Source organism: Tenacibaculum sp. 1_MG-2023 (assembly GCF_030547425.1).
In the GTDB taxonomy this organism is placed as follows: Bacteria; Bacteroidota; Bacteroidia; order Flavobacteriales; family Flavobacteriaceae; genus Polaribacter.
The window spans coordinates 1-57,478 of record NZ_JAUORH010000019.1 but is presented as its reverse complement, the minus strand read 5'-3'; the positions used below and the strand labels follow the sequence as shown (position 1 = coordinate 57,478).

Genomic DNA, 57,478 nt, shown 5'->3' with positions numbered 1-57,478 from the left:
TCCTCAAGGCAACGAAACCGTCAGCGAGCTTCGCTGGTCTTTCCTCAAGGCAACGAAACCGTCAGCGAGCTTCGCTGGTCTTTCCTCAAGGCAACGAAACCGTCAGCGAGCTTCGCTGAGCTTTCCTCAACACAACGGAACCATCAGCGAGCTTCGTTGAGCTTTCCTCAACGCAACGAAATGGTCAGCGAGCTTCGCTGAGCTTTTCTCAATGCAACGGAACGATCAGCGAGCTTCGCTGGACTTTTCTCAAAGCAACGAAACGGTCAGCGAGCTTCGCTGAGTTTTTCTCAATGCAACGGAACGATCAGCGAGCTTCGCTGGTCTTTCCTCAACACAACGAAACTGTCAGCGAGCTTCGCTGGTCTTTCCTCAATACAACGAAACCATCAGCGAGCTTCGCTGGTCTTTCCTCAACGCAACGGAACCATCAGCGAGCTTCGCTGGTCTTTCCTCAAGGCAACGAAACCGTCAGCGAGCTTCGCTGAGCTTTCCTCAAGGCAACGAAACCATCAGCGCGTCACGCTGGTCTTTCCTCAAGGCAACGAAACGGTCAGCGAGCTTCGCTGAGCTTTCCTCAATGTAACGAAACCATCAGCGCGTCACGCTGAGCTTTCTTCACACATATGTAAATACAATAAAGTGTGTAGAGAACTTTATAAGCGAATTGTAGCTAAGGGTAAGAGTAAGTGGTTTACCGTATGATATGAACTATAAAAGTACTTTGGTATAAAGTTTTGTAAAATTTACTTGTTTTTTACCTCAGTTCTTTGTTGTAAAATGTTTTTTATTCAAATGTCATTTTAGCATAATAAATAATTATGATAATCAATGTTATAACTAATGCAGACACGAAAAAATTAATCGATATATCTTTTTTATAATATTCAAGTTTATTTTCTCTGTTAAACAAAAGCCATCTTATATATGCTCCAGGGTAATTTAAAATTAACCCCATTATTACTTTAATTATGATGTTCATATTTTAAAAAATTGCATATTGTATTCATTCAAATTCAATTTTTGTCCATAACCTGGATTTAACAACATTCTTTTTGGGATCGATGAAAAAGCAGTTATTTCCCTATTCGTAAATTTAAAAAATATTTATAGTCTCCTTGAATATATTGGTCAGGTTTCCAGTTGTTTAAAAGTTTGTTCAAAATCAATGAACGATTGAGAAATCTTCCATCCAAATTCTGGTACTAATTCGAAATTACCGAACTCGTATTTTCGTTTTCTAAATATAGTACTTTTTAGGACTTTCATTTAATTAGGCACAACGTTTAGCAGTAGTAAGCAATAAACTTTCGGGTTTGCACTGAGCTAAAACGTTGTATTTTGTTTTTATCTTTTTTTCTCATAAACGCCATATTTTATATTTGGCGGATTTGCAAATAAGCACAGACCTTTTGATTACCCAAGAAGCCTTATGTTTTCTTATACATTGTTAGCATTAATTATTTTATCAATTTTTGATTGAATTTCTAACACTTTTTGATTCCAATATTTTTGCGCTTCTTTAGCATTAAATTGGGGTTTCTTTTTAGAGCCAGTTTTCATTTCTGGAGGTATTTGACTTAGATACTCCCAATTATGATCTATATCCCTAGCTATTTCGCTTTGATTTTCTGGGTCAGACTTTCGTCTAGACCAAAAGTTTTGGTGTTCAATATAATCAGCTTTTATTTTAGAAAAGTGATTAATCAATTCGTCAGAATTTGACGGTATGTACCCAGGTCCACTACAACCACAAGAATGGAATGTAATTCCTACTTCATATAGAGTTGCAATGTGTTCCCAAGATTTTATGTCTTTTTTCTTAGGCGACTCAAAATCTAGTCCCATATTAGCCATTAGTTCACCACATTCAGGACATTTAGCAGGATTCTGTTCTTTAGATTTATTAAATCCACCATAAATATCTTTTTCTAATTTCCTTTTAAATGTTTTTCTACACTTAAAACAAGCATAATGAGGTTTATATGTTGTCATTCCATATCTACACATGCTTAGATTTTATTTATTATGATAAGTTCCAGTTTCATCAGATTCTAAAGATTTAATAACTATTCTTTTACTGGTAAAATTTTCATATTTAGTTAATAAAGCTCTAGGCTTATCATTTATGAAAATAGTATCGTTACTCAGTTTATGTCTTTTAAAATCTAAGACATCACCAATGTAGTAACCTCCTCCATATTTCCACCAACCTTTTTCTAACTTTTTATCATTTGTTGAGCAAGAAATTAAAAATAAAGGGAGTGATATATAAAAAATTATTCTTGTCAATTTTTTCGTTTCTAATTAATGCTAACGTGTTTGTATATGGTTTGTTGCGTGTTTAAGCACTAAATTTATCAAATAAAACGCAAATAGAAAATCCGAGAGGATTTTCAGAAGTAGGCGAGAACAAGCAATTACTTATAGCCATTGTTAGGCACTGACTTTTTTTAATTTATATTCCTCTAAAGTTGCTATATTTTCTATTTCAGTTTTCAATTGTTCCATTAAAACTTGGACGTCATCGTGCATCAGATGATATGCATCATATTCTACTCGTAAATATTCTCCGTGTGCTATGTGATTCCTTGAATCTACTAAATCATTAATTAAACTTTTTTTATGAGAAAATTTTGATTCGTCAATCCCAATTACAAATAAAATTTCTTCGAAAACACTATATCTTAAATTTGATTTAGTTTGGATAACGTTTTTAGTTTGCATATTTGAATTTTTATCTATTTCAGAGATTAAAAATTCAACAGCTTTTGTCTTTTGTTCTATGTGTTTAATATCTAAATCTCCTAATTTTTTTGATAAGGAAAGTGCAACAAATTGAGGTTTCAACTCATTATGTTTTAAGTGTTTTTTAGCTACAAATTCTAAATATAATTCGCAAGAATTTTTAACAAACCCTTCCCAATGAGCATATAAGATAGGTACAGAAAATCTTAAGGATGCATTTTGCTTTGGACTGGGGTTACTCGGTATTTGGTCTTTGATTAACTTAAGTTCCTTTCTTCTCCAAGCATAATCACTTCCAATCAAGTGAATAAGCTGATTATATGTGTAAGGCTTCCTCGCCATTATTTTGCAAAATATTCTTTAGAAAAAGGCACGAGTTTTGGTATTCTCGTTTTTGCATTCGAGCCAGAACCTGAAGTTTGGTTATATGTTTCTTGACTATATAACTCTTCAATTTTTGTTCTGATTAACTCATCATCTTCAGGTAAATTATATCCAGATATATTAGCAGATAAGCCAACAGACACAGCCTCGAAAGCTGATTCGAGAAATTTTCCTTTAAAGTCAGATCCATTATATTTTTTGAATGATTTTTCTCCTAATATCCTATTTAATGTTGAAAAAGTTAGTTCAAAATTTTCCTTTACTTCATCAAAATTAAACGTATCACTATTTAAAATATCTTCATTAATATCATCAAGGAAGTCACCAACATCTTTTTTATGGTCATACTGATATTGCGTTAAAGAAATAAATCTCAATAGTAATTCCATATGATATTGTTCTTCATATAATCTATCTGAAAGAGATAGTGTTTCTACAAAGTCTAGGTTTTTTGACAAATCTTCAAACCACAAGTATTTATCTCTATCAATCATTAACATCACATTGTTTCTGACTTCTTGATTAGAAGCGTTAGAGCCTCCAGTATTTAATCGCTGAAAAACTTCGAACTTTGCTCGAACATCCGATTCGCTTAATATAATTGTAAGGCTAATTTTGGCTCTTTTTATTGAAAGTTTTAAACCAGCAGGTAGCTCTTTGTCACCTTCCCATTTATAACCTTCTAGACTAGGAATATACTTTGTTCCTTCTAATTCTAATGGTTCAGAGTCTTTTAAAACACCGAATAATTGAAGAATTGTAGAAACTCTTTGCAAACCATCAACTAACTCCCAAATTCCATTTTCATCTTGGTAAACAAATACTGATGGTATTGGAATTCCCAAAATAATTGATTCAATCAATTTAACTTTCTGTCCGTGTGACCACCTAAATAGTCTTTGATATTCAGGTCGAATTATTATTTCTCCATTTTCATAAAGATTAACTAACTCTCCAATTGACATAGAATAGCTTTCGGTTTTAAAGCTTGTTCTTTTGTTTTCTATTTCTTTTAAAAGATTATCCATTATTTGTTGTTCTGTTGTTTTTTTTAGCTTGCACATAACTCGTTATATATCAAACTTTAGTTGTTTTATCCTGACAAAAGCATGGGATATCGTAAAGTTCAGCAATTTTTATACGTTTCCAAATATAATAAAACTGATACTTTATCTAAAGGTAAAGTTATTAACGAGTTGCTGTTGTTTGTTAATTAATTATACAATTCCAACAAACTTACTACAAGGTGTGTACAAATTCTTACGGAATTCCATAAGTCTATTAATTTTATGAAACGTTTTATTGAGTGAGCACTTTAAAGAAGGCTTTAACGATATACCTTTCGTTTGCTAATTTTTACGTCTCCCTTTTTTTCTAAAGATTTTATGACCCGAATAACCGTTTCTACGCGTAAACCTAAAATATCAGCTATTTGTTGTCGAGTATAGGCTACTTTAAACGAGTACTTTCCTTCAACTTTATATACATCGTCTTTTAAGTAATCAATAAAGCGGAGTACTCTGTGTGCAGGTTCTTGGCTCGATATTTCGGAAGCAATAATAGCTTTGTAATACAGACGCTTTGCTAAACTTTGGGTAATTTTTAAGTGAATTTCAGGATTATCTTGCAGTAATTTAAACAGGTTGCTTTTAGATAAGGCTAGAATCGTACTATCAGAAATAGCTACCGCATTGGCAGGATATTTTACATCAATAAACAAAGGTGGTTCACCAAAACTTTGGTTTTTATAAAACACCCCTTGAATAAACTCTTTACCATCATCATTAAAATTATTCATTTTTACAGCACCGCTTACTATTTGGTAATAATAATGTGCGGTTTGTTTTTCAGAGAAAATAATATCGTCTTTTTGAAAACTTTTGGTTTCAGCGTGGTATTTTAATAAGAGTTCTTCTGGTATCATTATGATTTAAGTCATAAATTGCAATTGCATAAAGATATACTTTTGTAGGGTATTTCAACAACGATTTGTAAATGGATAAAAGAGACATAGAAAATAGGGAAGATGTGTATAAACTGGTATCAACCTTTTATAATGATAAAATTAGAAAGGATGATTTTATAGGGCCTATATTTTTGAAAACAATTCCAGAAGAAACTTGGGAACCTCATTTACAAAAACTCACCGATTTTTGGGAAACGAATTTGTTTTTTGTTAGAAAGTTTAAAGGAAACCCGATGAAAGCACACAAAGATGTAGATAGAGAGTTTGAGTATTCTATTTACCAAGAACACTTTGGACGTTGGTTGCAATTGTGGTTTGAAACGGTTGATGAACTTTTTGATGGCACAAAAGCGCATGAAGCTAAAGAAAGAGCACGAAACATAGCTTCTATGCTCTTTTTTAGAATGTTTGAGGCAAAGCCGAAGCCTACGACATAAGCAGGTAAAAAATCAACGAAATATTACCCACTATATTAATAATAAATGCCCATGCAATTATTTTAAAAGGTTGTTGGCTTATGGCGGTAGCATTAGCGCCCATAGCGGTTACACAAGCAAAAATTAGGGCAAATAAATGAACCTCTCCATCTATAGCTAAAGCAGCTGTTATAGAGGCTATCATTGAGCCTACGGTAATTAATATAATAGAAACACCAATGCTATTTCGTTCGCCTTCAGCAATTTTTTTATTGATGTAAGCTGTAATTCCCATATTATTTGTCTTTTGAAGTGTTTTTTCAGCGGTTAAGTTTTCAGTGGTTACCATATACATTAGTTTTTAGTAAAATTATGTAATTGATTGCTAGTTTTTTATGACTGAGGTCATAAATAAAAAAGAAGAAAAGGTGTTTTTATTTGTTAGATATTTTTATCTTCACATACTAAAATAAGCTGAGTGGAGTCAACAACTATAATTTACATTGTATTAGCCGTATTCATAAGCGTAGCCATTGCTTTTTTTCAATATTTCTATAAGGTAAAAAGAACTCCTAAAGTACACATCTTACTTTTTAGTTTAAAAGCACTAAGCCTTTTTTTAATAGGATTGCTACTCATTAATCCGAAGATAACAACTCTTGAAACGGAGAACATAAAACCTGTGTTGTCTGTATTGGTAGATAATTCACTATCTACTCAGTTTTTTAAAGAAGAAAAGAAGGTTGAAGAATCTCTTTCAAAAATTAAAAGCAACCAAGAACTTCAAAATAAGTTTGACGTTCAGTATTTTTCGTTTGGGAATGATATTAAAGTGTTGGATAGTTTATCGTTTGCTGAAACACAAACCAATATTTCAAAAGCAATTGATGCTGTTAATGAGTTAAATAAAGGTAAAAAAGCAGCTACTATTTTAATAACAGATGGAAATCAAACCCAAGGGAATGATTATGAGTTTTCATCAACAAAGCATAAAATATTTCCTGTAGTTATAGGGGATACTATTCAATATCAAGACATTCAAATTTCACAGTTAAATGTGAACAAGTATAGCTATGTAAAGAACAAGTTTCCAGTTGAAGCATTGTTGTATTATGAAGGAAAAGAAACGGTGAATACTACTTTTTCAATCGTAAAAAATGGGAACAGAGTTTTTTCAAAAAGAGTACGTTTTTCACCAGAAAACCCTGTGCAAACTGTTACCGCTAATTTAGTGTCTACTACCAAAGGAGTACACTATTACACAGCGTCGATAAGTAGTATAGCGAATGAAAAAAACACGAAGAACAATTATAAAAGCTTTTCAGTAGAAGTTTTAGATGAGCAAACCAAGGTTTTACTGTTAAGTTCTTTCTTACACCCAGATTTAGGAGCGCTTAAAAAAGCGATAGAGAGCAATAAACAACGCAAAGTAGACATTGCTTTGATACAGGATAAGAATATAAATTTAGAAGCGTATCAGTTTTTTGTTTTGTATCAGCCTAATAGTTATTTTAAAGCAACTTTAGAAAAAATACCCTCTAATTTTTTACTGGTTTCAGGAACTAAAACAGATTGGAACTTTTTGAATAGTCAAAGTTTAGGAATTCAAAAAAGAGCCATCAATCAAAAAGAAGAATATACCGCTATTTACAATGCAGATTTTTTAACTTTTTATCAAGAGGATATCGGTTTTGGTCAATTTCCGCCACTACAAGATAAGTTTGGAGAAGTACAGCTTAAAAAAGAGTCTCAAAGCTTGTTGTATCAAAAGTATGCAGGCGTAGAAACCACACAGCCATTATTATCAACCTTTGAAGAGAATGATAAAAAGTACGCAGTACTATTTGGTGAGGGTATTTGGAAATGGAGAGCTGCCAGTTATTTACAAGAGAAAAACTTTGAAAGTTTTGATACGTTTGTAGGAAATTTGGTTCAGTATTTAGCATCCACTAAAAAGAGAAAACGTTTAGATGTAAAAGCGCAACGTTTGTATGCAGCTAATGAACCTATAACTATAAGTGCATTTTATGTTGATAAAAACTATCAGTTTGACAGTAGGGCTTCTTTAGAGTTAACGGTAACTAACTTAGAAACAAAGGCAAAAAAGAGTATTCCGTTTTCTTTATTTAATAACTCGTATCAAGTTTCAGTTGAAGGCTTAGCTTCAGGAGAATATTCATATACCGTAACTGTACAGAACCAAAATATAAGTAGCTCAGGAAGGTTTAAGATTGAAGATTATCAGATAGAAGAGCAATTTACCAATGCGAACTTTAAGAAATTAGAACAACTGGCCTCAAAAACAGATGGAGCAACAGTTTATGTAGATAAAATAGATGATTTATTAAAAAAGATACAAGAAGATGCATCTTTTTATACCACTCAAAAGTCTATTACCAAAAAACAAAGTTTAGTTGATTGGAAATGGTTGTTATTGTTGATTGTAATTTTATTATCAACAGAGTGGTTTGTTAGAAAATATTATGGTAAAATTTAAAAAAAAATGAATAAAAAGTTAATAAAAGTACTGCTTTTGAGTACTGTTTGTCTAGTTTTTAGTGGTTGTTCAGATGAAGAAGAAATGTGTGAGTTTACCTATGATAGACCTGATGGAAGTGGAAACTATATAACAACTACTATTGAACACCCTTGTAAATTAGGTCCGCCAGTAACAGAACCAGCTAATAAAAAATAATTGGTGAAAATTATAATAAAATATGACGTATGAACACTTTTTTCAATGTCCGCATTGTTGGGAAGAAATTTCCATGTTATTAGATGCTAGTACGTCTGAAACGTATGTAGAAGATTGTGAGGTATGTTGCAATCCTATACAAATAACCTTTACTTTTGTAAATAATGATTTAATAGCTTTTGAAGCTAAAAATATAGAACAATAAATACGATGAGATTTCACACACGTAAATGGGTAAAACCAGAAGATTTAAATCCTAACGGAACACTTTTCGGAGGACGATTATTACAATGGATTGATGAAGAAGTAGCGTTATATGCTATTATTCAGTTAGAAATTCCTAAAACAGTAACTAAGTTTATGTCTGAAATAAATTTTGTTAGTTCAGCAAAACAAGGAGACATTGTTGAAATAGGAATTAATGTAGTAAAGTTCGGAACAACATCTATCACCTTAAGTTGTGAGGTTCGTAACAAAATAACCCGAAAAACAATTATCGCAATTGATCAAATTGTTATGGTAAGTTTGGATGAAGAGGGAAGCCCTTTTGCGCATGGTAAAACAAAAATTGAGTATGTTAAGGATAGATTGGATAATGAAGATTCATAAATTTTTATAATTTTGTAACTCTAAATTAGATTAGTGAAAAAAAGCATCATCATATTATTAACCTTACTGTTAATTGTGCCTCCTTTACAGGCACATACTGATGCTGTGGTTTTTGTAGCTGAATCAGAAGTGCATCATGATGTGTTAAATGAAGATCATCAAGATGAGCATCATCAACATGATACTGAAGAAGAAAAAAACAAAGAACATCACCATCATTGTAACGTAATTACAATTACAGCAGATTTTATTCCGACTGACTATAGTTATAACATTCCTACTTTCTTAGAAGTAAGAAACCATATTAACTTCTATAGAAACACCTATTATAATTCATACTTATCGGCTATTTTCCAGCCACCTAAGTCTTAATTCTATTTTATTATTAAAAACAGCAGTAGCTCTTGTGTAAACAAGAACTACAAACTGTTGTACCGATTATTTAATAATAACCGGTAGAAATTATGTTACATTAGAATTAAATCAATACAAAATGTTAGATAACATTATCAAATTTTCAATTAAAAATAAATTGATTATTGGAGCATTGGTTGTTGCATTGATAGGCTGGGGAGTATATTCTCTAAAGCAATTGCCTATAGATGCTGTACCAGATATTACCAATAATCAGGTGCAAATAATAACATCTGCACCCTCACAATCAGCCCAAGATATAGAACGTTTAGTGACGTTTCCTATAGAAATTAGTATGTCAAACATTCCTGATATCGAAGAAATTCGCTCTTTCTCTCGATTTGGATTAAGTGTCGTTACAATTGTTTTTAAAGAAAGTACCGATATTTATTGGGCACGTCAACAAATTAGCGAACGGCTTATTGAAGCTAAAGATCAAATTCCTGAAGGAGTAGGAACACCCGAAATGGCACCAGTAACCACAGGGTTAGGAGAAATATATCAATACACACTTTATGCTAAAAAAGGATATGAAAAGCAATATGACGCAATGGAGCTACGATCTATTCAAGATTGGATTGTTCGTCGTCAACTGCTAGGAATAGAAGGAGTAGCTGATGTAAGTAGCTTTGGAGGTTTTTTAAAACAATACGAAGTAGCTATTGAGCCAGAACGCATGCAATCGTTAAATGTTAGTATAAATGAGGTTTTTGAAGCACTGTCTAAAAACAATCAAAATACAGGAGGAGCGTATATAGATAAAAACCCGAAAGCGTACTTTATTAGAAGTGAAGGGTTGATAAAAACTCCAGAAGACATCCAGAATATTGTCATAAAAAACAATATAAACGGAACGCCTATATTAATGAAAGATATAGGGAAAGTTCAACTAGGACATGCGGTACGATATGGGGCAATGACAAGAAATACCGATGGAGAAGTGGTAGGCGCTATTGTTATGATGTTAAAAGGAGCTAACTCTTCAAAAGTGATTGATAATGTAAAAGAAAGAATAGCACAAATAGAAAAAAGTTTGCCAGAAGGAGTTGCTATAAAACCCTTTTTAGATAGAACTAAATTAGTAGATAAAGCCATAAAAACGGTATCAACAAACCTTATTGAAGGAGCTTTAATTGTCATTTTTATTTTGGTGCTGTTGTTAGGAAACTTACGAGCAGGTTTAATTGTAGCGTCGGTTATCCCGTTAGCAATGTTGTTTGCTATTAGTTTAATGAACGTGTTTGGGGTTTCTGGAAACTTAATGAGTTTAGGAGCAATTGACTTTGGTATTATTGTAGATGGTTCTGTAATTATTGTAGAAGCAACACTACATCATTTGGGATTAAAAAAGTCAGGAACGCAATTAACCCAAGATCAAATGGATGATGAAGTGTATGAGTCGGCTTCAAAAATAAGAACAAGCGCTGCTTTTGGAGAAATTATCATTCTTATAGTGTACTTACCAATTCTTGCCTTAGTAGGTATTGAAGGAAAAATGTTTAAACCTATGGCATTAACCGTAAGTTTTGCAATTTTAGGAGCCTTTTTGCTATCGCTTACCTATGTACCTATGATGAGTTCGTTGTTTTTAAAGAAAACAATAAACAACAAAAGAAATATTTCAGATAAAATCATAACAGCGATACAAAATGTATACACCCCAATACTCAATTTTGTGTTAACTCATAAAATAAAAGTAGTGATAGGTTCAGTAGCCATTTTTATACTCAGTTTAGTCACTTTTTCTAAAATGGGATCAGAGTTTATTCCTTCGTTAGATGAAGGAGATTTGGCAGTGCAAGCCATTGTATCAACCGGAAGTTCACTTTCGTATACCATAGATGTTTCCAACCAAGCATCAGCACTCTTAATTAAAGAGTTTCCCGACGAAATAGAGCAAATAGTTAGTAGAATAGGTTCTTCAGAAATACCTACAGACCCAATGCCAATAGAGGCTTCAGACATCATCATTATTTTAAAAGAAAAAGACGATTGGACAAAAGCTAGCACAAAGAATGAACTGACAGAGAAAATGCAACAGCTGTTAGATGAAAATATGTTAGGGGTTTCTTTCGGATTTCAACAACCTATTCAAATGCGATTTAATGAGTTAATGACAGGGGCTAGGCAAGATGTTGTATTAAAGATTTATGGAGAAGATTTAGATAAATTAGTAAAGTATGCCAACCAATTGAGTAGAATTATTCCAGATGTAGAAGGGGCGGAAGACGTATATGTTGAAAAAATGACGGGACTACAACAAATCGTAATTGATTATAATCGAAGCCAGTTAGCGTATTATGGACTCAATATCTCTGATGTTAATACAGTGGTAAACACTGCTTTTGCAGGACAAACAGCAGGTTCAGTATATGAAGGTGAAAAACGCTATAACTTGGTAGTACGTTTAGCAGAAAATAAAAGAGCTAGTATTGAAGACATTCGTAAACTATACATTACAACTTCAACAGGAGCGCAAATTCCTTTAACAGCAGTGGCGTCTGTAGATTTTAAAACGGGGCCGAATCAAATTCAAAGAGATGATGCTAAACGTAGAATAACAGTTGGTTTTAATGTAAGAGGACGCGATGTAGCTAGTATTGTAAACGAATTAAAAAGCAAAGTTTCAGATAAAATAACATTCGATTCAGGATACTATATTACGTATGGAGGAACTTTTAAAAATTTAGAAGAGGCTCGTGCCAGATTAGGCGTTGCAGTACCAGCTGCTTTATTACTCATCTTTTTGTTACTGTATTTTACGTTTAAATCGATTAAACAAAGTGTATTGATATTTACTGCCATACCGATGTCTGCTATTGGAGGAATTTTTGCTTTATGGTTGCGTGATATGCCATTTTCAATTTCAGCAGGAGTAGGTTTTATAGCTTTATTTGGTGTAGCGGTGTTAAATGGAATTGTTTTAATTGCTGAATTCAACCGATTAAAGGCTTCAGGAATATTAGACCTTACTGAAATAGTAAAGAAAGGAACATCGGTGCGTTTACGTCCTGTAATTATGACTGCAGCTGTAGCGTCGTTAGGTTTCTTACCCATGGCATTATCATCGTCAGCAGGGGCAGAGGTACAAAAACCTTTGGCGACGGTAGTAATAGGAGGGTTGATATCAGCAACTTTATTAACCTTACTTATCTTACCTGTGTTATACATGCTTTTTGAAAAGAAAGTCAACTTAAAAATGAAAAAAGGTGTGGCAACTATTGTGGTATTTGCTGTTGGTATCTTTGGAGTTCAAGCACAAGAAGTTCCTCAAAAGTTGACCGAACAGCAAGTTATTGAGTTGGCTTTACAAAAGTCGGTGTTGATGAAAAAATCAGCGCTAGCAATCGAAAAATCGAAAGTAGGAATTAGTAAAGCGATTGATTTGAAGCCTACAACAGTTAAATATCAAGATGTAGGTGTAGCCAATGGCATTGCAGAAAAAGAATGGTCTGTTAATCAAAATTTCGGTTCAATTTTAACACATGTCCAAAAAAAGAAGTTGGCTAAAGAGAAAAATACTTTAGCAAGCATTAATAACAACATAACAAAGAAAGAAACAGTAAGAAGAGCCAGAAGATTATACCAGCAATGGAACTATTTATATGGTTTGTTATCTTTAATGGAAGAACAACAGGTAAGTACAAATCAAATAAAATCAATTGCAAAAACGTTGCATGCTGCTGGAGAAATAGGAGGATTAGAAAACGATTTAACCTCTTTACAGTCGTTAGGGGTACAGTCGCAAAAGAATAAAATATATAAGGATTTTATTCAGGTAGAAAATGAACTAAAACAGTTGTTACAAATTGATTATTTGATACAACCGCTTGAAAAACTACCAGAAAAAAAGGACTTTTTAATTCAAAACGACTCGTTATCTAACGATTTTATTCAACGTCTAGAACAACAAAATAAGGTAGCTGCTAAAGATGTGTCTGTAGTAAAATCAACATATTTTCCTGCTTTAACGGCTGGTGTAATTAATAGAAAAACAGGAAATGAAAACAGTTATACAGGTTTTAATGTAGGAGTGAATATTCCACTTTCTTTTTGGTCTAATAATGCAAAAATTAAAGAGCAAAAAATTATACAAGAAGAAATAGCTTATGAAAACAATAACAGAGCTATGGTAATTCAGAATAATTATAAAAGCTTGCAAGAACAGCTTACTTATTTAAATGAAGAGTTAGTAAGTATTCACACAACAGTTACACAAGCAGAAAGGTTTATAAAAAAACTACAGCTAGCTTATAAGGTTGGTGAAATTGATGCCTATCAATACAATCAGAGTTTTACCGCTTACTTTCAAGTAATGCAAAATTACCTATCACTGGTTAACAACTTTAACCAGACTGTAATAGCCTACGAATTTTATACAAAAAAATAAAAATATACAGATGAAAAAAATTATAATACTGTTAGTAACTATCATCATTGTTAGTTGTAACTCAAAAAAAGAAGATCACTCAGATCACGACCATACTTCCGAAGAAAAAGTAGCAGAAAATACTAAGAAAGGTGAAGTATATGAAGAAAATGAAATTCATTTAACAGAGCAACAACTAGTTACAGCAAAAATTGAAACTTCTTTAATTGAAAAAAAGAAAATAAGAGAAAAAGTAGCTGTAACTGGTACTATAGAAGTACCACCGCAAAGTAAAGCCACTATATATGCTCCTTTAGAAGCTTTTGTTTATAAAACAGATTTATTACCTGGAGATAAGGTAAAAAAAGGGCAAACAGTTGCAGTATTGCAGCATCCTAACTTTATTGAGCTACAATATGCGTATCTTGAAGCAATAAATAAGCTAAAAGTAGCTAAAGCAGATTATGAAAGAAAGAAGATGTTGTTAGAAAACGATATTGCCTCAAAAAAATCATTTCAAATTGCTGAAGGAGGGTATCGATCTGCAAAAAGTTTAGCGAACAGTTATGAAGCACAGTTAAAAATGGCAGGATTATCGCCCAATACTGTGGCAACCAAAGGAATTCAACAATATGTATATGTTAAAACACCTATTTCTGGTTATGTTGTAGAAAATAACCTGAATAAAGGAATGTTTTTAGCAGCTAACTCAGAAATGATGGAAATAATAGACAACGATCATATGCACGCAGAATTAAATGTTTTTGGTACAGACATAACAAAAATAAAGAAAGGGGATGAGTTTGAATTTCAGCCTTCAGGAATAGATGTCACATATGAAGGATATATAAAATTAATAAGCCAAAAAGTAGATGACCAAACGAAAACGGTAAATGTTCATGGACATTTTGAAGATGAACAAAACCGATTAAAAGCAGGTATGTTTATCAATGCTCAAATTTTATTAGGAGGAGATGAAGCATTTGCAGTACCTGAAGAAGCGGTGATAGAAAATGAAGGAGAAAACTTTATTTTTATAGAGAAAATAGCAGGAAAATTTATACCAGCAGAAGTAACAATTGGAGGTTCAGATGATGGCTATATTGAAATAAAAACAATTCAAGAAAATAATTACAATGTAAAAGTAGTAACCAAAGGGGCACATTTCTTAAAAGGAAAGCTATTACAAATGGCAGGCGGAATGGAAGGTCATGCACATTAATAATAACATGGGATTATAAGTTCTATAATCCCATGTATTAAATTAATTGCATCTTTTTAAAAGAAATAAAGTCTATTAACGAAACAATTTATAATGTCAAATCATACACATTCAGAAAACGAAGTCCATGAACACAAACATGGAGGTATTTTTGGAGAAAAAACTGAACTTTATTTTTCAATTTTAAGCGGACTATTTTTTTTCATAGGAATATTGCTTGAAAAATTAACCAACCTATCAAACACGTATCTACTTATGAGTTTTATAACAGCTTTTTTCTTTGGAGGGTACTTCACTACGATTGAAGCTGTTGAAAAAATTAAAAAAGGAGAGTTTGAAATCGATTTTTTAATGTTAGTCGCCGCTATTGGAGCAGCTTATATAGATAAATGGGAAGAAGGAGCTTTACTATTGTTTTTATTTAGTTTAGGGCATGCTTTAGAACATTACGTAATGAATAAAGCAAAAAAATCAATAGAGTCTTTAGGAGAACTGTCTCCTAAAAAAGCACTTGTAAAACGAAATAATGCTATAGTAGAAGTTGCGGTTGAAGAATTAAAAATTAATGATATTATCATAATTAAGCCTAATACTAAAATAGCTGCAGATGGTGTTGTAATTAAAGGTAAATCAAGCATAAACCAAGCATCTATAACAGGAGAGAGTATGCCTGTTGATAAAGAAGCATATTTGAGCTTAGAAGCGTTACCAAAAGACTTTAATGAACTTGAAGAGAAAAATGTTGTTTACACAGGAACAATTAATGGTGATAACGCTATTGAGGTAAAAGTGTTAAAGCTAAGTAAAGATTCAACCATAGCACGATTAATTAAAATGGTAAGCGAGGTAGAAACAAAGAAATCTCCCACACAACTACTTACTAAAAAGTTTGAAAAATGGTTTGTTCCTTTTGTAATCATTTTAGTTTTTGTCTTGTGTTTTGCTTATTTGGTACTAGACGAGACTGTAAATGAAAGTTTATACAGAGCGATTACTGTATTAGTAGCAGCTAGTCCATGTGCATTAGCAATATCAACACCTAGCGCAGTGTTAAGTGGTATTGCGAGAGCAGCTAACAAAGGAGTATTAATAAAAGGAGGACGTACTTTAGAAGATTTAGGAAGCTTAACTACAATAGCTTTTGATAAAACAGGTACACTTACTGAAGGAAAACCAAGATTAACAAATGCAATCGCCTTAAATAATTTTGAAGAAAAAGAGTTTTTAAAACTAGTAGTAGAAGTAGAGAGTTTAAGCAATCACCCATTAGCAAAGGCTATTTATAAAGACATTAAAGAACAATATACTATTCAACCTTCTAATGAAGCTTCTAATATCAGTGCTGTTCAGGGTAGAGGAGTTTCAGCAGATTATAAAAAGGCAAAAGTTTTTATAGGAAATGAAAAATTATTGGAAGAAAACCAAATACCTATTTCTAAAGAAGTAAAACAGCAGGTGAAAAATTTGTTGGCTAAAGGCCATACTACTATGTTAGTAGCTTTTGATGATACATTAATTGGTTTGCTAAGTGTGATGGACGTTCCTAGAAAAACAGCAAAAGAGACGTTAACAAAATTAAAAAGCATAGGAATAAAAAAGATGATAATGCTTACTGGTGATCATCAAAATGTAGGAGATTCTATAGCTAAACAAATAGGTTTAACAGAAGCAAAAGGAAATTTACTACCCGAAGATAAAGTTGCAGCTATTCAACAATTAAAAAAAACTGAAACAAGAATAGCTATGGTAGGTGATGGGGTAAATGATGCGCCAGCAATGGCAAATAGCACAGTAGGCATAGCTATGGGAGCAGCAGGGAGTGATGTTGCATTAGAAACAGCAGATGTTGCATTACTTTCTGACAAAATTGAAAATTTACCATTTGTAATAGGGTTGAGTAGAAAATCAAAAAGTATTATTAAACAAAATTTATGGATAAGTTTAGGGGTAGTAGCTATTTTAATTCCAGCAACATTATTTGGATTTGCGTCTATAGGACCAGCAGTTTTAATGCATGAAGGTTCAACACTTATTGTAGTTTTAAATGCTCTTAGATTATTAAGGTACAATGAGAATTAATTCAGTATTTTTGAGAGTATAAAATATATAAGAGATGGCAAGAAATCAAGTAGAGTTAAAGTTTCCAAAGTTTGGATTGTTAATTCCAGTAGTAATAGTTTTAATAATTTTTGTAGCAAAATCAACAGAAACAATTAAATCAGGACAAGCAGGAGTGCTGTATAAAACTTTTGATGGAGGGGTTGTAACTGATGAACCACCTTTAGGAGAAGGTTTTCATATAGTTGCACCTTGGAACAAGGTGCATGTTTATGAAGTAAGACAACAAGAGCTTTTTGAAAAAATGAAAGTATTATCTTCAAATGGTTTAGAAATTCAAATAGATGGATCTGCATGGTATCAACCAGTTTATAACGATTTAGGTAAATTACACCAAGTACTAGGAGAAAACTATTTACAACGTGTAATTCAGCCTGCAATTCGTTCAGCGGCACGTAGTGTTGTAGGTCGTTATACGCCGGAGCAGTTATATTCAAGCAAGAGAGATGCGATACAAGATGAAATTTTTATTGAAACTAAAAAGATTTTAGAGTCTCAATACATTCAGTTGAATGAAATTCTTGTTAGAGATGTAACGCTACCATCGACTATTAAAGAAGCAATTGAGCGTAAGTTAAAGCAAGAGCAAGAATCTTTAGAATATGAATTTAGGCTGGTAACAGCTCAAAAAGAAGCAGAGAAACAAATAATTGAAGCAAAAGGTAAAGCAGATGCAAACAAAATTTTAAGTGCATCGTTAACTGACAAGATTTTACAAGATAAAGGTATTGAAGCTACAAATAGATTAGCGAACTCTACTAACAGTAAAGTAGTTATTATTGGTTCAGGTAAAAGCGGAATGCCAATTATTTTAGGAAATCAATAAAATGATTTGTTGTTGTTGTGATAAGGTATTACTACAGAAAATATAAATAACAGAAAGTTAAGTTGTTTAACTTATTGTAAATCAATTATTAAACTTTCTTAAATATCTGTTAAATACATGAAAGGTATGTAACAACTCTGTGTTATCAACGTCATATAAGTGTACAAAAATTAATATAATACTTAAAAATAATAACATGACAACAACAGATAATTTTAAAGAGGAGAAAAAAGCTAATCAAGTAGTAAGTGTTTATTCTAAAAGATATTCCTGGAACAGTAAAAGAAAATACGGCTATAAATATGTTACTTCTGTATTTTAGTTTTTAAAGAATTGTTTTAAGATAGTTTAATCATTAAGAAACCAAAAAAGCAGTGAAGTTAACTTCACTGCTTTTTTGGTTTATATAATAAATTTCTTTATTAATTAATCTCTTCTACGTTTTCTGCCAAAACCTGCTGCAGGTTTATTATCGCTTCTTCTAGAAGAGCTATTTTCACTACGTCTTCTGCCAAAACTTTTTTTACCATCAGTTGGTTTATCGCTTCTACGCTTTTTACCATTAAATCCTCCGCCGTTTCTACGTGGTTTTCTTCCGCCGCCGCCGCTACGGTCGCTTTTAGTAATTTCAATATTTACTGATCTACCATTAAAATCTGCGTCATTAGAAGCAAAAGCATCTAACGTTTCTTTTTCGAAGTTTTTGTCAATTTCAAAGAAAGAAAATGTATCTAAAATATCAATAGCACCAATTTCAATCTTGTCGCCAATATTTTGATCATTGATTAAACCTATTAGCTTAGCAGGGTTTAAACGATCTTTTCTTCCTAAGTTGATGAAGAAACGTGTCATATTCTCGCTAGAAGAACGACCTCTAGAGCTATCTTTTGAAGATAAATTGTTTAAATCAGGAGCGTTTTCGTAATATGATAAGAAAGTGTTGAACTCTAATGATACAAACTTTTGAATTAACTCTTCACGAGTTAAGTCTTCTAATTTTTCATAAATACCAGGTAAAAAACCTTCAATTTGATCAGTATTTACTTCGGTATTATGCACTTTATCAATTAAGTGAAATAATTGATTTTGACAAATTTCTTTACCAGAAGGAACAGGGGTGTGAACAAATTGTTTTTTTATAATCCGTTCAATAGGACGTAACCTACCTTGTTCTTTCTTACTTACTAAAGCAATAGAAATTCCTTTATTACCAGCTCTACCAGTTCTTCCGCTACGGTGATTGTAGTTTTCTATTTGATCTGGTAATTTATGGTTGATAACATGTGTTAGGTTATTAACATCTAATCCACGAGCAGCAACATCAGTAGCTACTAATATTTGAATCGTCTTTTTACGAAACTTATCCATTACTGAATCACGTTGAGCTTGTGATAAATCTCCGTGTAAAGCATCAGCATTGTAACCATCCCTTATTAGGTTGTTGGCTACTTCTTGAGTTTCTCTTCTAGTTCTACAAAATACAATTCCGTAGATATTTGGGTTTAAATCTGCTACTCTTTTTAGAGCAGGGTAACGTGTTCTTTCTGTTACTAAATAATACTCATGACTTACGTTGTCAGATCCTTGATTCTTTTGACCTGAAGTAACCTCTATAGGGTTTGTCATATAGTTTTTAGCAATATTTTCTACTTCTCTAGGAAAAGTAGCAGAAAATAATAACGTTTGTTTAGTGTTTGGCGTAGCTTCTAAAACTTGATCTAACTCATCTTTAAAGCCCATGTTAAGCATTTCGTCTGCTTCATCAAGTACTAACCATTTTACATTACCGAGCTTTAAAGCTCTTCTTTTAATTAAGTCTACGGTTCTACCAGGAGTACCTACAACTATTTGAACACCTTTCTTAAGTTTTCTTATTTGTTCTTCAATATTAGCTCCACCATAAACAGTGGCTACCTTTAAGTTAGGTAAGTATTTTGAAAAATCTTCAATGTTTTTTCCTATTTGAACAGCTAGTTCACGGGTAGGAGATAAGATGATTGCTTGCGTGTGTGTGCTTGTTTGATCAGCAAGCTCAATAATAGGCAAACTAAAGGCTGCAGTTTTACCTGTACCTGTTTGTGCAAATGCTTTTAAATCATCCGTAGAAGAAATTATTTGAGGAATTGCTTTTTCTTGAATTACTGTTGGCTTTTCATAACCTAAATCGGTTAACGCCTTGTTGATAGGTTCTTGCAAACCTAAATCTAAAAATGTTGACATACTGTGTTTTTAGAGAACCCACAGATGCCCCTCCGCGAATTCTATAATTAATTATTAATTAAATCGTCTAATACGATTTTTTTTGGACGGTGCAAAAGTACACTAAATAAAATGAATTGAGGCTAACTATTTGGTTTTTTGTAAATTACTGATTTCTAGGTTTATGTCTTTTGCAGATAAACTAGTATAACCGTTTTGAATAATTCCGTTTTTATCAACTAAAATCATACGAGGAAATTTACTAGAGGTAAAGTCACATACTGTACTTTCATTAGGTATGGTGTATTGATATTTTACATCTACATTTTTAGTAAACCTTTTTGAAGAATCACATAGGTTAACCAAAACAAAGTTGACATCAGGATTTTTCTTTACTAAATAGTTAAAACGAGAAGATACCCAGTCGTCTGAGGCATATTTATAATTTTTTAAAAGTACAACTGTGTTTTTGTTTTTAGAAATACGATTAAAGTCCTTTAGCTCACCATCGGCAGCTATTAGTTTAAAAGAAGGTAACTTTTCTCCTTTATTTAATATTTTTAAATCATTAATTAAACGTTGAACATTTTTTTTATGCTCATTATTGGTGTTTAATTTGAAGAAAGTAAAAAAAGCTTCACTCTTCATTTCGCTATTCGGTTCTTCATAGAAGTTTCGAATAACTGCATTATATAGCATTTTATTCTTAACAGCTTCAAGAGTTACATTTTCATTAATTGCGTGTAATAAACTTTGTGTAAACTTTTCTGATTTTACTCCGTGGTTTTTTAGGTAAGCATCATTATTAATTTTTTCTATTATAAACCTATAATATGGTCCATAAAACATCAAAGAGTCTTTATTTGTTGAAGCCTTTTCACGATAATTATAATAAGAACTACTAAAGTGTTGAACCCCCTTATTTAAGTTCTCAATGGCATACTGTTCTAACCTAGTGTATAACGGGAAATTTAAAGATATATCAAAAATATCCACAAAACCTGAAGCATCATTACTACGAGTTTTATAGTTTTTAAGAATAGTACTTTTAATAGACCTCATTGAGTCTATCTTTGATAAAAACTCATTTTTTGGTAACGAAAGATATTTATATGTGTCTTTATTGTCTTGCTCATATTGTAAAAAAGACTCAATTAATAAGTTATTTCTTTCCGCATTAACACCACTAAAAACTAACGATTCATCAAAATCCCAAGTATTTAGCCTAATTAATAAACTATCAGAAGGTTGCAAGTATACATATTGAAGCTCATTACCATGATGAAAAATGTATAAGCCTTCTTTAAAGTTCTCATAGCTTTCTAAAAATGTATTATTCTTACTAAGAGGAATAGTGTCATTAAAATCGTAATTGTTAGACAATATAACGAAGTCACATTTAGGATTGATAATTTTACCCCCAAAATAGGTAGGCTTATTTTTACTGGATTCGTTGCATCCAATAAATACAATTAATATGAGAGGTATAAAATACTTAACCATGATTCAAATTACCCTAAATACTAGAGTTCAAAAATAGATAACTCTTTATTATTAGGCTGTTAATTCGTTGTTAAAAAGAATTAAAACAAGCCAAAAGTAAGATGTTAAAAACTTCCATGCAAATTCTTTTATAGTCTTTAGTTTTTATACTTTTGCACGGAATTAAAAAATATATACATGTTATCAGTTTCTAATTTATCAGTTCAGTTTGGAAAACGTGTTTTGTTTGATGAAGTAAATACGAAGTTTACGCAAGGAAATTGCTACGGGATTATCGGAGCTAATGGAGCTGGGAAATCTACATTTTTAAAGATTTTATCAGGAAAACAAGAACCTACTTCAGGCCAAGTTCATTTAGAACCAGGAAAAAGAATGTCTGTATTAACACAAGATCACTATGCTTTTGATGAGTATACTTCTTTAGAAGCTGTGTTAATGGGGAATAAAGAACTGCACAAAATAAAATCGGAAATAGATGCATTGTATGCTGATTATTCTGACGAAAATGCAGAAAAAATAGGAGAGCTACAAGTTCGTTTTGAAGAAATGGATGGTTGGAATGCTGATGCTTCTGCTGCAAGTTTATTATCTAACTTAGGAATTAAAGAAGAAGATCATTATACGTTATTAGCAGATTTAGATTCAAAGAAAAAAGTCCGTGTGTTATTAGCACAAGCTTTGTTTGGTAACCCTGATGTGTTAATTATGGATGAGCCAACTAACGACTTGGACTTTGAAACAATTGCTTGGTTAGAAAACTTCTTAGCAAACTACGATAATACAGTAATTGTAGTATCTCACGATCGTCACTTTTTAGATGCTGTTTGTACACATATTTCAGATATTGATTTTGGAAAAATTAATAATTATTCAGGAAACTATACATTTTGGTATGAATCTTCTCAGTTAGCTGCTAAACAAAGAGCACAGCAAAACAAAAAAGCAGAAGATAAAAAGAAAGAATTAGAAGAATTTATCCGTCGTTTTTCTGCAAACGTTGCAAAATCAAAGCAAGCAACGTCTCGTAAAAAAATGATAGAAAAGTTAAATGTAGATGAAATTAAGCCATCTTCACGTCGTTATCCTGCAATCATTTTTGATAGAGATAGAGAAGCTGGAGATCAAATTTTAAATATTGAGGAGCTTTCTAAAACAGATGTAGAAGGAGAATTATTATTTTCAAAAGTTGATATTAACTTAAATAGAGGAGATAAAGTAGCCATTATTTCTAAAAACTCAAAAGCCACCACAGCTTTTTATCAAGTAATTTCAGGAAATGAAGAGCCAGATGCAGGAAAATATAGTTGGGGGGTAACAACAACACAATCGTATTTACCTGCTGATAATTCATCGTTTTTCCAAAACGGAGAATTAAATTTAGTAGACTGGTTGCGTCAATATGCACAGACAGAAGAGGAGAGAGAAGAAGTTTTCTTAAGAGGGTTTTTAGGAAAGATGATTTTTTCTGGTGAAGAAGCGTTAAAGAAAAGTAACGTATTATCAGGAGGAGAGAAGGTACGTTGTATGTTATCTCGTATGATGATGACTAGAGCTAATATTTTAATGCTAGATGAGCCAACAAATCACTTAGACTTAGAATCTATTCAAGCATTGAACAACTCATTAATTAACTTTAAAGGAACTGTGTTGTTTACTACACATGACCACGAGTTTGCACAAACGGTTGCTAATAGAGTTATAGAGATTACCCCTAAAGGTATTATAGATAAATACTCAACATTTGATGAGTATTTAGATGATCCTAAAGTAAAAGAATTAAGAGAGAAGATGTACTCTTAAAATTATAAGATATAAATAAAAAGGGAGCTAATTAGCTCCCTTTTTATTTATAGAATATTTTATTCTTCTTCGTCATTCTCAACGATTTCAAAAAAACTAAAAACATTACCTCCGTAACGTTTTTCATAGCTGTGAAAAGGATGTTTAGATAAATCTGTGTGCTTAGAGTGTTCAATAATTAAAAGACCATCTTCATTTAATAAGTCACGATCAAAAATTATATCAGCAATTTTTAAAAACTGACTTTCTTCAAAGTCATAAGGAGGGTCTGCAAAAATAACATCTGTTTTAAGAGGTGTTTTTTCTAAAAACTTATACACGTCACTTTTATAGCTATTAATTTCCATGTCTAAATCTTTAGCTGTTTGATTGATAAATTTTACACAGGCATAATGAGCATCAACAGCATAAATATTTTGTGTTCCTCGTGAGGAAAACTCGTAGCTAATATTGCCTGTTCCAGCAAATAAGTCTAGTACTGAAATATTTTCAAAGTAGTAAAAGTTGTTTAAAATATTAAATAAAGACTCCTTTGCCATATCAGTTGTAGGGCGAACAGGTAAATTTTTAGGAGCTGTAATTCTTTTACTTTTATATTTTCCAGAAATAATTCGCATTAGGCTATAAGTATAAAGTTAGAGTGGTTCGAAAAGTCGTCACTATCCGCAAAAAAACTATTCACAGGGTTCATAAAATGAATATTTCGAACGTATGTATAAGTAATAGAGTAAATATCTGAACCTTTTTCAATCTCACCAATAAAGGTTAATTGAAAGGAGTTAGGATCCATTTGTAGCTGTTCAGCAGTGAAAAGAATATAGTAGATAAAATCTTCTTTTGTGTTGTAAGAAAATGAGTTGTAAAACAACAATTTTCCTTCTTTACAAACTAGAATATCTAAATGAGAAGAAGAAACATGGACAAAAAACTGCTGCTCAGAATCATTTTCAGAATAGGTAAGTAGTTTATCTATTAAAACTGTTGAATGGTGTTTGTATTCAAATTCTCCAAAGTTTTGAAAAAGGTAGTTGTTAATATTCACATAAGGTATGTAAACTGTGTTAGCAGTTATTACAGTATGTAAATCATAGGTAATAAAATCCGTTTTTAATGTTTTAACATCATACTTTAAATATGGAGCTAAATTGTTTCTATCAAAGAGCTTGTTAGGAACCAACGTAGCTAAGTTGTTTTGATGGACAGCAAAAACAGTTGTAAAGTCTTGTTGTAAATCTTTGTCAGCGTCAAAAATACGGATGATTTTCTCTAGTAAAAGTTCTGGAGAAGCAGTAGAGCTAGAAAAAGTATACTTAGTAAAAAGAAGAAGCTCTTTTGTTTCTGAGTTTGAGATACAAAAAGAAAATCCATCCAAACTAAATTGGATGGATAGACTTTTATGTTGCGCAAAAGCGCTGTTTTTTTTACTCTTTTTTTGCAATTGCTTCAGCTTTATCATAATAAGGAGGCCAGTTACCACCTACAGTTACTTCAGTTAAAGAACCAACAGAAACAAACTCACCTTTAATTTGATCTGTTTCAATAGCTTCTAATTCTTGCTTTATCAAAGAAGGATTCATTCCTACTAAAATAGGTTTTTTAGATACTTTAGCTTCAAAAACAGGAACTTCTAATCCTGCAACTTTTTCAACTCTACCTGTAGCTAATTCAAATTGCTCTTTTGTACCAGGTACCTCAAACATTTTTACATATTCTTTACCTTCAAAATATTTTAAAACAGGCTCATATCCTACAGTGTCAATAACTTTAACAGATATGTCTTTAGTAATACCACCACCTAATTCAACTGTTTTCTCAACATTTTTAGTTTCAGTAATAGCTAATTGACCATTTTGAATAAAGGTAAGTAAAGTATCTTTATTGTTAGTATATGTTCCGTAAACTTCTTTATATTTTACTTCTGCGTCTCGAATTAATTTTAAATTCTTAATAACCTTAGCATAACGTACTCTCTTATCTTTGTTAAAATTAATAGGTTCCATAACACCATTATAAATTTTATATACTAAAAAGACAGTTGCTCCTAATAATAATAATGAAACTAACCATCTCATTTTTAGAGGAACAAACTTAACAACAAGTAATGCTAAAAGAACTGCAACTACAACAGCTGCTAAAATCATTAATAATAAATTCATTTTTTTAATTTTTAATGTATGATATTCGCAAATCTACAATTTTTTTTCAATGATGAAAATAATTATTTATAAATAGGCCTATCTTTGAATATTATTTGAAATATGATACAAACTGCTCCGAAATTTTATAAAGAAATACTACAAAAATTCCCGTATACACCTACACAGAAGCAAAATGAACTATTAGATGTCTTAACTGATTTTATTTTTTCTGATGATAATCGTGCTCTATTTTTGTTAAAAGGATACGCAGGAACAGGTAAAACAACCATAATAAGTACTGTTGTACATAATTTATGGAAGATAGGTCAAAAAGCAGTTTTACTAGCACCTACAGGGCGTGCAGCGAAAGTAATTTCAGGATATTCCAATCGACAAGCATTTACAATTCATAAAAAAATATATTTCCCTAAAAAACAAAGCAGTGGAGCGGTAAACTTTGTAATGCAACCTAATAAGCATACCGATACGCTTTTTATAGTGGATGAAGCTTCTATGATTTCTGATGAAAAACAAAATGCAAAATTGTTTGAAAATGGTTCATTGCTTGATGATTTGATCTCGTATGTCTACTCTGGAAAAAACTGTAAAATTATTTTTATAGGGGATACAGCGCAGTTACCACCTGTAAAATTAACAATGAGTCCAGCTTTAGAAGCAGATAAACTATCTTTTGAGTTTAATAAAGAAGTTACTGAAATTGAGTTGGATGAAGTGGTTCGACAAGAAGAAGGTTCAGGAATTTTAGCGAATGCAACCGATTTACGTTTATTAATTCAGAATGATTCAACACATTTTCAGTTTGATGTGAAGTACCCTGATATTATTCGTTTGCAAGACGGATATGATATTCAAGATGCTATAACTACCGCTTATGATGGCGAAATAGGTGTTGAGGATACGGCTATTATAGTTCGTTCAAACAAACGAGCAAACCAGTACAATCAACAGATTAGAACTAAAATCCGCGGACAAGAAAATGAAATTTCTACAGGAGACTATGTAATGGTGGTAAAAAACAACTACTATTGGTTAAAAGACTCCTCTTCGGCAGGTTTTATTGCCAACGGAGATATTTGTGAGGTAATGCGTATCAATTCAATTAAAGAATTATACGGATTTAAGTTTGCTGAAGTAGAGGTTCGTATGATTGATTATCCTGATATGAAGCCTTTTGAAACGGTTTTGTTGTTAGATACATTAACAAGTGAAAGCCCGTCATTAACCTATGAAGAGTCGAATCGTTTATACGAAGCTGTAAAAGAAGATTTTGCTCATGAAAAATCGAAGTACAAGCAATTTATGGGGGTAAAAAAGAATAAGTATTTCAATGCGCTTCAGGTAAAATTCTCGTATGCAATGACCTGTCATAAATCTCAAGGAGGGCAGTGGAAAACAATTTTTATAGAACAACCGTATTTACCAGATGGAGTATCGGTAGAATATTTACGTTGGTTATATACAGCTGTTACCCGTGCTCAAGAAAAATTATATTTGATAGGTTTTAAGGATGAGTATTTTTTAGATTAAAAAAAATTTAGTTCTTTCCTACAAAAGAAAAGTAGCTTTATTCTTTATAGCAGAAATGTTAGCATTTTGTTAATGTACCTTATACTTTAGTTAAAAAAGTTACATTTGTGTAGTATTCAAACTATTAAAAATGCACAAAAAAGTACTTTTATTGCTATCTTTTTTATTGATTTCATTAAGAATAAACGCACAAAAACCACAAAAACTTACTTCAAACCAAATTTATGAGAAAGTTCAAAAATTAAACTTTTTGGGCTCTGCATTATACATTGCAGCACATCCTGATGATGAAAATACACGCTTAATAGCGTATTTATCAAATCATGAAAAAGCAAGAACAGGATATTTGTCGTTAACACGTGGTGATGGAGGTCAAAACTTAATAGGACCTGAAATGCGTGAACTATTAGGAGTAATTCGTACTCAGGAATTGTTAGCAGCAAGAGGAGTAGATGGAGGAGAGCAACGTTTTTCTAGAGCAAATGATTTTGGGTATTCAAAACACCCTGATGAAACGTTAAAAATTTGGGATAAAGATAAAGTTTTAGCCGATGTAGTTTGGGCAATTCGTACTTTTAAACCAGATGTAGTCATCAATCGATTTAATCATAGAACTCCAGGAACAACTCACGGACACCACACTTCTTCGGCTATGTTAAGTGTTGAAGCTTTTGATTTAGCGAATAATAAAACAAAGTATCCAGAGCAATTAAAATATACAGATACTTGGAAACCAAATAGGTTGTTTTTTAATACTTCTTGGTGGTTTTATGGTAGCCAAGAAAAATTTGCCAAAGCAGATAAAAGTAAGATGTTAAGTTTTGATATTGGGACGTATTATCCTTTAAAAGGATTGTCGAATAACGAATTGGCATCAATAGCAAGTAGTCAGCATTTATGTCAAGGGTTTGGAAGGTTAACCACAAGAGGAACCCAAACAGAATATGTAGAATTTTTAAAAGGAGATTTTCCTAAAGACAAGAAAGATATTTTTTCAGGAATTAACACCACATGGAATAGAGTAGAAGGAGGTGGAGAGATAGGTGATATTTTATATGAAGTAGAACAAAACTTCGATTTTGTAACCCCGTCAACACATCTTCCTGCCTTATTACAAGCTTATCAAAAAGTTCAAAAATTAAAAAACAATCACTGGAAGTCGATTAAAACTAAAGAATTAAAAGAAATTATAGAGGCTTGTGCAGGTTTATATTTAGAAGCTTCTGCAGAAAGTTCTAGTGCAACACCAAAAAGTACGATTAGTATCGATTTTGAAGTATTGAATAGAAGTGGAGTATCAATGGAGTTATCTTCGATAAAAGTACTTCCAGAAAATAAAAAAATAAAGAAAGACTTAGATTTAGCGAATAACAAGAAGAAAACGTTTACAGAAACTATTTTGATACCTGAAGTCGTATATTCATCACCATATTGGTTACAAAAACCTTGGGATTTGGGAATGTACACGGTAGAAAAACAGGAATTAAGAGGGAAACCAGAAACTCCGAGACCAATTCAAATACAATTCAATTTAATGATTGAAAATCAATCTATTTCTTTTGTAAAACCTGTGGTGTATCGCTATTCAAAAAGAGATAAAGGTGAAATTTATGAACCTTTTGAAGTGTTACCAAAAGTAACCACAAAATTATTGAATAAAGTGCTAATTTTTTCTTCAGAAAGTCCTCAAAAAGTTACTGTTGAAGTTCGTTCTGGAGCAAAAAACACAAATGGCACAGTTGCGTTAAAAGCTCCAAAAGGATGGAGTGTTATGCCAAGTGAAGCTGTATTTTCTATAGCTCAAAAAGGCGATATTCAATTGATTGATTTTATGGTTATTCCAACACAAAAAGAATCAGAGGGAGTATTAAAAGCTATAGCAAAGGTTGAAGGAAAAAATTATGATAAAGAATTGGTAGAAATCAACTATAATCATATTCCTAAACAGTCAGTACTATTAGTATCGAAAGCAAAAGTTGTACGTTTAAATATTCAAAAGAATGGTACTAAAATAGGGTATATACAAGGTTCAGGAGATGCAATTCCTGAGAGTTTACAACAGATAGGTTATGAGGTAACAGAGTTAAACGTGAATGAAATCAATGGTAATTTAGAACAATTTGATGCTGTTGTTGTTGGTATTAGAGCATATAATACTATAAGAGAGTTACAGTTTAAGCAAAAATACTTGTTAGAATATGTGAAAAATGGAGGAAACGTAATTGTACAATACAATACCAATAGAGGAGTAGATGTACAAGCTCCGTACAATTTACAATTATCTCGTGATAGAGTTACCGATGAAAATGCAGATGTAGCATTCTTAGCTAAAGAACATTCGATTTTAAATTACCCTAACAAAATTACTAAAGCTGATTTTGACGGTTGGGTACAAGAGCGTGGACTATACTTTCCAAACAAATGGAGTAAAGAGTACACACCTATTTTATCAATGCATGATAAAGGAGAGTCAGTTAAAAAAGGAAGTTTGTTAGTCGCTAAATACGGTAAAGGAAATTATATTTATACAGGACTAAGTTTCTTTAGAGAACTTCCAGCAGGAGTTTCTGGGGCTTATAAGTTGTTTGCAAACCTATTATCGGTTAAAGAAAACACTGTAGGAGAGAACTAAAGTTTTTTTATATTTTTATAATAGAAAAAGCAGCTTTTATAAAAGCTGCTTTTTTTTGAGGTTAATAAAGTGATGGTATTTATTTAATTGTTATTCTTACTAACAGTCCTTTATAACCTATAGCTATAAAGGTGTTATCGTTTAATGCTTCAATATCATTCCAAGCAGCAGTAACATATTCATGATTTATACGTTTCCAATTATTACCATTATCTTTTGAAAAAGACATAAATTCGCCGTCTGCTAAATTATTTGATTTATTACGACCAACAATTATTATGTTTTTCGATCTTCCAGTACCAAGAGCAGCAGCGGTTAAACGATTGTTATTGTTATAGTCATAAATTTGCCAATCATGTACCGAATAAATACCAAAGATACCTCCTAACTCATTGTCAGAGTTTGTAATTTTGTTGTTACCAACAGCCATAACAGTCCCATCTTTACAAGCAATATCTTCATAACGTATATTTTGTTTTGTTTCCATTAGCTCATATTTACTTTCGTATTTTGTTACAAGAGTTCCCTTATTATTCAACCCTCCTCCAAAAATCATGAGATCAGTTTCTTTAATATAACCTACGCTACTAAGCATATTGTTTTCCATTATTTTTTTAAATTCATCATCTCCTGTATATTCATTCCATAACTCTCCTTCATCCCAAGTTAGAAAAATAACTCCTTTTTGGGTAGCTTCTTTGTATCCAACTACATATATTTCGTTGTGAATATCATAAGTAAGGTCCTTTAAAACGATTCCTCGTTTAGTAAAAATGGTGTCAATATTCCAAGTTTTACCAGCATCTTTTGAAATAACAATTTCACCACTTAAGCCTATAGCTACTATTAGATTAGGTTTTAAAACTTTAATTTTTTCTATATAGAAAGAACTATTAAATACTCGTTCCCATGTTTTTCCTTCATCTATGGTTTTAAAAATTTCAGAAGTAGTTGTGCTATTGCTTATTTTTGAAGCAACAAGATATCCAGTTGTTTCATTTAAGAAATGTATGGATGTTAAAGGAAGTTCTGTAAAACTGTTTATTTTTTCAACTTTAACAGATTGGTTAACGGGTGGTAAAGTACCATTTCCATTACCATCATCTCCTGGTGCAGGAGTATCATCACTACCAGAGCAAGATGTGATAAGAATTATACTAAAAAGGGCAATAAAGATTTCTCTTAATTTCATGTTTTAAATTTTAATATTAAATAATTTATTTTTATTAACCATTCTTTAAATGATTGAGAAGAAAGAAATAATAAGGAGAATATATAAAATTGAATATAGCTTTCTATGATATAGAAAAACAATCAAAAATAGTTACAGTATGGTAGGGTGTTATTATAGTTTGTAGCATAGCTTTTTTGGAGTAAAAGTAAAATTAAGGGATGAAATAAAGCCTTTAGTATCTGTTAAAAGTTTATTAATATCTTATAGCTATCTAGTAGGTATACACCAGGTATTTATTAGTATATGATATATGATAGCAAGAACTTCTTTATGAGTGTAATAAAGATAATTTGTGATTAAGAACAATGAGTTTAGTTGTTTGAAGATAGAATGATTGTTACTTAAAAAGATTAATTGAAACCGTTGCCAATTCCGAGTTTGGAAATTTTCTAAACGTATTTTTATCGTAGGTCAATCCAATAGCTTCCATAGCATTCATATATTCATCAAGTTCAATAATATATTGGTCGGAATAACCATGTGTAGCATCGTAGGCAGTTGCAGCTGTTTTTCCTATGTTTTTAGCAACCGATTCTGGTTTTGAGGTATGTAGTTCAATTAATAACAGCCCAAATTTACTGATATAGGGTTTCCATTTGGTAAAATGCTGTTTTAAAGACTCTACTACCAAGTTGTTATTCAAACGTTTTCCTCTGTAAGCATAAGCTCCAGTTGAATTGGTAATAGTTGAATTATCATTAGGAGTAGGCTCTTGCCAAATTCTGTTATGATCTAAAAAGGTACGAACGTTCAACAAGTCAGAAAGATTAATACCATATTTATCTTGTAAATCTTCTGAGAGAGCTTTCGGGTTTCCAATATCTCCCCAAATTACTTTGGCCCAAATATCGGCTTGGACTAGGTTTTTACGAGTTATTTTTAACGCTGCTTCGTTATAATCGACACCAATAAGTAAGAGCGGGTGATCTTCTAACATAGCGCCTCTTTTAGTTTGATGTTCAATTACATTAAATAAATGTTTTAAAAATGCACCATTACCACAGCCAACATCTAGAATACCTTTAGGTTGTTCGTTGATGGGCTTATTAAATAGGTTAATAATAATCTCATCAATTACTTTAAAATAGGTAGAATGTGCACCACCGCTTCCCCAAACATTCATTTCCCTATCTACATGAATCTCATCATTTCCTATCTCAGAAGTTCTAAAAATATCAGGATTTCCAAAAATAAGCTTGTCTAGCTTTCTAAGAGTAGGGATATACGATACTGTTACTCCGTAAGCACTGGCTCTACGAGCAAAAAATAAACCTTCATGGGTAAATTCATAAGAATCCTTTGTTTTAGTAAACCACCCCAAATTAGTTAATAAATCTAATAATCGCCCGAAATTATCAGTATCTTTATGGAATTCATCTGCACTAAACTTGGTTTGCATAAAATATTTATGAAACATACCACTCATTCCTAATAATACAGTTGTTGGACCTACAATAATTCCCTCTATATGTGTAAGGATTTGTGTTAGAATTTCTTTTTCCTTAGAAGTTGAAGGAAGTGTAATTCCGAAGTTGTTTGTAAAGTTTTTATAGAGGTTTTCTAATTTCTCAAAAGGTTCAATTTCAAATTTTCTAGCACTATAACTTTCAGAAAAACGTAATAAAGAAAAAGCGTCTTTATACAAATGAAAATAGGAAAAAGCAATGGCTGAAGCTTTGTTGATTTTAAACTGAACAGTGTTATGTGTATTATCTACATGTTGTGTTAACCAGCCTTGAGAACACAATGTTCTTAAAGCCACATTTAAATAACCGTCATTAGCGTTAAACTCGGAAGTAATTTCATTTAAACTAACAGATTTCTTCTTTAATAAGTAGTTAGTAATTCCTTTTTCATGTAAAGTGTAAGCTGCTGGACAAGTAACAATTCCGTCTAAGTGACGAAACAACCTACTCCTTAACGCAGACTTTTCTTGTTTTGATAGCATAGTTTGATAGTTTTCATTCTAAATATAACTAATTGATTTTAAAATTAAAACTAAATTATTAAAGCTAAAAAATTAAGTTAAAATATTTAAAATATGTTTATGAACAAAAGAATAATAGTCTTGATATTGAGGAAGTAATAAGTTTTCGTAGTTTTTTGTATGCAATATTGTTTCTAAGCTAAATAATTTTAAAGCTGCTACTTCTTCTTGCTGAAGTGTTAACTCTTCAATAGGAGTGGATAATTCAGCAATAAACACATGATGGAATTCATTATCGATAATTCCATTCGGGTGATTTACCATGTGCTTTCGAGTACCTATTTTATGTAAGTTTTCAGGAAGAATATCGAAATCTATTTCTTCTTTAACCTCTCTAACAGCTGCAATTTTAATGTTTTCACCGGCAGCTATGTGGCCTGCAACTGAAATATCCCATAAACCAGGAAATACTTTTTTGGTTAACGCTCTTTTTTGAAGTAGTATTTTATAATCAGAAGTATATAACCAAACATGGATAGTAGGGTGGAAGTAGCCATGTTTATGAGCTTCGGATTTTAAACAAGTTTTTCCTGTATAGTTTCCATTTTCATCAACAATGTCTATCAATTCATCCATAAAGAGCAGTTAAAAAAAGCGTCATTACTTGTTTGTAATAACGCTTGATTATTTTTTTATTTAAAGTAAGAGAAATCTTCTCCATCTTCAATTTTTAATAAACTTTCGTAAATCATTTTAATTACGTTCTCAACATCTTCACGGTGTACCATTTCAACGGTAGTGTGCATGTAACGTAATGGTAAAGAGATTAAAGCAGAAGCAACACCACCATTGCTATATGCAAAAGCATCAGTATCTGTTCCTGTAGCTCTAGATAGTGCAGAGCGTTGGAAAGGAATTTTGTTAGCTTCGGAAGTATCAATAATTAAATCTCTTAATTTTTGTTGTACAGCGGGAGCATAAGCTACCACAGGGCCTTTACCTAACTCTAAATGACCTTCTTTTTTCTTGTCGATCATAGGAGTTGTAGTATCGTGTGTTACATCGGTAACAATTGCCACGTTAGGTTTAATGGTTTGGGTAATCATTTCCGCACCACGCAAACCAATTTCTTCTTGAACAGAGTTTGTAATGTATAGCCCGAAAGGTAATTTTTTCTTGTTTTCGTGTAGTAAACGAGCTACTTCGGCAATCATAAATCCTCCCATACGGTTATCTAAAGCACGACACACAAATTTATCTCCATTTAAAATATGGAATTCATCTGGGTATGTGATAACACAACCTACATGTACTCCTAATTCTTCAACTTCTTCTTTGGTACTACAACCACAGTCTATAAAAATATTGTCTGGTTTTGGAGCTTCCTCTTTGGCTTTATTACGTGTATGAATAGCTGGCCACCCAAAAACACCTTTTACAATTCCGTTTTTAGTGTGAATGTTTACAATTTTACTAGGAGCAATTTGATGGTCGCTACCTCCGTTACGGATTACATAAATTAACCCGTCATCAGAAATATAGTTTACATACCAAGAAATTTCATCAGCATGTCCTTCAATAACTACTTTATATTTAGCATCAGGATTTATAACTCCAACAGCAGAACCATAAGTGTCGGTAATGAACTCGTCAACATAAGGTTTTAAATAGTCCATCCATATTTTTTGCCCTTCCCACTCGTATCCAGTAGGAGCAGCATTATTCAAGTATTTTTCTAAAAAGTCAATAGACTTTTCATTTAAAATAGATTTATCAGCCATAACTTAAACGTTAATTTTTATGTTATTAATCTTTCTTTTCTTTTTCTTTAATCAGTTCCCCAAAAACGTCTTTTCTCGATAAATTCTTCTTGTTCACGAAGTTGTTTTGGTGTTAATACCTTTAAAAAAGATGGGTGTTGTTCTATTGCATATTCAATTTTTTCAACAATGCTAGCTACATCTTCATTCTCGTAATCAATTTCTAAAGGTTCTTTAATAACCATAGATTGTAGTACGTTACGTTTTTTTATCATCAATCCTTTTTTATCAAAAGAACGTCTAAATCCATCAATTACTATAGGAACTACAATAGGCTTGTAGGTTTTAATAATATGGGCTGTACCACGACGAATAGGTTTAAAAGGGGTAGTCGTACCTTGAGGAAAAGTAATTACCCAACCGTCATCTAAGGCTTTACCTATATTAGAAATGTCAGACATTTTTACTTGTCTGTTAATATTTTTACCAGCATTACGCCAAGTTCTTTCTACTGAAACAGAACCTACATAAGCAAAAATTTTTGGAAGCAATCCAGAGCGCATTGTTTCACCTGCGGCAACATAATATATGTTTAATTTAGGATTCCATAAATAGCCTACGTTTCTAATGTTATCATCCCTACCTTTTAAGGCAGCATTAAATACATGAAACATTGCTGCTACATCAGCAAAATACGTTTGATGATTGGAAATAAACAGTACTTTTTCGTTGGGGAGATTTCTTAAAACATCCATTCCCTCTATTTGTAGGTCATTAAACTTACGGTAACGACCGTGAGAAATAACTCCGAGAACTTGTATTAAAAATCTTTTAATGAACAAAATATGTCCAAAAGGATTCCTTTTAAATAAAGGCATTTTTATAATCAGGTTTTATTAGTGTAAATGCTAAATTACAAAAGAAAACCATAAAAAAAACTATTTAAATAAATCTTTAATTTCTGAAAGCATCATGGCAGTTGCACCCCACACAATGTAATCATTTAATTTAAAGCATGGTACCTCGATATTTTTCATGTATGAGGTTTCCATCTCTACAGAAGTTAAGTTTGAGTCGTCTAGTAAATCAGCCAATAACACTTCAATAATTTTAGCGACTTCTTCATTCGGAGTAAAGCGAGGTGTTTTTTCCGAAATCCCTATAAATGGAGCTACTAAAAAATTACTAGGAGGAATATAAGCATCAGAAGTTTGTCGTATTACTACAATAGATTCATAGTGTACCCCAACTTCTTCATAAGTTTCACGTAAAGCAGTTGTTCGTAGGTTGTTATCTTCTTTATCAAATTTCCCTCCAGGAAAGCTAATTTGTGATGAATGTGCCCCGTTATAACTGGCTCTTTCAGTAAGTAAAAAACGAGTTTGATTGTTACTGTCAGGGTAAAATAATGCTAAAACAGCTGCTTTTCTTGGATTTTTACTTTGTATTAATTCTTCTGAAAATCGTGTTCTTAGTTTGGGAGCTAATTTAAATTGAGATGTTAAACCACCCAATTGTTTTTGCTGTAATTTTTCTATTTGATTGATGAAATCAGAAAAAGTCATTCGTTTTTAGTATTTTAGAACAAACTTATCAATTTACAAGATAAAAGTTGTAAATTTTGGCTTGAATTTTGATTTGTTAAGTGTGGAATTAATTTAATACTAAATGAATAAAGAAAAAAAGTACCAAAAACTAGCATTAAGTTTATTGTTTGACGCTATTGGGTATGTATCTTATTTAATACCTGGGCTTGGAGAGTTGTCTGATATTGTTTGGGCACCAGCATCTGCGTATATAATGACAAAAATGTATAAAGGAAATAAAGGTAAAGTAGCAGGAGCCATTGCTTTTATTGAAGAAGCAATGCCTGGGTTAGATGTTATACCAACATTTACTCTTATGTGGTTGTATACTTATGTGTTTTCTTCAAAAGAATCAAAAACTACGATTGAAGTTTAGCTCTTAATTTTGATAAAAAAACAAAGAGCTTCCTATTTTGGAAGCTCTTTTTATATTATATAGCTATAAACTATTTTTTGATAATCTTTTTAGTAAAAGATTTTTGACCGTCGTTTACTTCAAGAATATAAATTCCGCTATTCAAACTTGAAATGTTAAGATTGTTATGAGTAACTTTTCCTGTTAAAACTTGTTTGCCTGTTAAGGTTGTAACCTTAAAAGTAGCATTTCTGTCATCTGCTAATTTAATTTTTACGAAATCAACACTAGGGTTTGGTGAAACACTAGCATCGAAAATAGAAGTTTCATTTCCTAACTTTCCGTCAATAATAATATTATGGCTTCCTATACCTTTAGAGCTACTACCTATATTAACAGTGTAGTCTTCTACTTCTCCATAAGAAAATGTTTCACAAGCAGATGGAGCTGCATCCCATTTCATAGAAACACGCATTCGTGTAGCTCCTGATAAAGCAGAGGTAGGTACAGAAAAGCTGTATGATAAGTTACCAGAACTAGATGAAGAACCGCTAACAACTTCCTCAGAAGATTCAAAAGTTCCATTTTTATTAAAATCAATCCAAACTTTCCAATATTCAGTATAAGAAGAACTAGAAAACCCAGCGCTTACTACAATAGTATTACTTCTGTAAGGTAAGTTTCCAGTTAAAGAAGTAAAGTCTCCATATCCATCATTTCCTCCAGTAGTATTTGAAATTCCTCCAATAACAACGTTGTCAATCCACTCATAATTTGCATTATTTCCTTTTGCACTACAATAAGAAACGGTGTTTGCTAAAGTTGTTACGTTTACCGTATTACTAGAAGAAGAAATATTGTTAGCTGCATCTTTTGCTTTTACAGAAAACGTATAACTTGTAGAGGTTGTTAATCCACTAACAGAATAGCTCGTAGTGGTAACAGTTGTTATTTTTGTACTTCCTTGATAAACATCGTATCCAGTAACACCAATATTGTCAGTTGAAGCAGTCCAGCTTAAATTAACAGAAGTTTGTGTAATATTTGAAGCAGCAACATTAGTTGGCGCAGATGGAGCAGTTGTGTCTGGGGTAGAAGCTCCTCCATCAATGCTGTGGTTTCCCAAGCCGCTGAATATATCTTTTGCTAATATATTCCATTCAGAAGTTGTATAAGAACTGTTAGGAGATGTAACAGAAAATTTTCTTTGCATTGTTTTGTCTTGCGCAAACGTTGAAGAGCTGTTAGGATCTCCAATCAAATCGATAAGAGTACTTCCTTTGAATAAACCAACAGCATCGTTTCCGTTAAAAGATATTACACCTGTGTCTGTTCTGTCAGCTTTGTTAAGTATTGTACTAGAAGCACTGCTATTAGCGATAACATAAACATTACCGTTTGTTAGTTGACCACTTAAAGTTAATGTATTGGTCCATCCACCACCATTGGCAGCTTTCTTTAATGAATACCCTGATAAGTTTACACTGGCTCCAGTGAAATTAGCAATTTCAATAGCTTTATTATTTGAAGAACCTTCTATATATTCAGAAATTAATAAATCTGTAGCTGTTCCATTTCCTCCACCTGAACTAGTGTCAGTTGTCATAGAAACAGAATTACTTGAAGAAGAGATATTATTGGCAGCATCTTTAGCTTTTACAGAAAAAGTATAATTAGTAGCCGCTGTTAAACTTGTAACAGTATAAGAAGTTGAAGAGGTTGTAGTTACTTTAGTAGCTCCATTATATACATCATATCCAGTTACACCAACATTGTCAGTAGATGCAGACCAAGTTAAGTTAACTGTAGTTTCTGTAATGTTAGAAGCGGATAAGTTAGTAGGAGCAGTAGGAGCTTGGGTATCTGATCCATTACCGCCACCAAATAAATCTTCAGCTTGAGGGCCTCCCCATATTTCAGTGGCAAATGCAGGATTATCAATAAATGGATTACGGTTTCCTTGAATTCCTTCTAAAATAGGATTGCGTTGCTTTTCAAAGTCAGATACTGGATCATCTACATTCCACTGAATAAACATAGCAAGCATATTAGCATCTGAAGCCATTGTTGATCCTGTACCAACACCCGTAGGTAAACATTGGTTACCGTAACGTAAATACATATACATCATCATACGAGCAACATCACCTTTCCATTCATCTCCAGGGTACCAACCTCCAGAAACACTACCAGCATTACCAGAACCATTTACAAATTTTTTACTACCTCTTTGAGAGTTGAAAGAAATATCAGCAGGTCTTAAATGATGAGCATCTGCTCCCGGTCCAGAAGTTCCTAAATTAGGACTTCCTAAGGATTTAGGATATACATGTTCTCTGTTCCATTGTGTACCAGCACTACCACCGTTAGCGTCTTTACTTCTAGTTCTATTGGTTACATAATTACCGTCAGTATCACTATACCCATAAACTAATAAAACCTTACTAGCGTCGTTAGGATCTAAATCAGTTTGTTTAAGTGCATTCCACACACCAGGTGTGTATGACAGGTTTGTTGTATGTGTATTAATAATCTTAGTAGCCAGCTCATTTTTTAATGCTGAACCAGATAAATTCAAATTAACATCGTTGTAATATGAAGGGATTTGTGAAAAAACAGCTAATGAAGCTATTAAAAAGAAGAAGAGTAGTTTGTGTTTCATAATGTTTTATTGAAAAAGTTAAATTTTTGTTAATATCCTGCAAATCAATAAAAAATATAATTTTTTGATGTTATCAAAAGGTTAATAATCAATAGTATATCTTTTGTAGATAACTAGTTTATAGTTTTTCCTTTATTTTGCGTAAATTTGCACGCTAAAATTAGAGATTGATTATGAAGATATCATACAATTGGTTACAACAATTTTTACAAACAGATTGGGAAGCTGAGAAAACAGGTGAGTTATTAACTGATTTGGGTCTTGAAGTTGAAGGAATAGAAACTGTAGAGAGTATTAAAGGAAGCCTAAAAGGAGTTGTCGTAGGAGAGGTGAAAACTTGTGAAAAGCATGCTAATGCAGACAAACTAAAAGTTACTACTGTTGATTTAGGAGATGGTAACCCTGTACAAATTGTATGCGGTGCACCAAATGTTGCGGCAGGTCAGAAAGTTCCTGTAGCTACAGTTGGGACTATATTGTATGATGAAAAAGGAGAAGGGTTTAAAATTAAAAAAGGAAAGATACGAGGAGAAGTAAGTCATGGAATGATTTGTGCTGAAGACGAATTAGATTTAGGACAAAGTCATGATGGTATTATGGTGTTAGACGAGAGTTTGGTTCCAGGTACTCCTTGTTCGGAAGTTTTTAATATTGAGACAGATTATGTTTTTGAAATTGGTTTAACTCCAAACCGTGCAGATGCAATGAGTCATTACGGTGTTGCACGCGATTTAAGAGCTGGATTGATTCAACAAGGAACTAATATAGAATTGATTTCTCCATCTGTATCAGATTTTCATGTAGATGAACGTACTCATAAAATTGATATAGAAATAGAGGATAAGGATTTAGCACCTCGTTATTGTGGTATAACCATTACTGATGTTGAAGTAAAAGAATCACCAGAATGGATTCAAAACAGATTAAAAGCAATTGGATTAACTCCAAAAAATAATATTGTAGATATTACTAACTATGTATTGCATGAGTTAGGACAACCACTACACGCTTTTGATGCTTCTAAAATTAGAGGAGGCAAAGTAGTAGTGAAAACTTTAGAGGAAGGAACAAAATTTACTACTCTAGATGATGTAGAAAGAGAGTTATCTTCTGAAGATATTATGATTTGTGATGCAGATGATAATCCATTATGTATTGGAGGGGTGTTTGGAGGAGCACAATCAGGAGTTACAGAGCATACTACTTCTATTTTCTTAGAAAGTGCTTACTTTAATCCAGTGTCAGTAAGAAAAACAGCAAAACGCCACGGATTAAATACCGATGCGTCTTTCCGTTTTGAAAGAGGAATTGATATTAACACGACAAAATATGCTTTAAAGCGTGCTGCTTTATTAATTGAAGAATATGCAGGAGGAAAAATGTCTTCTGATATTTTAGATTTTTACCCAGTAAAGGTGGAAGATTTTGAGGTATTCTTATCATTTGATAATGCATACAAATTAATAGGTCAGGAAATTCCGAAAGAAACCATTAAAAAGATTTTAGCTTCACTAGATATTAAAATAAATAGTGTTACTGAAGCTGGTTTAGGGTTAGTGGTACCTTCTTATAGAGTAGATGTACAACGTGAGGCTGATATTATTGAAGAAATCTTACGTGTTTACGGATATAACAATATAGAGTTTTCTCATAAACTGAATACGTCAATTTCTTTTGATAGTGATAAAGACGTAAAAATTGAAAACATAGTAGCAGACCAGTTAACATCGTTAGGTTTTAACGAAACTATGGCGAATTCGTTAACGAAAGCTGATTATATTGAGTTGTCAGAGAACTTAAACGCTGATTTTAACGTTGAAATGTTGAATCCGTTAAGTAACGACTTAAAAGTAATGCGTCAATCGTTGCTATTTAGTGGTTTAGAATCTGTAGCGTACAATATTAACAGAAAGAACAATTCATTAAAGTTTTACGAGTTTGGTAAAACGTATCACAAATACGAAAGTGGATACCAAGAAGACAAGCATTTAACGTTATTTGTTACTGGTAATAAAACACAAGATAGCTGGAAGGTAGCTACGCAAGTATCAGACTTCTTTTATGTTAAAGGAGTTGTAACAGCTTTATTAAGTCGTTTAGGAATTGAGAAGTTAAAAACCACCCCAACAAAATCAGATGTGTTTTCTGAAGGAATTACGTTAAGCTTAGGGAAAACTAAATTAGTAGAGTTAGGAGTTGTTAAAAGAACAATTTTAAAAGAATTTTCAATTAAACAAGAAGTATTATTTGCTGATTTTAACTGGCAAAATATTTTAAGTTTAGTAGGTAACAGAAACATAAAAGCAACTGATTTACCTAAATTCCCAGCTGTGAAGCGTGATTTAGCGTTGTTGCTTGATAATAAAGTTGAGTTCAAAGAAATTTATAACTTAGCATTTCAATCAGAAAGAAAGCTTTTAAAAGAAGTTGATTTGTTTGATGTGTATGAAGGAGACAAGTTACCAGAAGGTAAAAAGTCATACGCAGTAAGTTTTGTATTACAAGACGAAAACAAAACGTTGGCAGATAAACAAATAGATAAGATAATGCAGAAATTACAGCAAACATTCGAAAAGAATTTAGACGCTGTGTTACGATAATTCAGAAGCTCCATTTTTGGAGCTTTTTTTATATTTAACAAAGAACATTTAAAATAAACTAATGTATAAATTACTGATTCGCCCAATTTTTTTCCTTTTTGATCCTGAAAAGATTCACCACTTTACATTTTCACTCGTAAAGTTTCTATCTAAAATACCGGGAATGTCTTCTATTTTTAGAGGAATGTATCAAGTAAACGATAAAAAGTTAGAACGTAATTTATTTGGATTAACGTTTAAAAACCCTGTAGGGTTAGCAGCAGGATTTGATAAAAATGCAGTACTGTATAATGAGTTGGCTAATTTTGGATTTGGTTTTGTTGAAATTGGTACCGTAACGCCTAAAGGTCAGATTGGAAACCCGAAAAAAAGATTATTTCGTTTAAAAGATGATAAAGGAATTATCAACCGAATGGGATTTAATAATGAAGGGTTAGCAGCAGCGATTGAACAATTAAAAAAGAACAAAGGAAAAATTATTATAGGAGGAAATATTGGTAAGAATACGAATACAGCTCCCGAAAATTATACAGAAGACTATGTAGCGTGTTTTAAAGGATTACACCCGTATGTAGATTATTTTGTGTTGAATGTAAGCTGCCCAAATGTATCGAGTCACGCAAAGTTAGAAGATGCTGATTATTTAAAGGAATTAATCACTGAGGTGCAAAAGATTGGTAAAGAATTATCGGTTGTTGAGAGTAGTCGAAGCAAACCAATTCTATTAAAAATTGCTCCAGACTTAAACAACCAACAATTAGATGAAATTATTGAATTGATTGCTGAAACTAAAATTGATGGAGTAATAGCATCAAATACCTCAGTAAATAGAGATAATTTAAAAGCTTCTAAAGAACGTTTACAAGAAATAGGTAATGGAGGTGTAAGTGGACAACCAGTTAAAGATAGAAGTACGAGAGTGATTCAATATTTAGCAGATAACTCTAACAAAGGATTTCCAATTATTGGGGTAGGAGGTATCCATTCTGAAAAAGATGCCTTAGAAAAGCTAAATGCAGGTGCAGATTTAGTACAGATTTATACAGGTTTTATTTACGAAGGACCTAGTTTGGTAAAAAGAATCAATAAGGCTATTTTAGCTGAAAGTTAATTTATGCTAGAAACCCTTATATCTTTTGTATTAGCTACGGCTACCTTAGCATTTTCACCAGGACCTGATAATATTTTTGTGTTAACCCAAAGTATCGTCAATGGTAAAAAATATGGGTTAGCTACGGTTGTTGGCTTAATGACTGGATGTATCATCCATACAACTTTGGTGGCTTTTGGAGTATCGGAAATCATCAAACAAAACCCGAATTTATTTTTCATCATCAAGCTATTTGGAGCAGGATATTTACTGTATTTAGCTTTTCAAGTATATAAAAGCGATGCAAAAATTGCTTTTTCTACGGATAATGTTCAGAAAAAATCAACATTACAATTATTCAAAACAGGTTTTTGGATGAATGTGCTAAACCCCAAGGTTACAATTTTCTTTTTGGCGTTTTTCCCACAGTTTTTGTTTTCTGACAGCTTGTCAAACGTACTCCAATTTTATGTATTAGGAGGATTATTCATTTTAACATCTTTTTTAATATTTTCTTCCATTGCTATTTTGGCAGGAAAAATTTCTAATTACATTAAACAGCACAAAAAGGTGGGAATATATTTAAAATGGGCGCAAATTGTAGTGTTTGTAGGTATAGCGATGTTAATTTTACTTTAAAAAACTTTCAAGATTATTTATTCCTCTTTCTTTAAAGTCAGTTTTTCTAAGTTTCTCTTAGAGCTTCTGTTTTCAGGGTTAATAGCTAAAGCTTTTTTATAGTATTCAATAGCGTTCACTGTATCTTTCATTCTGGTATAAGCATCAGCGGTACTATCATAAGTATTTGAGCTGTTAGGATACAATTCAATATTAATTTTAAAAACATTAAGGGCATTTTCAAACTCGTCTTTTCTAAGATATTGATATCCTAATCTATTCATATTTCGTTCTCTGATTACAGGGTTTAAACTGTCTTTTACTTTAATGGCTTTATAACCTTTTAGAGCTGCTTCAAAATTACCATCAGCCAAATGTTCGCTTGGTGTTTTTTCTCCTTTTTTTAATTTTTTAAATACATATTTTTTACCTTCATGTTCACGTTTTTCAGCCAATTCAATTTTATTATGAGAAGTATTAAAAATTAGTTTTTCATTCAATTCTCGAACATAAAAAGAAGAATCATTAACTTTTAAAGGCTCTAAATTTTGATTACGCCATTTTATGAGTAATTTGTTATTTTCATTAAAAGTAACTTCTATAATTTCATCAGCATTAAAATAATAGCGTCCAGCGGCTTTTTTTATAAATTCTGGGGAGTTTGATTTAGAAGTACAACTAGCAAATACTAGTATAAAGGAAAGGAATAAAAGTTTAATTTTCATTTTTTGGTTAGTTTTTATTGAAAACGATATTAGTAAGACGACTCGGAATAAAATAAGTTACAATTTAAGTTATTTATAGCTTTTGTTGGCATAAGAATTGAAATATAGATAGTAAGATAAGTATAAAGATGATTGTATTCTTTTGTTTATCAGTAGTTTATGATTTTAAAAAAGTGGTTTTCTTTGAAGTGAAAAAATTAAAGTGCCACTATGACAGAATAAGTAAGATATGAGCAAATCAAAAATATTACATTTAGACAATTTGTCGCTTCAAGATGTTTTTAATGAAGATTCAGAATTAATTCCATTATTAACACCAGAAGATGAAGAATTAATAAATAGAGAAAGTATTCCTGAAGAGTTACCAATTCTTCCGTTACGTAATACAGTATTATTTCCTGGAGTTGTGATACCAATTACTGCAGGTAGAGATAAATCTATTCAGTTAATTAAAGATGCAAATAAAGGAGATAAAGTTGTTGGAGTAGTTGCACAAAGAAATAGCGAAGTTGAAGATCCTGGGTTAGATGATATTTATCAAACAGGTGTCGTAGCACAAATATTACGTGTGTTAAAAATGCCTGATGGTAACACAACGGTTATTATTCAAGGTAAGAAGCGTTTTGAAATAGAAGAAATTACGCAAGAACAGCCTTATTTAAAAGCAAAGGTAAAAGAAGCTGTTGATGAACGAGAAGTTGACGATCAAAAAGAATTTGATGCAATTATCGAATCGATTAAAGATTTAGCATTAGAGGTAATTAAAGAAAACCCAATGTTGCCTTCAGAAGCATCATTTGCTATAAAAAATATTCAATCTAGTTCGTTTTTGGTGAATTTTATTTCATCAAATATGGAGTTAAGCGTAGCGCAAAAACAAGTATTGTTAGAGAAAGACAACTTAAAAGAACGTGCGTTGTTAACTTTAAAGAATTTAGATAAAGAGCTTCAAAAACTACAGTTACGTAACGATATTCAGTCTAAAACACGTTCTGATTTAGACCAGCAACAACGTGAGTATTATTTAAACCAACAATTAAAAACCATTCAAGATGAACTAGGTGGTGTTTCTCATGAGCAAGAGCTAGATGAAATGCGTACTAAGGCAAAGTCAAAAAAATGGAGTAAAGAGGTTGGTGAAACTTTTGATAAAGAGTTAAGTCGTTTAAAGCGTATGAATCCTCAAATGGCAGAATACGGTGTGCAACGTAACTATTTAGAGTTAATGTTAGAGTTGCCTTGGGGCGAATATTCTAAAGATAAGTTTGACTTAAAAAGAGCTCAAAAAATACTGGATAGAGACCATTTCGGTTTAGAAAAAGTAAAAGAACGTATTATAGAACATTTAGCTGTTTTAAAATTACGTGGAGATATGAAGTCGCCAATTATTTGCTTGTATGGTCCTCCAGGAGTAGGTAAAACATCGTTAGGTAAATCGGTTGCAGAAGCATTAGGTCGCAAATATGTACGTATGTCTTTAGGTGGTTTACGTGATGAAGCTGAAATTCGCGGACATCGTAAAACGTATATTGGAGCGATGCCAGGACGTTTAATTCAGAATATCAAAAAAGCAGGAACTTCAAATCCAGTATTTGTATTAGATGAAATAGATAAATTAAGTCAAAGTCATCAAGGAGATCCTTCTTCAGCAATGTTAGAGGTGTTAGACCCAGAGCAAAATACAGCGTTTTATGATAACTATTTAGAAGTAGGATACGATCTTTCTAAAGTATTATTTATAGCTACAGCAAATAATATAAGTCAGATTCCATGGGCATTACGTGACCGTATGGAAATTATTAATGTAACTGGTTATACTATTGAAGAAAAAGTAGAGATAGCTAAAAAATACTTGTTTCCAAAACAATTAAAAGAACACGGTTTATCAAAAGAACACTTAACAGTTGGTAAAAAGCAAATAGAGAAAATTGTAGAAGGATATACTCGTGAATCTGGGGTTCGTGGTTTAGAAAAACAAGTGGCAAAGGTAGTTCGTTTTGCTGCAAAATCTATTGCAATGGAAGAGGAGTACAATGTTGTTTTGACAAATGAAGATATAGAAACTATTTTAGGACCTGCACGTTTAGAACGTGATAAATACGAAAATAACGATGTAGCAGGTGTGGTTACTGGATTAGCTTGGACGAGTGTTGGAGGAGATATATTATTTATAGAGTCTATCATTTCTAAAGGAAAAGGAAACCTTTCTATTACAGGTAATTTAGGTACGGTTATGAAAGAATCATCAACCATTGCCATGAAATATATAAAATCTAATGCTGAAGAGTTTGGTATTAACCCTGAAGTGTTAGATAAATATGATGTACATATTCATGTACCAGAAGGTGCTACTCCAAAAGACGGACCAAGTGCAGGTATTACAATGTTAACATCATTAGTATCTGTATTTACGCAACGTAAGGTGAAAAATAAGCTAGCAATGACTGGTGAAATTACGTTACGTGGTAAAGTGTTGCCTGTAGGCGGAATTAAAGAAAAAATATTAGCAGCGAAACGAGCTAATATTAAAGAAATTATTTTGTGTGTTGATAATAAAAGAGATATAGAAGAAATAAAAGAAAGTTACTTAAAAGGGTTAACATTCCATTATGTAACTGACATGAGCGAAGTAATTGATATTGCACTTACTAAGCAAAAAGTTAAAAATGCTAAGAAATTAGTGTAAAAGTTTTAAGCTTAACGTAAACTTTAAAAATAAAAACAACCAGTATATCCTAAAAGATACACTGGTTGTTATACAATACGGAATATCTATTTTTTAAATTCTTCTGGCGTATCATCTATTTCAGCTTCACACCAACAGCCTAACCAGTTACATCTTAGTACTTGACCTCTTGGGCATGAAATTTGACCTCCATTAATAGCTACTTGTTCTGTTTTATTTAAAACATTACCTAAATTTGAAATTGACTTTAACATAATTAATTAGTTTTAGTTATTAGTTTTTAATGATCAAAGTCTTCAATAGGTTCTTCAACATATTCAGGTTCACACCAACACCTTATCCAATTACATTTTAAAAAAGTTCCTCTAGGACAAGTAATTTGACCTCCATTGATTTCTCTTTGTTCTGATTTATTCAAAACGTTTCCTAAGCTTGAAATTGATTTTAACATGGTTGCTTAATTTTAATTTTCCTTACTCTATTTATATGCTTTTCAGGTTCGGCATTTAAGAATTATGTATTACAAATATTGGGAGATTAGGAGAGGAAAAGAAGAGTATTAAGTGACTATTTAAGAAAAAAGCAGGTACTATTTTAAAAAAATGTCACTATTAATTTATAGTTAAATTGCTGTTTGTTAGTGTTTTATTTGTTTTGTTTAAGGGTGGGGGTGATAAAAAGAAAAACAACAGATAAAAAAATTAACTTTACCTAAACTGAAAAATTAAAACTTATGAAGTACTTATCTATTGAGTCGTTAATGAAGTATGAATTAACATCAGAAGAAAAATTTAAAATATTTGCAGGAGACCCAATTGCAAAATTAAATACAGAAGTATTTGGCGGACCTGATACAGATGGAGAAGAAGATTGTTTACCACCACCTCCTGGAGATGATAGTAAAGATAAATGCTATGAGTACAAAGTTTTTAGTATTTACAAATAATTATAACATTATAACTCTTTATTAATTTTTTCTATAAATTGATAAGGAGTTATACCTATATGTTTTTTAAAAATTCGAGTAAAGGACTTAGAGTTCTTGTATCCAGCTATTTCTCCAATAGCTTGAGTTGTATATGATCTCACTTTCTTGTCATTGCTTAATACCCCAATAATATAATTAATTCGTAACTCATTTGTATAATCATTAAAGCTCATTTTTTTATAATCTTTAATAATTTTTGATAAGTAGGTAGTATTAGTGCCTATTTTTTTAGCCGCATTATACAGGTTAAACTCTTCTTTTAAAAAGTATTTTTTCTCCTCTATTTTTAATAAACCGTTAATAATTTGTTGATGTTGTTCATCTTTTATTTTTACTGGATTAGGTGATGAAAAAGATTTTTCATTTAAATCTTCTTTTTTTGAGATTTTTGCTAATAATTCATCTAGTTTTTCATTAGCTTTTCTTTTTTCTTTAGAGTTTTTAACAACTAAGAAGCTAATAATTAATAGAATGAGGATTAGTATTATAAAAATTGTTCTGTAATAAGAACTTTTGTTAGCAATGTATTCTTTTAATTCTTTTAACTCTTTTATTTTTTTATCAAGATCAATCTTGTAAGCTCCATTGATTTGCTGTTTTTTTCTTGAAGTAAGTTTATCATAATCAATAATAAAAGTGTTTAAATGGTATTTAGCAGAGTCTATTTTATTTTGCTTAGAATGAATTTTAGAAAGATAGTAATGTGTATGTAAATAATTGTAATCTAGAATTGTGTCTTTTTTTATTTTTAAAACCTTTAGAAAGTTCTCTTTTGCTTTGTTTAGCTTATTAGACATATAATAATTATAGGCATTATTATAATAGCCTTTATATAAGTATGATTGTGATTTACTTTTTTCAAATAATTCTAAGCTTTTTTCAAGGAAAGAACTGGCTTTAGAATATTCTTCTTTTAAAGTATAAATAGTCCCTTTTCCGTAATAAACTTTGCCAGTGTAGTAGTTATTAAGATTGAACTCTTTTGTTTTTAGTATGGAATTATAGTAATGTAAAGAAGAGTCCGCATACTGTTGCCTTTCTTTATCGTTTTTATACAAAGTAGCGTAGATGGCAGCAACATTAAACATTCTTTTATACTTACTACTATAATATTTATTTGAAAGAGCTTCTTTATTAATTTCTATAAGTTCAAGAGTTTCTTTTGCCTTATTAAGAGCTTTATCTAACTCTCCCATATCTTGATAAATAAGCGCTATATTACCTTTTATTTTAATAGTTCGCTCAATATCTTCAGCTAAAAAAGCGTAGTTTTCAGCTGCTATATAATTTTGTAAAGCAGATTTAATTAACTTTTTTCTTTTATCAGAATTACCTAATAATATATGGATATCGAATAGTAAGGGAAAGTTTTTATTGGTTTTAGCTATCTTGGGTAGATACTTGTTTATACTATCTTTAAAAGGAATGTTTATAGGCTGTTTTTCTCTTACTTTTAAATATTCTGTAGCAGCATATCCAAATGTTTTATAAGCAACATCATCGCTTTGTAAAAGCCTGTCCATATAGTATAGAGAACTATCAACACCAATTTCTCTATTGAGGTAGAACTTTTTTTTAAAATTTTCTAAATCACTCTTGTTATATTCTTTTTTTGTTTGAGAATAAGATACAATGCAAGTAAAAATCACTAAGAAGAGAAGCGAAACTTGTTTAGACATGATTTTTAGAGGGATTATAAATTAATATGAACTGCAAAATAAAAAATATTTAAAGAATTTAGCTATTAAAGAGTTGGTTGTTTACTTCTTTTTTAATGATTTATAAGGTACTAGTGTTTAGCGAGTCAAATTTTAAAATTATTTTTTAATTAAAGATTTTTTTTAAAAAGTGTTTTAAGGAATAAGTAATTAGATAAAAATACTTTTTATGGGTAAAAAGCGTTGTTGTTTTAGTTATATTTAAAAATTAAAAATAATATCAAACGTAAACCCTTAAATTTCATGAAAAAACTTTTTTTATTAGCAGGTCTTTTATTTTCTGTGGCCTCGTACTCTCAAATTGAATTTATTGAAACTACTAAAACTGAAATAGTAGGAAAAATAGAATACGTTTACTTAGAGAAAATAGGAGATAAAGCTTATAACTTTTATTATAAGAACATTAATGACCCTATCCATGAATATGTTCATTTCTCATTTAAAAACTTAGATAATGATGTAGAAAAGTTACATCAAATAATTGTAAAAGGTTTTGAAGAAAATCCTAGAGACCCGTATAAAATTAAAGCAAATGGAGATGTAATCTGGTTAAAATATACTAAAGTTGATGGAGTTGTAATGTTACAAATTCAACAGTATGTAAGTAGAGATCCAGATATTATGACAGTTTCTAAATTACTTACATATGAAGAAGTAAATAAGTTATTTAGCAAATAGTTAAAATAATAGCAATAAAAAAGCAGCCTATAGGCTGCTTTTTTGTTAGGTTAAAATAAAAATATAATTAGTTTTTAGCTTTCTTTTTAAAAGCATCAAACTTGTTTGTTGTTTGTTTAGGCCAACTGTTATTTGAGGTATCAATATCGGCAGTTTCTAAATCAGGATCTACAACAATACTTTTAATTTCTTGAGTAGAAGTAAATACTCTTTTTACTTTATGCTCATTTCTTTTCCAAATTTGAGCAGGGAACGTTTCACGTTTTTTAGAACCATCAGCATACGTTAATTCCACAATAATAGGCATCACTAAACCACCTGGTTTTTCAAACTCAACTTGATAAATGTAATTAGGTATATCTTTTAAATTGGCTTTTTTGTCTGAAGGTAAACTATTAATGTATGCTTCTATTTCAGATTTATTAACATCTTCCTTCTTAGTAGTTAAATAAACTAACTTACCTAATTTAGAAAAGTACGAAGGATATTGCTGTTGCATTTTTTTAGATTCTTCGTTTGGCTTATTGGTTAAATATAAAGGCTTAACCTCTTTAATTCCAATGTCAGTATAATCAGTGGTGTAGAACCAACCTCTCCAAAACCAGTCTAAATCCATACCAGAAGCATCTTCCATTGTTCTAAAGAAATCGGCAGGGGTAGGGTGCTTAAACATCCATCTTTTAGAGTATGTTCTAAAAGCATAGTCAAATAACTCTGGTCCCATAATTGTTTGACGCAACATGTATAAACCAGCAGCTGGTTTTGTGTAAGCATTAGGTCCGAAATTATGTACATAATCACCTTGAGACATAATAGGGCTTAACCTATCTTGATCTAAACTCATGTAACGAACAATATCTTTAGGTAAGTTACCTGTGTTAAAGTTTGGGTCGTAGTCTAACTCCGCTAAAATTTCAACAAATGAGTTTAAACCTTCATCCATCCAAGTCCACTGACGCTCGTCAGAGTTTACAATCATAGGGAAGAAGTTATGACCAACCTCATGAGTAATTACTCCAATCATTCCATTTTTAACTCTATCAGAATACGTTCCATCAGGATTTGGACGTCCGTAGTTAAAACAAATCATAGGATACTCCATTCCTTGACGCTTAGCGTGTATTGATACTGCTTTAGAGTATGGATAATCAAAAGTCATTTTAGAATACTCTTCTAATGTATTAGCAACAACACGAGTAGAGTGCTCTTCCCATAGCGGGTTTCCTTCTTTTGGGTATAAAGACAGCGCCATAATAGTTTTACCGTTAATATTTACAGCCATAGCATCCCAAATATATTTTCTTGATGAAGCAAAAGCAAAGTCACGTACTTTGTTAGCTTTAAAGTGCCAAGTTTTAGTTTTAGTAGTTCTTTGTTTTTCGTTTTCTTCAGCTTCTTTTTGGGTAACAATAAATACTGGATCTTTAAAAGACTTTCTAGCTTTTTCAAGACGTTTACGTTGTTCTCTACTTAATACCTCTTTTTCGTTTTGTAATTCACCAGTAGCCTCTAAAACATGATCGGCAGGAACAGTAATTTTCACATCGTAATCACCAAATTCTAAAGCCCATTCACTACGCCCCCAAAACTGCATGTTTTGCCATCCTTCAACATTGTTGTACACACATAATCTTGGAAAAAATTGAGCAATAGTATAGTTTTTATTTCCGTCAGGAAAAGATTCAAAACCAGAACGACCACCGTCTTTAACAGAATTGTTAATTAAGTAGTTCCACTTTATCTTGAATTTAAAAACTTCACCAGGAGCTAATGGTTTAGGTAAGTTAATACGCATCATCGTGCGGTTAATAGTATGAGGTAAATCTCTACCATCAGCATATTTTACGGCTTCAATATTAAAACCAAATGCTTTTGGTTTATCCATATTGTCACTCACAAACTTATCAGGAGTTTGAAAACTTCTTGCTGCATTAGATTCTGCTAATGGAGATTTAGAATCTGGAGCTCGCATATTTTGATCTAACTGTAACCATAAATACTCTAAATGGTCTTTAGAGTTGTTGTGGTACGTAATATCTTCATCTCCATACAGTCTATCTGTAGCTTCATCTAAGCGTAAGTTCATTACATAGTCAACTTTTTGTTGTGTGTATGCATGACCTGGCGCTCCTGATGCTGTACGTTGATCGTTAGGAGTTGCTAATACATCTTTTAATTGTCGAAATTTGTTTTGGTCGGTGTGACCTTGTTGACGTTCTTTTTTAGGAGCTTCTTGGGCAAATAAAGAAGCTGATACAAAGAGCGCTGAAAATAATAGCGTAGAATATTTTCTCATTATATGCTTATTAGTTTTTGAATAAATAAGCGGAAAGTTAATGAAATCTTATTACTAAAAAAGAAGCTTTATTTAAAATTTAACAAACCTTTATCATTATCGCTCGATAAAAACAAACTTTTACGCTCCTTTTTAACAGTTGCTTTAATAAGGTTTTGTTGATCAGGGAAGTGATCTACTAAAATATCGTTTTCTATTTTTATTGACTTAGGTAGTGAAACATTTTCTATTTCTAAATAAAAGTAAACAATATTTCCGTCGTATTCTTTCCCTATAAATTTATAGACTGCTTCTTTATTATTAATAGTTACTTTAAAATGAGTTTTTAAGTATTTGTAATAATATTCGTTAATAGATGGTAACTCGTTTTTAGTAGCAATTTGTAGGTTGGTGTTGTAATCTTTATTTATAGCGAGCTCAATATCATCCATAAAAACATTCATAATCATTTGTACGCTTTGAGTATCTTCTCTGTATTCAATTTCAGTTAACGCAACATAGTATTTATGGAGAGTGAACGATAGTAAGGGAAGTACTAATAAGAAGACAAAAAGTTTTTTCATGGTTGGTAAAGGTCAATTATTGCGCCAAATTAGTCTTTTCCAATAAGTTTAAGGTACCCTGTATGTTCTTTTCTAAAGGTTTTAATAACTTTTAACACTTCACGGTCTTGATATAGTTTTTCTATTCCTAACGGATTACAATATTCTAAAAAGTGATAATATTTATCAACAGGAATTTTAAGTTCAACAAAAAAGAAGTCTTCTCCTAATTCATTAAGTAATTTAGCAGGCATATTTTCTTTAAAAGCTAGCTCTTTACGAAGTTTCCATAGTTTTTCTGAGTCTTTCACAGGAAATGTATTAGTGGTTCCCATACCTTCAAAAGCTTTTGTAGGGTCAACTCTAACCACATTGGGCTTTACGTGTTTACTTATATAATCGTCTGAATGGTAATTACTGTAATTAACATTTGAAAAGTCGGTAGCTTTATTTGCTATTTCTAAGTTTTTATCACGCTTTACCTTTCTAAGGTCTTTGGCAAGTTCACCTGATAGTTCGTTATTTCTTAATAAAACTTCATCTAGTTCATAATTTTGTTTTTCAAGAGTAGTCCTTTTTCTGTAGGTATTAAAGTCGGCTTTAGTTAGTTTTTCATAAATGATTTTATAACCTATACTACTATATCTAATAGAATCTGTAGGTCTAGCAAAAAGTCTGTATTCTCCATTCTCGTTAGAAAACGTAGCTTGATTTGTTGAAAAGTTAACAATATGAGCATTTTCTAACACACCATTTTCATCATAAACAATTCCAAAAAGTGTTTTTCGTTCTTCTTGTGCGAATACTAGTTGAGATAAAAATAATAAGACAATTAGAGCTTTTTTCATGGTACTTTATTAGGTTAGATTAGTTACACCTAAAGGTACAAAATATTTTAAAAAAGCGTTACCAAAATAACTAGGTAGGGAAGAGGTGTTAATTGTATTTTTTAGGATTAAGTTTTTTAAATTCGTCTGATTTCTTTTGTAAAAATTCTACCATTGTAACCTCATTATGTAGGTAAAAAGGAGTGAAGTTATCTGCTGATTCAGCAAAATAAATAAACCTGTCAATATCTTCTTTTAGTATGTTTAGTTCGTGTTGAATGAGTATGTGGTAATTACTGCGTATGTTTTCTATTCTTTTTTCTTTGTCTTCAATAGCCTTAAGTTTTTTTAATTTTTTTAATCTTCCAGACATCCAATTTAGCAATAGATCTACAGGTATTATTCCTCCATAACTTGTTGTAGCAGTATGTAGCCTTCTTTCGGCAGGGGTAAGTATTCTAGAACCTGCATAAGGCAGTTTTAATGTTTCGGCATTGATTACTTTTTCAGATTTTATATGTTTTGAATCAGAAGAAATATACCCAAGCAAATTATGTTTTTTTACCTCAACTTCATCCAGCTCAATAGGTACTTTTTTTAGTAGGATACTATTTTCTTGTATCCCGAAGTGATTAACACCTACCACAAAATTTTTGGTTTCATAACCTACGAATGTAACTTGTAAAGTATCGTTAGGTTTCGCTAAAATTCTAAAATCACCATTATTATCAGTAAAAGTTCCTTGCTTAGTATTTAAGTTAATAATATGTGCGTTAGAAATAGTGCTTACTTCATCTTGTATGGTAGCGTAAAAGAATTTTCTACTTTCTTGTGCTGTAGCTATTATTATAAAAAACAGACAAATAATTGAAGGGAGTATATTTTTCATGTGTTTAGTTACTAATTACTTTTAAATAACTCTTACTTTCTTGTTGTAAGATAGCAATCACTTTCAAAAGTTGTTTTTGTTTATATAATTTTTCTATTTCTAGTGGATTGCAATATTCTAAAAAATGAAGATACTTGTCTTTAGGTATGTTAAGCTCTTTAAAAAAGAAGGACTCTCCAAATGCTGAGAGGAGCATTTTAGGAAAATTCTCTTTAAACTGTATTGTTTTTCGGGTTCTTTTTAGTTGTTCAGAATAACTATCTTTTCCTAAACTAATTGCGCCTCCAACACCAGCAAATTTAGCAGTAGGGTCAGTTACTTTTCTCATATTAGGAACCCCCATTTTATCAATCTCATCAATAGGCATAATAATAGGGTCTTGAAAATCAATCATAGAAAAATCAATAGCCTTTTTAGCTTTTTCCATACCAATATCTTTAGGTGTTTGTTTAGCATCAATAGCAAGTGAACCTATTAAGTTGTGTTTTTTTACTTCCACTTCATCCAATTCAAAAGGAACTTTAACTAGGGTAATTTTATTTTCTTGTATTCCAAAATGAATATGGGTAAGCTTAATTTTTTTGGTTTCGTATCCTACAAAAGATATTTGTAAAGTATCGTTAGGTTTTGCTAAAATTCTAAATTTACCAAAGTCGGTACTAAATGTACCTTGTTGGGTATTTAGGTTGATAATATGAGCGTTGGGTATAGCACCAAGCTCATCATTTAAAGTTCCGTAAACGAATTTTCGTTTTTGTTGAGCCGTAGCTCCTAAAGTAATTAGTAGTAAAAGTGTGATGGGTAGTTGTTTAATCATGCAATTATTTTTTGGTAACTCTTATAGTTTCATTTTCTAGTAGGTAAGGGGAAGATTTACTATTTTCAATTAAAACCGCAGTAAGTTCTAATACTTTGTCTTTATTATATAGGTTTATAATTCCTTTAGAAATACAGGCTTGTAAAAATTGATTGATGTTTTCTTTCTTTATTTTTAGTTGACGTATAAAAAAGCCATCTGTAAAGTGTTTTCTAATTTTTTCAATATTTCTATCTTCAATAGTAATCTTTTTTAATTGTTTTTTTCGTTTGTTTGTTCCGTTAAGTGCATTTATAAGTCCCGTTACACTAATAGCTAAACCCGATTCTATCTTTACTGTTTTTTCACCTTTTGGTTGTATAACGTTGGCATAAGGTAGTTTTAAGGTTTTAGCATTTACAACAGGGGCGTTGTTAAGAATGTCGGGATCAATTTCTAAAATACTTCTTTGCTTTTCAAGCACAACCTCATCTAACATGTGCGTTTTACTATCAACAAAAATTACAATGTTTTTAGTTTTTATATGCTCTTGGGTAATGGTAACCTCTTTAAACTCTAGGTTTAAGTGAGAAACTAATAAGGTGTTGTTTTCAGAAGCTAAAATTTCAAAGCGTCCGTTTTCATTAGAAACAGCACCAAGCGTTAGTTTTTTATTAATAATATGTACATCTTGGGTAGCAATACTATCTATAAACACAGTACCCGTAATAATTTTAGGGGTGTTTTGAGCAATTATAGCACAGGTAGTTATGGTAAAAAGAACAAGTAACAATTTTCTCATATCACAAATAAACTACCTACTTGTCTTAAAAATGTTTTAAGGACATGGTAAATTTTTGTTAATTTGAAGTATATAAAGCATAATGAAAGATTGATTTTGAGGAGTTAAAACTCACACTAATTAAACTTAAATAGATAGTAAACAAATGAAAAAACTACTTATAGCAAGCACATCTACCGTTCATGGAAGTGGATACTTAGCATATATTTTACCAACCTTAACTAACTTTTTTAAAGAAGCCTCTACCATATTATTTATACCGTATGCACGAGCAAGCGGAAAAACCTACGATGAATATACCTCTGTAGCTCGTAAGGCTTTTGCAACTATTGATAAAAAAGTTGTAGGTATCCATGAGTTTGATAATCCGAAGGAAGCTGTTCAGCAAGCGGAGGCTATTTTTACAGGAGGAGGTAATACGTTTGAGTTGGTAAATCAACTATATAAAAACGATATACTTTCTGATTTAACTACAGCGGTTGAAAACGGAACTCCGTATTTAGGTACCAGTGCAGGAAGTAATATTTGTGGAGTAACGATGATGAATACGAACGATATGCCTATTGTGTACCCACCAAGTTTTAAAACCTTAGGGTTTATTCCGTTTAATATTAACGCACATTATTTAGACCCAAATCCTAATTCTACGCACATGGGTGAAACGCGTGAAACACGTATTAAAGAGTATCATATATTTAATGAAACACCTGTGCTTGGGTTACGCGAAGGTAGCTGGCTAGAGGTTAACGGAGATTCAATTGTATTACGAGGAACTTACACCGCACGTTTATTTAAACAAGGAAAGGAAGCTGAGGAGTTAGATACTGATACAGAGGTTAGCCAGTATTTTTAATACACTTTTATAGTACTTAGCTTACAAAAGAAAACTCCAAATAACAGTTTGGAGTTTTTTTGTTTTATACCATAAGTTTATGGTTACTTTACTAAAAAAGCATTGTTTTGTTGTATAAGTTAGTATTGTTTTGTAGATATTGTTAAAATATTCTAAATAAATAATAAGCGTTTAAAAAAAATATTATTGACTTATTAATTTAAAATCTGTATTTTTTTGCTTTAAAATACTGATAAATGGAACAATTTGAAGGTAAAAA

Annotated in this window: 49 protein-coding genes; 21 read left to right on the top strand and 28 right to left on the bottom strand. The window is 31.5% G+C overall.

Annotation, left to right across the window (positions count from 1 at the left end; genetic code table 11):
* Positions 1-1,440 precede the first annotated feature (1,440 nt).
* The 5 genes from Q4517_RS12620 to Q4517_RS12600 form a co-directional block, all read right to left on the bottom strand.
* Positions 1,441-1,995, bottom strand: a complete 555-nt coding sequence (locus Q4517_RS12620; protein WP_303510000.1) for a hypothetical protein — start codon at positions 1,993-1,995, stop codon at positions 1,441-1,443.
* Between the two features lie 24 nt (positions 1,996-2,019).
* On the bottom strand, positions 2,020-2,292 hold the full coding sequence (locus tag Q4517_RS12615; protein WP_303509997.1) for a hypothetical protein: 273 nt from the start codon (positions 2,290-2,292) through the stop codon (positions 2,020-2,022).
* A gap of 144 nt (positions 2,293-2,436) precedes the next feature.
* A complete protein-coding gene (locus Q4517_RS12610; RefSeq protein ID WP_303509994.1) occupies positions 2,437-3,051 on the bottom strand; it encodes an MAE_28990/MAE_18760 family HEPN-like nuclease in 615 nt (204 codons plus the stop codon).
* A 38-nt stretch (positions 3,052-3,089) separates the two neighbouring features.
* Positions 3,090-4,160 carry a DUF262 domain-containing protein gene (locus Q4517_RS12605; RefSeq protein WP_303509992.1) on the bottom strand — a complete coding sequence of 357 codons (1,071 nt, stop codon included), beginning with the start codon at positions 4,158-4,160 and terminating at the stop codon, positions 3,090-3,092.
* 299 nt (positions 4,161-4,459) lie between these two features.
* Positions 4,460-5,056, bottom strand: a complete 597-nt coding sequence (locus Q4517_RS12600; RefSeq protein ID WP_303509990.1) for a Crp/Fnr family transcriptional regulator — start codon at positions 5,054-5,056, stop codon at positions 4,460-4,462.
* 71 nt (positions 5,057-5,127) lie between these two features.
* Between Q4517_RS12600 and Q4517_RS12595 the strand changes: the two genes are divergently transcribed.
* The gene (locus Q4517_RS12595; protein ID WP_303509988.1) at positions 5,128-5,535 is read left to right on the top strand and encodes a group III truncated hemoglobin; all 408 of its coding nucleotides are present in this window, start codon (positions 5,128-5,130) and stop codon (positions 5,533-5,535) included.
* On the opposite strand, the gene Q4517_RS12590 is transcribed toward Q4517_RS12595, so the two are convergent.
* Positions 5,525-5,863, bottom strand: a complete 339-nt coding sequence (locus Q4517_RS12590; protein WP_303509986.1) for a hypothetical protein — start codon at positions 5,861-5,863, stop codon at positions 5,525-5,527. The two genes, Q4517_RS12595 and Q4517_RS12590, sit on opposite strands and share 11 nt — an antisense overlap.
* Positions 5,864-5,992: 129 nt before the next feature.
* Here Q4517_RS12590 and Q4517_RS12585 point away from each other — a divergent pair, with 129 nt between their 5' ends.
* The 9 genes from Q4517_RS12585 to Q4517_RS12545 all read left to right on the top strand — a co-directional run bounded on the left by Q4517_RS12585 (position 5,993) and on the right by Q4517_RS12545 (position 17,767).
* Positions 5,993-8,011: a VWA domain-containing protein gene (locus tag Q4517_RS12585; RefSeq protein ID WP_303509984.1), complete on the top strand. Its 2,019-nt coding sequence runs from the start codon at positions 5,993-5,995 to the stop codon at positions 8,009-8,011.
* Between the two features lie 6 nt (positions 8,012-8,017).
* The gene (locus Q4517_RS12580; RefSeq protein ID WP_303509982.1) at positions 8,018-8,209 is read left to right on the top strand and encodes a hypothetical protein; all 192 of its coding nucleotides are present in this window, start codon (positions 8,018-8,020) and stop codon (positions 8,207-8,209) included.
* Between the two features lie 22 nt (positions 8,210-8,231).
* Positions 8,232-8,414, top strand: coding sequence for a CPXCG motif-containing cysteine-rich protein (locus Q4517_RS12575; RefSeq protein WP_303509980.1), 183 nt, complete (start codon positions 8,232-8,234; stop codon positions 8,412-8,414).
* A 5-nt stretch (positions 8,415-8,419) separates the two neighbouring features.
* A complete protein-coding gene (locus tag Q4517_RS12570) occupies positions 8,420-8,818 on the top strand; it encodes an acyl-CoA thioesterase (protein ID WP_303509977.1) in 399 nt (132 codons plus the stop codon).
* Between the two features lie 33 nt (positions 8,819-8,851).
* Positions 8,852-9,190, top strand: a complete 339-nt coding sequence (locus Q4517_RS12565) for a hypothetical protein (RefSeq protein WP_303509974.1) — start codon at positions 8,852-8,854, stop codon at positions 9,188-9,190.
* A 121-nt stretch (positions 9,191-9,311) separates the two neighbouring features.
* Positions 9,312-13,622: a CusA/CzcA family heavy metal efflux RND transporter gene (locus Q4517_RS12560; RefSeq protein WP_303509971.1), complete on the top strand. Its 4,311-nt coding sequence runs from the start codon at positions 9,312-9,314 to the stop codon at positions 13,620-13,622.
* A 10-nt stretch (positions 13,623-13,632) separates the two neighbouring features.
* Entirely contained in the window at positions 13,633-14,823 is a 1,191-nt protein-coding gene (locus tag Q4517_RS12555; protein ID WP_303509968.1) for an efflux RND transporter periplasmic adaptor subunit, read from the top strand.
* A gap of 93 nt (positions 14,824-14,916) precedes the next feature.
* A complete protein-coding gene (locus Q4517_RS12550; RefSeq protein WP_303509965.1) occupies positions 14,917-16,902 on the top strand; it encodes a heavy metal translocating P-type ATPase in 1,986 nt (661 codons plus the stop codon).
* A 34-nt stretch (positions 16,903-16,936) separates the two neighbouring features.
* On the top strand, positions 16,937-17,767 hold the full coding sequence (locus tag Q4517_RS12545) for a prohibitin family protein (RefSeq protein WP_303509962.1): 831 nt from the start codon (positions 16,937-16,939) through the stop codon (positions 17,765-17,767).
* Between the two features lie 426 nt (positions 17,768-18,193).
* Here Q4517_RS12545 and Q4517_RS12540 read toward each other — a convergent pair whose 3' ends face one another.
* Both Q4517_RS12540 and Q4517_RS12535 read right to left on the bottom strand, forming a co-directional pair.
* Positions 18,194-19,987 (bottom strand): DEAD/DEAH box helicase, encoded by a 1,794-nt coding sequence (locus tag Q4517_RS12540; protein WP_303509961.1) that lies wholly within the window; start codon positions 19,985-19,987, stop codon positions 18,194-18,196.
* A 126-nt stretch (positions 19,988-20,113) separates the two neighbouring features.
* Positions 20,114-21,349, bottom strand: a complete 1,236-nt coding sequence (locus Q4517_RS12535; protein WP_303509958.1) for a hypothetical protein — start codon at positions 21,347-21,349, stop codon at positions 20,114-20,116.
* Between the two features lie 297 nt (positions 21,350-21,646).
* On the opposite strand from Q4517_RS12535, the gene Q4517_RS12530 reads away from it, so the two are divergent.
* The gene (locus Q4517_RS12530) at positions 21,647-23,269 is read left to right on the top strand and encodes an ABC-F family ATP-binding cassette domain-containing protein (protein WP_303509956.1); all 1,623 of its coding nucleotides are present in this window, start codon (positions 21,647-21,649) and stop codon (positions 23,267-23,269) included.
* A gap of 59 nt (positions 23,270-23,328) precedes the next feature.
* Here Q4517_RS12530 and Q4517_RS12525 read toward each other — a convergent pair whose 3' ends face one another.
* The 3 genes from Q4517_RS12525 to Q4517_RS12515 are packed head-to-tail and all read right to left on the bottom strand — an operon-like array spanning position 23,329 to position 25,425.
* Positions 23,329-23,886 (bottom strand): RsmD family RNA methyltransferase, encoded by a 558-nt coding sequence (locus tag Q4517_RS12525; protein ID WP_303509953.1) that lies wholly within the window; start codon positions 23,884-23,886, stop codon positions 23,329-23,331.
* Positions 23,886-24,725, bottom strand: a complete 840-nt coding sequence (locus Q4517_RS12520) for a DUF3822 family protein (protein ID WP_303509951.1) — start codon at positions 24,723-24,725, stop codon at positions 23,886-23,888. The genes Q4517_RS12525 and Q4517_RS12520 overlap by 1 nt, the downstream gene beginning before the upstream one ends.
* Complete coding sequence (locus Q4517_RS12515; RefSeq protein WP_303509948.1) at positions 24,691-25,425, bottom strand: hypothetical protein; 735 nt, start codon at positions 25,423-25,425, stop codon at positions 24,691-24,693. Before Q4517_RS12515 ends, Q4517_RS12520 begins: the two co-directional genes overlap by 35 nt.
* Before the next feature lie 102 nt (positions 25,426-25,527).
* Between Q4517_RS12515 and Q4517_RS12510 the strand changes: the two genes are divergently transcribed.
* Entirely contained in the window at positions 25,528-26,955 is a 1,428-nt protein-coding gene (locus Q4517_RS12510; protein WP_303509945.1) for an ATP-dependent RecD-like DNA helicase, read from the top strand.
* A gap of 130 nt (positions 26,956-27,085) precedes the next feature.
* Positions 27,086-29,587: a PIG-L family deacetylase gene (locus Q4517_RS12505; protein ID WP_303509944.1), complete on the top strand. Its 2,502-nt coding sequence runs from the start codon at positions 27,086-27,088 to the stop codon at positions 29,585-29,587.
* A gap of 79 nt (positions 29,588-29,666) precedes the next feature.
* Here the strand turns inward: Q4517_RS12505 and Q4517_RS12500 are convergent, their stop codons facing one another.
* From Q4517_RS12500 to Q4517_RS12475, 6 genes are all read right to left on the bottom strand, one after another.
* On the bottom strand, positions 29,667-30,779 hold the full coding sequence (locus Q4517_RS12500; protein WP_303509942.1) for a hypothetical protein: 1,113 nt from the start codon (positions 30,777-30,779) through the stop codon (positions 29,667-29,669).
* Positions 30,780-31,158: 379 nt separating this feature from the next.
* Positions 31,159-32,769 carry a class I SAM-dependent methyltransferase gene (locus tag Q4517_RS12495; RefSeq protein ID WP_303509940.1) on the bottom strand — a complete coding sequence of 537 codons (1,611 nt, stop codon included), beginning with the start codon at positions 32,767-32,769 and terminating at the stop codon, positions 31,159-31,161.
* Positions 32,770-32,841: 72 nt separating this feature from the next.
* The gene (locus Q4517_RS12490; protein ID WP_303509938.1) at positions 32,842-33,384 is read right to left on the bottom strand and encodes an NUDIX domain-containing protein; all 543 of its coding nucleotides are present in this window, start codon (positions 33,382-33,384) and stop codon (positions 32,842-32,844) included.
* A 56-nt stretch (positions 33,385-33,440) separates the two neighbouring features.
* The gene (locus tag Q4517_RS12485) at positions 33,441-34,529 is read right to left on the bottom strand and encodes a M42 family metallopeptidase (RefSeq protein WP_303509936.1); all 1,089 of its coding nucleotides are present in this window, start codon (positions 34,527-34,529) and stop codon (positions 33,441-33,443) included.
* A gap of 47 nt (positions 34,530-34,576) precedes the next feature.
* Positions 34,577-35,386: a 1-acyl-sn-glycerol-3-phosphate acyltransferase gene (locus Q4517_RS12480; RefSeq protein ID WP_303509934.1), complete on the bottom strand. Its 810-nt coding sequence runs from the start codon at positions 35,384-35,386 to the stop codon at positions 34,577-34,579.
* Between the two features lie 60 nt (positions 35,387-35,446).
* Complete coding sequence (locus tag Q4517_RS12475; protein WP_303509932.1) at positions 35,447-36,073, bottom strand: CoA pyrophosphatase; 627 nt, start codon at positions 36,071-36,073, stop codon at positions 35,447-35,449.
* Between the two features lie 103 nt (positions 36,074-36,176).
* On the opposite strand from Q4517_RS12475, the gene Q4517_RS12470 reads away from it, so the two are divergent.
* Complete coding sequence (locus Q4517_RS12470; RefSeq protein WP_303509930.1) at positions 36,177-36,470, top strand: hypothetical protein; 294 nt, start codon at positions 36,177-36,179, stop codon at positions 36,468-36,470.
* A gap of 70 nt (positions 36,471-36,540) precedes the next feature.
* Here Q4517_RS12470 and Q4517_RS12465 read toward each other — a convergent pair whose 3' ends face one another.
* The gene (locus tag Q4517_RS12465; protein ID WP_303509928.1) at positions 36,541-39,111 is read right to left on the bottom strand and encodes an endonuclease; all 2,571 of its coding nucleotides are present in this window, start codon (positions 39,109-39,111) and stop codon (positions 36,541-36,543) included.
* Positions 39,112-39,284: 173 nt separating this feature from the next.
* Here Q4517_RS12465 and pheT point away from each other — a divergent pair, with 173 nt between their 5' ends.
* The 3 genes from pheT (at position 39,285) to Q4517_RS12450 (ending at position 43,440) form a co-directional block, all read left to right on the top strand.
* Positions 39,285-41,711 (top strand): phenylalanine--tRNA ligase subunit beta, encoded by a 2,427-nt coding sequence (pheT, locus tag Q4517_RS12460; protein WP_303509926.1) that lies wholly within the window; start codon positions 39,285-39,287, stop codon positions 41,709-41,711.
* 61 nt (positions 41,712-41,772) lie between these two features.
* Complete coding sequence (locus Q4517_RS12455) at positions 41,773-42,822, top strand: quinone-dependent dihydroorotate dehydrogenase (protein ID WP_303509924.1); 1,050 nt, start codon at positions 41,773-41,775, stop codon at positions 42,820-42,822.
* A gap of 3 nt (positions 42,823-42,825) precedes the next feature.
* Positions 42,826-43,440 carry a LysE family translocator gene (locus Q4517_RS12450; RefSeq protein ID WP_303509923.1) on the top strand — a complete coding sequence of 205 codons (615 nt, stop codon included), beginning with the start codon at positions 42,826-42,828 and terminating at the stop codon, positions 43,438-43,440.
* Positions 43,441-43,457: 17 nt separating this feature from the next.
* On the opposite strand, the gene Q4517_RS12445 is transcribed toward Q4517_RS12450, so the two are convergent.
* Positions 43,458-44,144, bottom strand: a complete 687-nt coding sequence (locus tag Q4517_RS12445; RefSeq protein ID WP_303509920.1) for a M48 family metallopeptidase — start codon at positions 44,142-44,144, stop codon at positions 43,458-43,460.
* 229 nt (positions 44,145-44,373) lie between these two features.
* On the opposite strand from Q4517_RS12445, the gene lon reads away from it, so the two are divergent.
* Positions 44,374-46,830: an endopeptidase La gene (gene lon / locus Q4517_RS12440; protein ID WP_303509917.1), complete on the top strand. Its 2,457-nt coding sequence runs from the start codon at positions 44,374-44,376 to the stop codon at positions 46,828-46,830.
* Positions 46,831-46,916: 86 nt separating this feature from the next.
* Here the strand turns inward: lon and Q4517_RS12435 are convergent, their stop codons facing one another.
* Both Q4517_RS12435 and Q4517_RS12430 read right to left on the bottom strand, forming a co-directional pair.
* Entirely contained in the window at positions 46,917-47,084 is a 168-nt protein-coding gene (locus tag Q4517_RS12435; RefSeq protein ID WP_303509913.1) for a hypothetical protein, read from the bottom strand.
* Between the two features lie 26 nt (positions 47,085-47,110).
* On the bottom strand, positions 47,111-47,281 hold the full coding sequence (locus Q4517_RS12430; RefSeq protein WP_303509911.1) for a hypothetical protein: 171 nt from the start codon (positions 47,279-47,281) through the stop codon (positions 47,111-47,113).
* A gap of 282 nt (positions 47,282-47,563) precedes the next feature.
* On the opposite strand from Q4517_RS12430, the gene Q4517_RS12425 reads away from it, so the two are divergent.
* Positions 47,564-47,776 (top strand): hypothetical protein, encoded by a 213-nt coding sequence (locus Q4517_RS12425; protein WP_303509909.1) that lies wholly within the window; start codon positions 47,564-47,566, stop codon positions 47,774-47,776.
* Positions 47,777-47,784: 8 nt separating this feature from the next.
* Here the strand turns inward: Q4517_RS12425 and Q4517_RS12420 are convergent, their stop codons facing one another.
* Positions 47,785-49,497, bottom strand: a complete 1,713-nt coding sequence (locus tag Q4517_RS12420) for a helix-turn-helix domain-containing protein (RefSeq protein WP_303509907.1) — start codon at positions 49,495-49,497, stop codon at positions 47,785-47,787.
* Between the two features lie 282 nt (positions 49,498-49,779).
* Between Q4517_RS12420 and Q4517_RS12415 the strand changes: the two genes are divergently transcribed.
* Positions 49,780-50,214 (top strand): hypothetical protein, encoded by a 435-nt coding sequence (locus Q4517_RS12415; protein ID WP_047789560.1) that lies wholly within the window; start codon positions 49,780-49,782, stop codon positions 50,212-50,214.
* 67 nt (positions 50,215-50,281) lie between these two features.
* On the opposite strand, the gene Q4517_RS12410 is transcribed toward Q4517_RS12415, so the two are convergent.
* The 6 genes from Q4517_RS12410 to Q4517_RS12385 all read right to left on the bottom strand — a co-directional run bounded on the left by Q4517_RS12410 (position 50,282) and on the right by Q4517_RS12385 (position 56,366).
* On the bottom strand, positions 50,282-52,510 hold the full coding sequence (locus tag Q4517_RS12410) for a M1 family metallopeptidase (RefSeq protein ID WP_303509902.1): 2,229 nt from the start codon (positions 52,508-52,510) through the stop codon (positions 50,282-50,284).
* Positions 52,511-52,578: 68 nt separating this feature from the next.
* The gene (locus Q4517_RS12405; protein WP_303509899.1) at positions 52,579-53,073 is read right to left on the bottom strand and encodes a DUF6702 family protein; all 495 of its coding nucleotides are present in this window, start codon (positions 53,071-53,073) and stop codon (positions 52,579-52,581) included.
* 29 nt (positions 53,074-53,102) lie between these two features.
* Entirely contained in the window at positions 53,103-53,900 is a 798-nt protein-coding gene (locus Q4517_RS12400) for a carboxypeptidase-like regulatory domain-containing protein (protein WP_303509896.1), read from the bottom strand.
* An 88-nt stretch (positions 53,901-53,988) separates the two neighbouring features.
* Complete coding sequence (locus Q4517_RS12395; RefSeq protein WP_303509893.1) at positions 53,989-54,768, bottom strand: carboxypeptidase-like regulatory domain-containing protein; 780 nt, start codon at positions 54,766-54,768, stop codon at positions 53,989-53,991.
* 4 nt (positions 54,769-54,772) lie between these two features.
* Entirely contained in the window at positions 54,773-55,585 is an 813-nt protein-coding gene (locus tag Q4517_RS12390; RefSeq protein WP_303509890.1) for a carboxypeptidase-like regulatory domain-containing protein, read from the bottom strand.
* Positions 55,586-55,589: 4 nt separating this feature from the next.
* Positions 55,590-56,366: a carboxypeptidase-like regulatory domain-containing protein gene (locus Q4517_RS12385; protein WP_303509888.1), complete on the bottom strand. Its 777-nt coding sequence runs from the start codon at positions 56,364-56,366 to the stop codon at positions 55,590-55,592.
* Positions 56,367-56,511: 145 nt separating this feature from the next.
* Between Q4517_RS12385 and pepE the strand changes: the two genes are divergently transcribed.
* On the top strand, positions 56,512-57,219 hold the full coding sequence (gene pepE, locus Q4517_RS12380) for a dipeptidase PepE (RefSeq protein WP_303509885.1): 708 nt from the start codon (positions 56,512-56,514) through the stop codon (positions 57,217-57,219).
* Positions 57,220-57,478 lie beyond the last annotated feature (259 nt).

Excerpts from the sequence above, each read along its gene's own strand:
- Q4517_RS12620 (WP_303510000.1), bottom strand. The coding sequence starts at position 1,995 with ATGACAACATATAAACCTCATTATGCTTGTTTTAAGTGTAGAAAAACA.
- Q4517_RS12605 (WP_303509992.1), bottom strand. The coding sequence starts at position 4,160 with ATGGATAATCTTTTAAAAGAAATAGAAAACAAAAGAACAAGCTTTAAA.
- Q4517_RS12600 (WP_303509990.1), bottom strand. The coding sequence starts at position 5,056 with ATGATACCAGAAGAACTCTTATTAAAATACCACGCTGAAACCAAAAGT.
- Q4517_RS12595 (WP_303509988.1), top strand. The coding sequence starts at position 5,128 with ATGGATAAAAGAGACATAGAAAATAGGGAAGATGTGTATAAACTGGTA.
- Q4517_RS12590 (WP_303509986.1), bottom strand. The coding sequence starts at position 5,863 with ATGGTAACCACTGAAAACTTAACCGCTGAAAAAACACTTCAAAAGACA.
- Q4517_RS12580 (WP_303509982.1), top strand. The coding sequence starts at position 8,018 with ATGAATAAAAAGTTAATAAAAGTACTGCTTTTGAGTACTGTTTGTCTA.
- Q4517_RS12575 (WP_303509980.1), top strand. The coding sequence starts at position 8,232 with ATGACGTATGAACACTTTTTTCAATGTCCGCATTGTTGGGAAGAAATT.
- Q4517_RS12570 (WP_303509977.1), top strand. The coding sequence starts at position 8,420 with ATGAGATTTCACACACGTAAATGGGTAAAACCAGAAGATTTAAATCCT.
- Q4517_RS12560 (WP_303509971.1), top strand. The coding sequence starts at position 9,312 with ATGTTAGATAACATTATCAAATTTTCAATTAAAAATAAATTGATTATT.
- Q4517_RS12555 (WP_303509968.1), top strand. The coding sequence starts at position 13,633 with ATGAAAAAAATTATAATACTGTTAGTAACTATCATCATTGTTAGTTGT.
- Q4517_RS12550 (WP_303509965.1), top strand. The coding sequence starts at position 14,917 with ATGTCAAATCATACACATTCAGAAAACGAAGTCCATGAACACAAACAT.
- Q4517_RS12545 (WP_303509962.1), top strand. The coding sequence starts at position 16,937 with ATGGCAAGAAATCAAGTAGAGTTAAAGTTTCCAAAGTTTGGATTGTTA.
- Q4517_RS12540 (WP_303509961.1), bottom strand. The coding sequence starts at position 19,987 with ATGTCAACATTTTTAGATTTAGGTTTGCAAGAACCTATCAACAAGGCG.
- Q4517_RS12530 (WP_303509956.1), top strand. The coding sequence starts at position 21,647 with ATGTTATCAGTTTCTAATTTATCAGTTCAGTTTGGAAAACGTGTTTTG.
- Q4517_RS12525 (WP_303509953.1), bottom strand. The coding sequence starts at position 23,886 with ATGCGAATTATTTCTGGAAAATATAAAAGTAAAAGAATTACAGCTCCT.
- Q4517_RS12520 (WP_303509951.1), bottom strand. The coding sequence starts at position 24,725 with ATGATAAAGCTGAAGCAATTGCAAAAAAAGAGTAAAAAAAACAGCGCT.
- Q4517_RS12515 (WP_303509948.1), bottom strand. The coding sequence starts at position 25,425 with ATGAATTTATTATTAATGATTTTAGCAGCTGTTGTAGTTGCAGTTCTT.
- Q4517_RS12510 (WP_303509945.1), top strand. The coding sequence starts at position 25,528 with ATGATACAAACTGCTCCGAAATTTTATAAAGAAATACTACAAAAATTC.
- Q4517_RS12505 (WP_303509944.1), top strand. The coding sequence starts at position 27,086 with ATGCACAAAAAAGTACTTTTATTGCTATCTTTTTTATTGATTTCATTA.
- Q4517_RS12500 (WP_303509942.1), bottom strand. The coding sequence starts at position 30,779 with ATGAAATTAAGAGAAATCTTTATTGCCCTTTTTAGTATAATTCTTATC.
- Q4517_RS12495 (WP_303509940.1), bottom strand. The coding sequence starts at position 32,769 with ATGCTATCAAAACAAGAAAAGTCTGCGTTAAGGAGTAGGTTGTTTCGT.
- Q4517_RS12490 (WP_303509938.1), bottom strand. The coding sequence starts at position 33,384 with ATGGATGAATTGATAGACATTGTTGATGAAAATGGAAACTATACAGGA.
- Q4517_RS12485 (WP_303509936.1), bottom strand. The coding sequence starts at position 34,529 with ATGGCTGATAAATCTATTTTAAATGAAAAGTCTATTGACTTTTTAGAA.
- Q4517_RS12480 (WP_303509934.1), bottom strand. The coding sequence starts at position 35,386 with ATGCCTTTATTTAAAAGGAATCCTTTTGGACATATTTTGTTCATTAAA.
- Q4517_RS12475 (WP_303509932.1), bottom strand. The coding sequence starts at position 36,073 with ATGACTTTTTCTGATTTCATCAATCAAATAGAAAAATTACAGCAAAAA.
- Q4517_RS12470 (WP_303509930.1), top strand. The coding sequence starts at position 36,177 with ATGAATAAAGAAAAAAAGTACCAAAAACTAGCATTAAGTTTATTGTTT.
- Q4517_RS12465 (WP_303509928.1), bottom strand. The coding sequence starts at position 39,111 with ATGAAACACAAACTACTCTTCTTCTTTTTAATAGCTTCATTAGCTGTT.
- pheT (WP_303509926.1), top strand. The coding sequence starts at position 39,285 with ATGAAGATATCATACAATTGGTTACAACAATTTTTACAAACAGATTGG.
- Q4517_RS12455 (WP_303509924.1), top strand. The coding sequence starts at position 41,773 with ATGTATAAATTACTGATTCGCCCAATTTTTTTCCTTTTTGATCCTGAA.
- Q4517_RS12450 (WP_303509923.1), top strand. The coding sequence starts at position 42,826 with ATGCTAGAAACCCTTATATCTTTTGTATTAGCTACGGCTACCTTAGCA.
- Q4517_RS12445 (WP_303509920.1), bottom strand. The coding sequence starts at position 44,144 with ATGAAAATTAAACTTTTATTCCTTTCCTTTATACTAGTATTTGCTAGT.
- lon (WP_303509917.1), top strand. The coding sequence starts at position 44,374 with ATGAGCAAATCAAAAATATTACATTTAGACAATTTGTCGCTTCAAGAT.
- Q4517_RS12435 (WP_303509913.1), bottom strand. The coding sequence starts at position 47,084 with ATGTTAAAGTCAATTTCAAATTTAGGTAATGTTTTAAATAAAACAGAA.
- Q4517_RS12430 (WP_303509911.1), bottom strand. The coding sequence starts at position 47,281 with ATGTTAAAATCAATTTCAAGCTTAGGAAACGTTTTGAATAAATCAGAA.
- Q4517_RS12425 (WP_303509909.1), top strand. The coding sequence starts at position 47,564 with ATGAAGTACTTATCTATTGAGTCGTTAATGAAGTATGAATTAACATCA.
- Q4517_RS12420 (WP_303509907.1), bottom strand. The coding sequence starts at position 49,497 with ATGTCTAAACAAGTTTCGCTTCTCTTCTTAGTGATTTTTACTTGCATT.
- Q4517_RS12415 (WP_047789560.1), top strand. The coding sequence starts at position 49,780 with ATGAAAAAACTTTTTTTATTAGCAGGTCTTTTATTTTCTGTGGCCTCG.
- Q4517_RS12410 (WP_303509902.1), bottom strand. The coding sequence starts at position 52,510 with ATGAGAAAATATTCTACGCTATTATTTTCAGCGCTCTTTGTATCAGCT.
- Q4517_RS12405 (WP_303509899.1), bottom strand. The coding sequence starts at position 53,073 with ATGAAAAAACTTTTTGTCTTCTTATTAGTACTTCCCTTACTATCGTTC.
- Q4517_RS12400 (WP_303509896.1), bottom strand. The coding sequence starts at position 53,900 with ATGAAAAAAGCTCTAATTGTCTTATTATTTTTATCTCAACTAGTATTC.
- Q4517_RS12395 (WP_303509893.1), bottom strand. The coding sequence starts at position 54,768 with ATGAAAAATATACTCCCTTCAATTATTTGTCTGTTTTTTATAATAATA.
- Q4517_RS12390 (WP_303509890.1), bottom strand. The coding sequence starts at position 55,585 with ATGATTAAACAACTACCCATCACACTTTTACTACTAATTACTTTAGGA.
- Q4517_RS12385 (WP_303509888.1), bottom strand. The coding sequence starts at position 56,366 with ATGAGAAAATTGTTACTTGTTCTTTTTACCATAACTACCTGTGCTATA.
- pepE (WP_303509885.1), top strand. The coding sequence starts at position 56,512 with ATGAAAAAACTACTTATAGCAAGCACATCTACCGTTCATGGAAGTGGA.